The sequence below is a fragment of the Mariniflexile sp. genome (genome assembly GCF_052728615.1).
On sequence record NZ_JBFVFE010000021.1, the window covers coordinates 1 to 57,671 of the forward strand.

Sequence of the window (57,671 nt, forward strand, 5' to 3'; positions counted from 1 at the left end):
AAAAATGGAATGAACGTATCAGAAGCGTTGAAACTTATCGCTAAAAATGAATTTCAGTTTGAAAACTGATTAGTTACAAATTTTTATATACCCTAAATTTTTATTGGAATTTTAAAATTTGACTGAAAGTCTAATAATAGAGCAAAGCGCCCTAAAAGTAGAACTAATGACTGTCTATAACATTTTTGTCGGACAACAATGATTTAATACATAAGCTTTTAGAATCTATTTTATAATCATTCAATACTGCATTCCATATGACGACACCAATTACAGAAAAGCTAAAATGCACCATAAAATCGTTAGCAATAATGATTTTATGGTGTATTTTTTTGTTAAACGCCCTTGGTTGTAAAAAGAAAAATCATGAGCAAACGATTCAGTCAACAAAAGTTCCAGACTCCGTAAACAATTCCTATGGCGTTATACTGGAAACCAAACCTGCGAGAACCGATTCTATCAATAACCCCGTATTAAAAGGGTTTAATCCGGATCCCAGTTTGTTACGTGTTGGCGAAGACTATTTTATGGTAACCTCCACGTTTCAATGGTGGCCTGGGATTGCAGTATATCATTCCAAAGATTTGGTGAACTGGCATTTCCTCAATTATGCACTTACCCGAAAGGAACAACTTGATCTTACAGGAATTCCTGGAAATGCGGGTATTTATGCACCACAAATAAGTTATCACGATGGAACATTTTATTTGCTGTACACCATTTTTCGTGAAAGCGGTTGGCCATTCCCAGATGCTGATAATTATTTGGTGACCACAAGCGATATCAGAAAAGGCTGGTCAGACCCCGTACTTCTGCATTCCTCTGGAATCGATCCTTCCTTGTTTCATGATGACGATGGAAAAACATACATCGTATATACACAATTTGATTATCTGCCCAGAGAAGATCAAGGCAATCAGCAAATCTATCTCCAAGAATTTGATTTAGCGCATAAAAAATTTATTGGAGAAGGCAAGATTATTTATATAGGTTCGATTTCCGAAGGGCCTCATTTATTAAAAAAAGATGCCTATTACCATTTAATAACGGCCGAAGGCGGCACCCGTTTTGACCATTATATGAATTCATCCAGAGCAAAAAATATTTGGGGACCGTTTGAGCAATCGCCTTATAATCCTATCATTACTTCGAGAGATAAACCAAAGCAACTATTGCAAAAAGCGGGACATGGGAATTTAATAGAAACCCAAACCGGCGAATGGTATGTAAGCCATCTCGCAGCAAGAACCTTGCCCGATAAGCGAAAATGTCCTTTGGGAAGGGAATCTTCTATCCAAAAAATAAAGTGGACCAAAGATGGATGGTTTCAGTTAAGCAATGGATCCAATGCGCCTTTAGAGAAAGTGCAGGCTCCCGATATCGAAGAAGTTGTTTACCAAAACCCAGAACGTTCTATGCGCGACGAATTTGATGGTGATACGCTTCAGCCTTTTTATTTGACCTTAAGAACGCCATTTAACGACCATTGGTTGAGCTTAAAGGAAAGATCGGGCTATTTGAGAATGCGCGGAAGACAGTCGCCTTTGGGCAAATACGAAACAAGTATTCTGGCCAGAAAAGTGCAGAGTTTTGAATATACCGCAGAGACTGCTGTGGAATTTGAACCCGAAAATATCATGCACATGGCTGGATTGACCTGTTATTATGATGAGCATAATTTTTTCTATCTAAATGTTTCCAAGCACGATTCTTTAGGGAAGGTTTTAAGTATACTGCATGTTGATGGCCCGTCTTGGGGACGCACTTTGGAAGGCAGTCCTGTATCTATTGAAGGGTTGAAAAAAGTGTGCCTAAAAGTTAAGGTAGAATACAGTAACTTGCAGTTTTATTACTCCAGGAACGGAAAGGATTGGATACCCATTGGCCCCGTTTTGGACGCTTCGGAATTATCCGATCTCCATAATGGCAAATGGGGCTTTACAGGTGCGATGGTTGGTATTTTGACAACAGACATGCAATTCAAAAGTAAAACTGCCGATTATGATTATTTTGAGTATCTCGAGCAGTAATTGAACTTCAACAAAGTTCTGCTTCTGAACAAAATATAATTGGTTTTGCACATAATAGGGAGACTGTCTATAAAGCCTATTGTATTTTATTTCTCAGGTTGAGCTTGTCGAAACCAATAGTGATTACCAAGAAGTTAAAAATGTTTCGATAGAGCGCATGCTCTGAAATGAAACATACTTTGTAATGAACTTGCTTCGCAAAGTCTCCCGACTTCGAGAACTGCATAAAATCAAACTTCCTTAAAAAGCAATTGGGTTATTCTATTGACTTCTCAATCCCTGAATGACTGCCATTGACAAGTATTTTAACTTATTATGCAAATCAAGTGTTGAAAAGATTAAAACCCATTACGATTTATAAGACAATATTAGGGGCGTTAGCCCTAAAATCATCGTAGATACAAACGTTAATTAAATAAAAAGGGGCGTAGCCCTGTTATCTCCATAAAATGATACGATAATGAACAAAAAAGATATAGCCCTGAAATTTAATAAACATTGGCAAACACGTACACAATTATTTTATCAAAGATGTCAGGGCCAAAGCCCCTAATCCATCATCATGGCTCATTTTGTTACTACTAAAACTACAGGGCTAGCGCCCCTAAGGCAAGCGCCCACTCCAATTTTCACTCGGCTGAATAGTTACTAACCGGACAACAATGATTTTAAATATTTGATTTTAAAGTATTTAAATATCACTCAAATTTTAAAAACACCCTAAAGTCCCCTCAAGGGGACCATCCATATTTTCAAATTTTCAGTTTCAAATTCAATTTAATTGTCAACAATATCGCTTGATAATTTTTTTTATCTGTTGCCTCTCAATGACGAATGTGATTGATATTCAGTTATTTTGATTCTTGCTTATATCGAACTCAGGTTAATAACTCATTAACTCATTTTCTTAAATCCTCCATCATCCTCACATAACCTTCACAAACTGAATGTAATCGTTATTTTTTACGGCAATAATATAGTGTTTTCCCTTAATCGTTATTTCGCCCAAATCCTTTACATCACCTGGAATAAATAAACCACTTTCCCGGTTTGTGACTGCCGATAAATGACCTTTCCCATCGCCTTTTAAAAATAAACCATTGCCCGCATCGTTTCGGGGTGTTTCAACTTCAGAGGCATATAAATTTCCAGCAATAACGATGTCTAAATTTGAATCGCCATCAAAATCCTTAACTAAAATCTGATTGATACTAGCAATTTGGGCTAAGTTGGGCAGGTTATGGACTATGAATTTTCCGTTATTATTTTCAAGGTAAATGCTAACGAAAGTTTTAGCCTGATAATGTAAAGAATTTTCAAGTTCCTTTTCTGTGTAAACATCTACCAGATCCGCCTTGGAAAAAGTTTCGTAATTCTTGAATTTTTTCGTGATCGCGGGTATTTGTTGTGAAGAGCATGAACGACCACGCACAGGAAACTTTTTGCCATCATTATAATAGCTTAATACAATGTCTTTTTTATTGTTTTTGTCAAAATCATTAACATAAATATCAAAAGTTTCCTCTTTAGTAGCTTGGTATTTGTAATTGGTCCCCAAATTTCCAACCACATAATCCATATCGCCATCATTATCAAAATCGCCTTGTTGGATGCTAAACCACCAACCAGCAGTGTCACCAAGATTTAAGGTAGAGGTTACGTTTTTAAAATGCCCTTTAGTGTTTTTAAATACGGTAATGGGCATCCATTCACCCACAACAATTAAATCGGTAGCACCGTCGTTATCATAATCTGTCCAAATAGCACTGGTAACAAGCCCTAAGTTTTGTAGTTCAGGAGCAACCTCTTGGGTAATGTTGTTAAACTTTGGATGGCCTTTAGTGCTCACATTTTCTAAAATATAGCTATTAGCTGGCATGGGGTAGTTTCCAGGTACCAATCTGCCGCCTACAAATAAATCCATATCGCCATCTTTATCAAAATCAAAAGGATACACTCTAGAGCCACTGGTAATCATTTTTGGCAGGGCAGATTCCATTTTTTTAAACGTGCCATGTCCCTCATTGTGGTAAAAACGATCTTGCAAATTTTTAGATTCAGGGGCAAACTCATTGCCGCCGCTTACCATATAAATATCGTTGAGGCCATCGCCATCGGCATCAAAAATAAGCGCACCTAAATCTTCAGAAAATTTATCTTTAGCAAAATCTTCAATTTGTTGTTTTATAAATCCTTTTTCAGATTGGAAATAAACCCCTGCTTCAAATTGGCTTGCGCCTCCTACAATAAAATCGTCCAGACCATCCCCATTTAAATCACCTACAGCCAGTCCTGGCCCGAAATTGGATGTTTTATGGGGAAGCAATACTTCATATTCAAAATCATCAAACACATTTTCTTGATGTTTATGTTGTACAATTAATGACGCATCTTTCTCGGTTTTAAAAATAGTTTTAGATGGATTTAGTTTTGTAGAAACTTCTTTGGCATTTGCATAATTAACATCTAAAAACTGGTTTTTAGATACATTTTTTAGTTTCTGTATTTTTCCACCTGGCCAAATTATTTTCAGGCTATCAACAATAGAAGCTTGTCCAATTCCAAAGTGAAGTTGTGGTGAAACTGAGGATTGAAACCCCCTGGTAAGCGTCATTTCTTGAAATTGTGTGTTTCCTTGAGTGGAAACGAAAGCTTTAACGCCCAATCCAAATTTGTTTTTATCTGGGCCTTTAAAATTAAGCGTGATAAAATTATTTTTATCGGAAGATTTATTTTCGAAAACAGAAGCTGTGTCATCAATATTATTCGTGATAATTTCAAGGTCACCATCATTATCCAAATCTACATATACACATCCGTTAGAAAATCCTTTATCTGTTAAACCCCAGTCTTCATTTACCTTTTTAAAGGTTAAATCCCCATTATTTTTGAATACAAAATTGTCTATTTTTTCTGATGGAATGGCTAAGCTTTTCTCTAAGGAATTTTTCGGATTTTCATTTAAAGCCTCTTTATTTACTTTTTTAAAATAATCTTGGTTATTTATTTCCCGTCGTGTACCATTGGATATAAAAATATCTTTCCATCCGTCATTATCTAAATCTGCAAAGAGAGGTCCCCAGCTCCAATCCGTATTTGAAACACCTGCTATTCGCGATACATTGCTGAAAACAGGAACTGAATCAAGTAAGTTTCCGTTGTTCATTTGCAGCTCATTTTGCATGTATTGGTAGTGAAACCCAGCATCAACGGTATTCCAAAATAAATTTGGGTTCATGCTTGCCATATTTGCTTTTTGGCGACGATTATCTTTCGCCATCATATCCACTTGTAAAATATCCAATAATTGGTCGTTGTTAAAATCGGCAATATCAACGCCCATACCATAAAATGCCGTTTGTTTGGTGGCCTCCTTTACATGCTCTGAAAAGGTGCCATTTTTATTGTTTATGTAAAAAAAGTCGGGAGAACTAAAATCATTTGAAACATATAGATCTGGCCATCCATCATTGTTTAAATCCCCTACGGTAGCACTTAAAGTTAATCCAAAAGAACGCAAGCCTGCCGCATCGGTTACATTGGTAAAAGTGCCTCCGTCGTTTCTAAACAGTTTGTCTGTTTCTACATCAGATGGATTATGCATTTTGTACTGATAATAACTTTGTAAGGCGTTGAATTTAGTGGGCGGATAATTGGCTACATATAAGTCTAAATCCCCATCCAGATCATAATCGAAAAAAGTAGCTTGGACCGAATTTCCAATATCATCAATACCATATTTAGCAGCACTTTCGGTAAAGGTCAAGTCGCCATTGTTAATATAAAGTTCGTTGTGTTTATTTCCAAATTTACCGCCTACCGAGCAGTAGATGTCCATAAAACCGTCGCCATTTACATCGGCCATGGTAACCCCCGTGTACCAACGGTCGTCCCCAAAAACACCTGCTTTGTCTGTAATATCCTCGAATTGTAAATTTCCTTTATTTAAGTACAATTTGTTTTGAACCATATTGCCCGTAAAATAGATGTCTTGAAGCCCATCATTATTAATATCGCCAGTTGCAATGCCGCCTCCCATATAAATATAGCCGTAAGTAAAATAGTTTAGAGAATCGTTTTCCGTTAAGTTATTTGAAAAATCTATACCAGTTTCCTTGGCATCTAGCATGTGAAATATTTTGCCAGATTCTGTTTTTTTTTCAGAACAAGACAAGAGTGCTAGCGAGAATGAAATAAATAAAAAAAAGGGTTTCATAAAGAGATAGTTTAGTTTGGGCTAAATGTAGCAATTACGCCTTGAAAATTGTAATCCTTTAAGTTGAAATTGGTTCTGATTTTTAAATAAGGAGATTTTTTTTTGGATTGTTAAATATTCTCAAATAATAGGAAAGTAGAAAACATAATAACTTATTTGAACTTTTTATGCTATTGAAAAAGTTAATGAAAAGCACACCTAGCAAAGATTGAAAATCTCCGTTTATAGATTTTACGTTTTGGTTAAGAACAGAAAGTCAAGATGAGTTCAATTTAAAAAAATGTCCTTTATCATTCGAAAAGAAGTGGGAAGAATTTTCCGCTCATTTTCTCTCCTTTTTTAATAATTGGTACGCCCCTTAGTAGTTCTTCATTCGTGTTGCTAACGGTGCCATCTGCAAAAACATTTAATACAAAAGCGCGTCTGGCAAATTCGGACTTGTTTTCAAAAGAGCCGTGTACCATTAAAGGATGGTGGAAACTGGCATATCCTTTTTTTAGTTCGATGGGGATGGGTTTAAATTCTGCTTTTTGTTCTTCGGAAAGAAACTCCATGATGCCATCCATATTTCCCGCTAATTCGGGTTTATCAAGCAAACCCCAACGGTGACTTTTAGGAACATAATATAAACAACCGTTTTGTGTGGTGGCATCGTCCAAACCTGTCCAACACGTTAAATGTTGCATTGCGGTTGTTCGTGTCCAATACGAATAGTCTTGGTGCCAAGCGACCACGCCGCCATTAAAAGCTGGTTTGCAAAATAACTGATCATGCCAAAAACGCACCGGTTTATTGCCTAATAATTGGCTGCAAGCCATTGTAAATGCAGGATTGAATAAGATATCGTGAAACCCTTCGCCAATTCGCCAATGCCCTAAGGAATGAAACAATACAGAATCAGGGTCGGAGGATTCATTACTAAAATATTCATAAAACAAGCGGTGTGCAGGATGTTTCGGATCAATTATTTCAGACAATTCATTTTTCAATCGCTCTATTTGCCAATCTTCCAATAATTTAATGCCAGATAAATGACCGTACTCATTGTAATAGGCCACTTGCTCGTCCGATAGTTTATATTGCTCCCATTCATCTTCATTCTTTGGGAGTTTAAAAAGGTCTGATACCAATTCATGATAGTTTGCAAGATCTTCAAATTTCGACATATTATGATTTTTGTGTTTTACAATTCTTTGGGATTACTTTATCAATATAAAAGAGTCCTAATAAAATATTAGGATAAATCTCGGATTTTTATTTTTAAAATTTCTTTGATTTTAGAATTAAGGAGTTCTAATTTCTCATTACCAGTAGATTTGTATTTCAAACAAACCAATAATATTCAGCATGCAGTTATTCAATTTTAAAAAACAGAGTTTTATATCCATCAATTTAAATGTATGGTTGGCTATTTTAATAATGTGCCAAATTTCCTGTAATAATAAATCAAAAGAAAAACATGAGAAATTAGCTGAAAAACGACCCAATGTCATCCTCATTTTAGCAGATGATATGGGGTATTCAGATTTGGGTTGTTATGGTTCAGAAATAAAAACCCCCGCTTTGGATGAATTGGCTCAAAACGGTTTACGAATGACACAGTTTTATAATGCGTCGCGTTGTTGTCCCTCCAGAGCATCTCTGTTAACAGGTTTATATCCACATCAAGCCAATATGGGTTTTATGCAGGAAGATTGTAAGCTGCCAGGATATGGTGGGCATTTGCCAGATAATGCGATTACCATAGCGCAACTTTTAAAACAAAATGGTTATAATACCGCCATGTCCGGAAAATAGCATGTAGGTAATGATGAAGGGTATTGGCCCACCAAAAAAGGCTTTGATAAATTTTATGGTTTTCCACACCACGGTGGTGCTTATTTTTATCCGTTTGCTGGCGACCAAATTATTGTTGATGGAGAAACGCCATTTACTCCGGAGCGTGGTTTTTATTCCACCGATGCCATCAATGATCATGCAGAAAAATTTGTTGAGGTAATGAGTCAGGATGAGAAACCGTTTTTCCTTTATCTGGCACATGTGGCACCACACTTTCCACTTCAGGCAAAAGCAGAAGATATTGCAAAATATAGAGGTAAGTATAAACGTGCGTTTGAAGAATTACGTGAAGAACGTTTTGCCAAAATGAAAGCGGAAGGGATTCTTCCAGACAGCTATAAACTATCTCCCATTGATGGGAAATCACCTAATTGGGATACCTTAAGTGATGCTGAAAAAGATGATTTCGACTTGCGCATGTCCATTTATGCAGCACAAATTGATTGTATGGATCAAGGTATTGGTAGGTTGGTGGAAAAGTTGAAGGCTTTAAACCAGTATGATAATACCGTGATTATGTTTTTATCGGATAACGGAGGCACTCGGGAAGATTATACCAACCCAGACTTAACAGCACCTTTAGGCGAACCCAATTCTTTTGGATGCTACAAATTACCTTGGGCCAATGTAAGCAATACCCCGTTTAGAATGTTTAAACATTGGGGACATGAGGGCGGTATCCGCACGCCATTTATTGTGCACTACCCCAACATGATTAAAAAAGCAAGAATTGATAACCAACCTGCACATATTATGGATATTATGAGTACCGTTGCAGACTTGGCGAAAGCAGAATATCCAAAAACATATAACGGACACGATATAACGCCCACCGAAGGTTTATCGTTAGTGCCAGTATTTAAAAATGAAGTAAGGCAGCCCCACAAAGATTTATTTTGGGAACATGAAGGCAATAAAGCGGCTAGGATAGGGCAGTGGAAATGGGTAAACGCATATCCCGAAGAGATGGATGAATTGTTCGATTTGTCCCAAGACCCCACCGAATTGAACAATTTAGCGAAAAACAACCCCGAAAAGCTGAACACTATGAAAGCACAGTGGCAACAATGGGCAGATAGAGTAGGCGTGGTGCCATGGGAAAAAGTTTTGGAAGCAGAACCCAGTCAAGGAAGGTTACAAATATATTATTGATTTATCCTGCAAGGTTTAAAAACCTTGTAGGTATTTATTTGAATTATCTTTATATATAAAACGTTTTAAAAAACTTCTGGATGGGAATTTAACACGAACTTATCCTTCCAATTCTATTTCAATTCCAAATAAAATTCCATGGTCCGGTAGGTGTCCACATCCGGATATCCATTGGTGGTGGGTGTTAATGTTTCGTAATGGTTTTCTGGAAACATAGATTCGGTAACTAATTTATGGTATGCTTTTGGGTCTGTGGGTGGCATCGCATGTTCAATCATGGTAGGTGGTAATGTGCCATTGCCTTCTCTTCTAATTCCCCAACGTATTTCGCCATTTTCGTCCCGTACAAATTCTGCGGGTTCTTTGGCGTGTACGTTAGTACTAATGGACCAGGCGATGCCTCTGTCTTTTCCCGATTGGGTAAATCCTACCATAAAAGCATATCTTTTACCACCTTTCAATTCAATTTCAGCATCATTTAAAAAATCGAATTTCAAATACCGAAGATGTCCTTCCTGTTCCCCATAAGGCTTGTTGTCTCTTGGATATGCTGTTTGGGTTGTGGGAGTGATTTTTGGACAAATGCCCCCTGAAATTCTATGCAGAACCCTGTATTGGTCGCCTTCAACAAAGTCATCACATCTATTAAATTGATGGTCAAATCCGTGGGTAGCCAAATCTCCTTTATAGGTGCCATTTTCATTGATGGCCAATGGATGTTTTTCAGAGGATTTTACCTCATAAAAAATGACATAGATTTCGGCACCTGAAGCACCTTCCATAAAAGCGTTACTTCCTTTGGAGGTTCGAAGCACCAACGCATCAATTTTTATGTTTTTTCCTTTCGGAACATTAAAAACCTGTCCCATATCCCGGTTCCTTTCAAAATAACCATAACCATTACTGCTCGGGCTCCCTTTCCAAGATAAATTTTCTTCATCGGTGTTTCTAATGCTGGTGTTGCCATGGTTAACTTCCTCGCTAGGTATAGAGTAATAGAGCCCTTTTACTAATTTGTCCTGTGGGAGCATATAATTTTTCCCAAGATCAATAATCTTTAAATTGTTCTGTGCGTTCAAAGTCAGCATAGAAAATATGGCTAAGATGAAGGCTGAAATTTTATAAGGTTTTATTTTGGGTGAATACGTTTTCATAAATTTTTTTTTAGAGATTTCTGTTTCGATACTTGACAATTATATTTCATATTATATAATAGATTCTAATTTTTAAACCCCTCCGCCTATCGGCACCTCCCCTTGAAAAAAGGGGAGGAATTCCCATCTATTGGAATACTGAATTTAATTCAGCAAAGCCCACCAAGGCGAGAACTTATTAAAAGGAATGATTCAATTATTGCACCATCGATTCAATAGTTAAAATAAGACTATGAATGATTTTGATATGAACTTCTTGAATCCGATCTGCGAACCCTTCATGCGGTACACAAATTTTATAGTCGGCAACGGCCGCTAATTTTTTACCGTCTTTACCTGTTAATAAAACGGTAGTCATATTCTTTTTTTTGGCAGTTTCAAAGGCATTCAAAATATTTACGGAATTACCGCTGGTACTAATGCCTAAAACCACATCGCCCGAATTCCCTAAAGCTTCAATAAACCTTGAAAATACAAATTCAAAGCCAAAATCATTGCCTACACATGATAAATGACTGGGGTCTGAAATGGCTATGGCAGGAAGTGCTTTTCGGTTTTCTCGATAGCGTCCTGTTAGTTCTTCAGCAAAATGCATGGCATCGCAATGTGAGCCACCATTTCCGCATGAAATAACTTTGTTGCCATTTTTAAACGCCGATGAAATCACTTTAGCAATAACAGCAATATCTTTAAAATTTTCAGGATTTGACGTGAATTCCTGTAACACGTTCTGCGCTTGTAAAAATTCCTGTTCGATTATTTTTTGATAATTTTTCATGATAGGTTATTCTAATTAACAAGCATTGCCGCACCAAAAACCCCCGCACTATCTCCTAATTTGGGTTTTAAAAATTGGGTTTCCAATGTTTTGTTGAAAATGTATTTTTTTACGCTTCCCACACCTTCTGTGTACAGTAAATCAATATTGCCAACGCCACCACCAATAACAATGGCATCTGGATCGATAACATTGATGATAGAGGCGACCCCCTTTCCGAAATAAGTTATTAACCTTTCCATGGTTGCGTTCGCCACAGGGTCTTTACCTGTTTGATATAAAGAAATAATATCTTTTAAAGATTTTCTTGTCCCTGTTTCCCTTTCATAAAAATTTTCTAAACCTGTTCCCGAAATAATGGTTTCAACACAGCCTGTTTGTCCGCAATAACATGGCCCGCCCGATTCGTGTAAAAAATTATGGCCCCATTCGCCACCAATTCCATGGCGTCCGTTCAGCACTTTACCGTTAATTACAATGCCGCCACCAACACCAGTTCCCATGATGATACCGAACACCACCTTCGCATTTGGTACTTTTTCGGGTACGGCACCCAAAGTGGCTTCTGCTAAGGCAAAACAATTGGCATCATTCGCCATTTCTATGGGCATGCCTAATATTTTCTCTAAATCTTTTTTAAATGGCTGATCGTTGAGGCAAACCGTATTGCTGTTCTTTAAGGTTTGGGTACTTGGGTCTAAAGTACCCGGTGTTCCAATACCTAAAGTTGTAATTTTTGTGCCACTTTTTTCTTCCAATAAAGTAACTACCTTTTTTATTTGTTCAAGAATATGTTGGTAACCGTGTTCTTTTTCGGTAGGCACTCTCAATCTCTCAACAACTGAAAAACTACCATTTTTAATGGATAGGAGAGCCCCTTCAATTTTGGTTCCGCCTAAATCGATTCCGCAGATTATTTTCATAGTGGATATTTATTTCTTTATTGGAAAGTTAATTGTTGTTTTTGTAGATGTAGGGCCATCGCAATGAAGCATCCCATTTTTCCAATACAGCGGGTCGATTCTCGGGTATCTTGCTTTAAAACTGGGGTCCCAACCATGATAAACAATCCATTGTTGATTGTGTTTGTCCGTAAAAATGGCATGGTGTCCAGGTCCCTTTACAACGTCTGTAGATTCCAACAAAGGTTTTTCAATGAATTCAAAAGGACCAAGTGGATGCTTTGACTTAGCCAACACAATGTGATAGGTGTCGTTTTTCCAAGCGCCAATACTGTAGGTCATCCAATACTCATTATCTTTTTTGATCACAAAAGGCCCTTCTTGCCAAGGGTGTTTTGTGATTACGGCTATAGGTTCTCCGGTAATTGTCAGCGGATCTTTCATCGTGTAGGCATAAATTTTACCCATTGGCAACCCTGTGCTGTTTAATTGCTCTACGGTAAAATAAAAGTACATCTTACCATCTGTATCTAAAAACGGATGGCCATCAATAGACCCATGAGGTATCAAAGGCCCATGGTCTTCATAAGGCCCCAAAATATTTTTTGAGCTGGCAACACCCACTTTGTTTTGCGAATTACTTGGTGAATCTTCAGGCGACGCGGTGTAATACAAATAATAGGTATCATTATATTTATGCACTTCCGGGGCCCAAAAATGTTTGAAGTTCCAGCTTAGAGAATCGCCCTTTTGTACCGCCCCTTTTTCAAATGTCCAGTCCGTTAGGTTTTTCGAACTGTAAATGGGTATTTGTTGGCCATCTGGCGCTTCGCCCGTTGCTAATAAATAATAAGTATCATCCACCAATATAATACAAGGATCGGCCAAGTAAGCATCAATAATCGGGTTTTTGTAAGTTATGGAATCTCCAGTTTTTTTCTGTCCAGAAGCGAAAATTGGTACCAAGAGGAGGAATAAATAGTGTGCTTTTTTCATATAAATGGTTTTACTTATTAAATGTAACAAAATATACAGTGCGGTAAAAATGGGAAGCCCCTAATGACTTTCATTTTATGAATTCGAACAAATAAGTGTTTTTTGTTGCCCATATTTGATTATTGTTTTTAATGAATTTTAATGAACCAAATATACAGATCAGCCATTTTTGTTTTTCTTGTGCTTGTAAGTTGCTCCAGTTTAAAGCCATCTGCACAGAATGACGAGCCGCAACTAAAACGAATTGCTTATACGAGTAGTTTTGACCATACTTCGAGAGATTGTTATGTGTATCTGCCCAAAAGCTATAATACGAACAAAACCAAAAAATGGCCGGTACTTCTTTTTTTGCACGGCAATGGGGAGCGTGGAAATGGAAAGGATGAACTTGAATACACATTGGTACATGGCCCTCTTTATGAAGCTTGGATCCAGAAACGCGATTTGCCATTTATTATCATTCAGCCACAGTTGCATATGCACGGTTTTGATAGTGTTCCTGATTCTTACTTCAACAAAAGGAAGTTGGAAGATTACCCTAAACGCCTAAAAAGCGGCGCCCCAAATAGAAATGTTAAAAGCAAGTCGGATGCTCTACTGGGTAGCATGGTTACTAATCCAGGCTATAAATATGGTCCCTATGGGCCACCTATGGGTTGGGAAACTGTAGAACAAGATTTGCTCCAAATGTTGGAAACCGTTAAAACAAATTATCGCACCCATGCATCAAGAATTTATTTAACAGGTTTAAGCTATGGTGGTTTTGGCACTTGGTATATGGCTAGCAAACATCCAAAATTATTTGCAGCCCTAGCACCTATCGTAGGTTGGGGACATAGTGATTTAATGCCACCAATAGCTAAAAGCACAATACCTGTATGGTGTTTTGCCGGTGGCAGAGATAATGTTATTGAATTAAAATACTTCTATTCTGGGCTCAACGCATTGGAAAAATTGGGGCATCCTCATGTTAGATTTACTATTGAAGCTGATATGGCCCACGACGTTTGGACACGAGTTTATGCTGGCGAGGATATTTATAATTGGTTTTTAGAACATAAATTAAATTGATGAAAACAAACTTAAAAAAAACCGGATTTATTTTTTTTATACTTGCCGGAGGATGCCTTATGGCACAAAACAACAACTATATTTTAGATGCCGATACGGGCAATGAAATGGACGACTTCTATGCGATAGTGAAAGCGATCATTGATGACAAAACCGACCTCATTGGACTGAATTCCGCACATTACAACAGTACGCAAATTTATACTGATAGTATTTGGAACGGTAATAGAGTTACCAACTTTAACACGGTAAGTGTTTCCCAAGCCTATAACGAAGAACTATTGGAAAAATTAGGAAGGTTGGATATTCCACATTCCCTAGGCTGTAATAGGCAGTTGGGTTTTGCATGGGGCTATTATCCCTCTGCAACAATCCCAAAATCGCCTGCGGTTGATTTTATTATCAATGAAGCTAAAAAAGCATCTCCGGAGCATAAATTAAAAATAATCATTATAGGCGCTTCAACAAATTTAGCTGCGGCTATTGAAACCGATTCGACCATTGCTAAAAACATTCACGCTTTTCTTTTAGGGGCAAGATTTGACAAAAAGACCAATGTTTGGAACAAAAGCGAATTTAATATTCAAAGGGATTTGAATGCTTTTGATGTGCTTTTGAATAATACGGATTTGGAAATGACGGTGATGCCCATTACTACGGCAAGACCTTACGTATTCAAAAAGACAGAAACTTTAAAACGGATGTATGCCATGAAACATCCAGTTCCTACTTTATTGGGCGATATATGGACACAGATAAATGCCGCAGAAGAACGGGTTATGTGGGATCTCGCTTTGGTAATTGCTATACAAAAACCTGAATTTGCAACATTAGAGGAACGACCAGCACCGCCCGAAAATAACAGAAAAACATTGCACGTTTATACGGATATTGATTTAGATGGGATGTATGCCGATTTTTGGAATACGCTTGAAGCGTATTACAGAAAACATTGAGTGTGAAAAATTCCAAAAAAAGAAATTCCAAATCCCAAAAAAAAAATGCGATAAAGCTTCTAGAAAATTAAACACGAAAAGATTAAGTACATGACACAAATTTATTAACATCAAATTATTAGAAAAAGCTCCTTATATAATTCCTCCCCTTTTTTTCAAGCTGCAATGTACCCACGTTCATAGATTTAGTTTTCAGCACCACACACTACCGCGTAGCGGTTAAAGTATTGTAGCAATAGATATCTACCGACAACCTGTTCCCCGTAGGGGATAAACAAAATAAAATGCCGTATTCATAATAGCGTTTTTGGGTATAACTCCTACGGAGTATATAATAGTGTTACCCACTGTTTCTACAATACTTGATGCCCTACGGGCAAAACAGCTTTTTTCCTTAAAAGATGTGGGTACACGGTAGCTTTTTTCAAGGGGAGCGCCTGTACCGAATTTATTTCGGTATGCCGATAGGCGGAGGGGTCAACTTTAGTAATTATTTTAATGATATAAATGTACTCAGCCGAAAAAGATCAAAATTTTAGTATCTGCACTTTGTTTTTGCCGTTGTAGTTAATAGAAATGTCAAGACTATGGGCATTAACCTGTATCTTTTCAACCTCAGTAAAATGGGCATCAATTGGCAGCAAAAACATGAAGTACAACTTATGCTTTGTTTCGCCAGCATCGATAAATTCAAAAGAGTTGTGTCCAAAAAAACGGGACTCATTGCTCATCATATATTCAAAAGGTTGCCACATGCCACAAGTGGCAAATTCAATAGCTCGACCTTTCACTTCGCCTTCTTCATACTGGTGCCAAATATTGAGCCACGGATAATCATTGGTGTCCCAGACGTAACCTATTAAAAAACGGTCTTCCACATTTGTCAACGTTGCCCATCCGTACTTTTCAGATTCAGGAAAAATATGTGTGGATACAAAGCTTTTCTGTACTTGGTTTGATAACCGAAGATCTGTTTTTCCATCGGGCAACACGGCATAAGGCCAATCATAACTTGTTGACTCAATATCATCATATCCATTTCTAGTATATTGCCCATTTTGGTAAAAACCTTTCCCTGCATTACTGTTTAAAATCGTTTTTTGGTTGATGAATTTACCGCCCATGGTTGCATGTTGCAAAATATTATAGGGTCTACCAATAGGAAGGTTATTGATAATTTTTTCTGAGATTTTAATGACAGACGAATTGTTGAATAATTCAACTTTTCTAACAATATCCAATTTTTCAACGGGACTTTTGCAGGAGGTTGTGATGCTTTGGGAATTATTTTCATTGGATAATGGCGCATCGACTTTCCAAATTTCGGTGTTTACTTCGCCATAAAATTTTAACCCTGCTTTTTTTTCCCCTTCCGTAGGCATGCCCCAAGTACCTAAACATAAAAAATGTCCTTGAAAATCAAAACTACCAATATTGGTTTCCGGTAATCGCGCAGTTGGCAGTTTCCAGTCTAAAGGGTTTACTTTTTTATTAAGAAGTTGAAACTTTGTAAAAGCAGAACCATTTAAGGTCATTTCAAAACATACCTTTTCATTTTTTAATTCCATATTTTGATCGATTTTTTGGGTATAACAGGAGGAAGTTATGAAACAGAAAATCCAAAATAGATTTATTCTTACCATCATCTGTTTTTTGTATTATGGATAAATTTGCCTGTTTTTTTATAAATATTACTGTGTATTTTGAAATCACAAGCTTAAAAAGGCTTTGTAGATACATCTTTACCATAACTAATATACAAATGCTTTAAAAAAGTATTTGTTCTAAAAACACCAAACCAATGCAATTAACCAAGTGGCTCAATTTAGAAGAAGCCAAAAACGTCAATGAGTACGAAAGAGAACCTGTTCCAAAATCTGCAATAAAAAGTTTTAAGGAATTTGTGGGGCTGGTGGCAGGCGAACATATTGCGGGAACGGAATTTGTTATCGGTCCATTATTTGTAGTACATGGCGTTGCTGCTTCCGATTTGTTTTTGGGATTGTTATTGGGAAATATTTTAGCAACCCTAAGTTGGGCATTGGTATGTGCTCCAACCGCTGTGAAAACAAGGTTGACCATATTCTACCAACTTGAAAAAATTTGCGGGTTTAATCTGGTATCTATTTACAACTTTATTAATGGGCTATTGTTCTCGGTTGCTGCGGCTGCCATGATAGGTGTGTCTGCATCGGCGGTTGGTATTCTATTTGGTGTCAAAGGCCCCGGATTAACAAGTTTATACCCCGAGAGTTTTTCTTGGGTGCTTATTATAGCTGTTGTGGGTTCTGTAATAGCCATTGTGGCAACGTTTGGTTTTGATATTGTTGCTAAATTCTCTTTATTGTTTGCACCTTGGATGCCGCTTATATTTTTAGCAGCTGGCTTAGCCGTTTTACCGCAGTTAGGTGTTACAGGTATTGGTGATTTTTGGGAAATTGCCAACGAAAAAATATGGACGGGAATTCCATTAGAAGGACAAACAAAATATACGTTTTGGAATGTCGTGATTTTTGCATGGTTAGCTAATAATGCAATGCACATAGGCTTATCAGATATGTCGATCTACAGATATGCAAAAAAACCTTGGTATGGTTTTGCTTCCGCTTTCGGAATGTTTATTGGGCATTATATGGCGTGGATTGCTTCTGGCATATTGATTGCTTTGGCTTTGAGTCAAGGCAACAGTAACCCCTCGCCTGGAGAAATAGCATTTTTGGGGGCTGGAATTGCAGGACTCATTTGTGTGGTTGCCGCAGGTTGGACAACAGCTAATCCTACCATTTATAGAGGTGGTTTAGCGATCCAAGCGTTGTTTCCTAAAATGAAGCGATGGAAAATTACCGTAATTATTGGAATAGCAGCAACTGTAATGGCGGGTTTTCCCATAATAGTTAGCAAATTAGACCAATTTCTTGGACTCTATGCTTTGGTAGCGGCCCCTGTGGGTGCCGTGGTATTGGTCGATATTTACCTTTTCCCTAAAATAGGTCTGGTTTCAAATCTTGCAGAGGTTGCAAAATTAAAATTTAATATATCAGTAGCCTTAACATGGGGTATTGCTATGGCTACAGCGTATGGGTTATACAATTATTTTGATTCCGATTTCTATTTTTTTATGGCATTACCAGGGTGGATTACTGCGGGTATCGTATATATTATACTAGCATATATTCAACAAAAAGTATTTATTAAAAATCTAAAAAGCACGGAAATATGAAATTTATTTTGAAATTATTGTCTTATTTAGCATTGGTGCTTACTATAGCGCCTTCCTTTTTGGCTCTAGGCGGACTTATAGATGATGTTACTTATAAAAATTGGATGTTAGCAGGCACCATAGGTTGGTTTGTCACCGCCCCTTTTTGGATTTTTAAAAAGGAAACCGATGAAAGTCTTTAAAATTAAGTGGCGTTATCTATTTGTTGTAACTCTTTTATTATGTTCTTGTGGTAATAAATTGATTGGGGTTTCCAAAGGCGTAACCCGAAGTATCTATCCAGATATGATTGGCGTGAATGGGAATCTTACGGAATTCGATCATCCTTGGGATAATGATAGTTTGCTAAATGCCGTTAATGAATTGCAAGTTGCCAATTTTAGATACCCAGCAGGGTCTTTAGGGAATTACTGGGATTGGGATACGGGTTGGCTGGATAAAAATGTACCCGACAGTTTAATGATAAAATGGGTAGCTGAACAAGGTTTAACTGAAAGTACCAAAAGATATACGCTTGAAAACTTTGCAAAAGGGCAGAAAAAACTTGGTTTTACACCTGTTTTTATGCTTAATATGTTGAGCAAAGATTTAGATCATTCTGTTCGGAATTTACTGAGAGCTGAAAAGTTGGGGTTGCCCATAAAATATATTGAGTTAGGCAATGAACTGTATTTTAATTTACCATTTGAAACAGCCATATATCCTACGCCTGAAGATTATGGACGTACCTGTCAATTTTGGATTGATTCCTTGAAAACCCATTTCCCAGATGCTAAATATGCCATTTTAGGAACGGATCTTGAAAGAAAGCCTAGACATACCGATTGGACACGACGCGCCTTAAAATATTGCAATAATGCAGATGCTGTTGTGTTTCATAAATATAGTCCGTCTGGAATTGATGGTAAACAAGAAAAAAAAGCCATTTCCGCAGGAACCGAAGGGCTTACCGATGCATCGACGGCAACACGAAAAGCACCATCAAATGATTTAAAAACCATTCAAGAATGGGAAATCGGTTTGCTTAAAAATGATACAACTTACGCTAATTTATTAAACACGGCAGAACAGGCAGCGTCATCTTATACAAAACTAAATATTCCTGAAAGTATGGAAATTTGGGCAACGGAATTTAATATGAGGGATGATAAAAGCGCCATTCGAGGTACTTGGGCAAATGCGTTGTATCTGGCAAAATATTACGATACATTTTTAAATGCTCCAGTTACCTTAACGAATGTACATAATATAACAGGGAATCTATTTGCACAAGTTTTTACCGATATCACCCAACTGGATTTTATTAAATGGAAAAAGGTGAAGTCTAAACCTTGGCAATTAACCGCAGGAGGTTTATCCACCCATTTTTTTGCCATGGCTTCCAAAGGAAAAACTAAAGCAACCCAGTTAAATTTTTCAGAATCAAATTCGATAATAGATGATAGAGGCCATAAAGTATCAACGTTTGGAGGTTGGTTATTTGAATCTGATACTGCTAAAAGCATCCTCATTATCAATTATGGTAGAAATGAAGTAACCATCAATCTTTCTGATATTCCCGATTTTAAAAAGGCAACAAGTTATTCATCAAACCTTGATGTCTATATTACCAATGGCGTGGATGATGTTCTGGTTAAAGAAACCTCATTCCAAAGTAAAATAATGTTAAAACCTTTTTCATTCACTTTAATACAATAAGATATATGTTACGAATTGGCACATGCTTTTTTTGCAGTTTTTTACTTTGTCTTTCCTGTGGAAAAGATAAACACAACCCTCAAGAACCAGAAAAATTACCACCCCCAAACATTATTTGGTTTGTGGCAGAAGATATTAGTCCACGGTTTGCCTGTTTTGGAGATACGCTGGCTTTAACGCCCGCTATAGATGCCATTGCAAACAAAGGGATCGTGTATCAAAACGCCTTCACGGTGGCTGGAGTTTGTGCCCCGAGCAGGTCTTCCATGATAACAGGTTGTTACCCATCATCCATTGGCACCCAGCATATGCGTCAGGCAAAAGGAGTTCTTCCTATGCCGGGAGTACCCAGTTATAATGCTGTTCCGCCGCCTGAAATTAAAGCCTTTCCAGAATTATTGCGTGAAAATGGATATTGGACAGCGACTTACAGAAAATTGGATTATCAATTTGGAAATCCCTTTACTATTTGGGACACTATTTCAGATACACCTAGCTGGCGCATGCGTTCAAAAGAAGATAAAAAACGACCGTTTTTCATCTATCACACTTATGAAATAACCCATGAAATTAATATTTGGCCAGATAGTACTAAGACCAATTTTTTTAAAGAAAATCATATCGATTTAGCTACGTTGGCACCCGATGTGTTACAAAGGCCACCATTGGATAGTCTGGGAAGAAAAATTAAGTTATCGGACATTACCTTGCCTCCGTATTATCCAGATACCGATTTGGCACGGGACCACATCCAACGCTTATATTACAATGCCATGCGAATGGATCAGCAAATAGCAAAAGTACTCGCCGATTTGAAAGAAGACGGTTTAGAAGATAATACCATCTTGTTTTTTATGAGCGACCATGGCGATTGTTTGCCCAGGGGAAAACGTTGGCTGTATGATTCTGGAATTAAAAGCCCCTTGATCATTTACATGCCGCCTAAATATTTGCCAAAAGGTTTTAAACAACCAGGAAACGATTCCAATTTATATAGCTATATCGATTTACCACCAACCGTATTGGAAATGGCTGGGGTTAAAATCCCCGATTGGATGCAAGGGAAAAGCATCCTTACGGAACTGCATAAAAAGCCAAGGGAATATATATATGCCGCCCGGGATAGAATGGATAATCGGTATGATGTTCGTCGTGCCATCCGTAGTAAAAACTATAAGTATATTAAAAATTTTGAGCCAGAAAAACCATATCAGCAACAAATTACCTTTTTGGAAAGGATGCCTTTGATGCACCAAATTTTGGAAATGAAAAAACAAGGGAAGCTAAATGCTGTACAATCCGCTTGGTTGGCAGATTCGAAACCTGAAGACGAATTATACGATATTATAAAAGACCCTTATGAGATTCATAATTTGGCAAAAGACACTTCTTTGGCTACCGTAAAAAATAAAATGGAAAAAGATTTGATGGCTTGGATGGATGCTATTCATGACATGTATAAAATAGATGAAAAAGACCAAGCAGAAAAAGCATGGCCAGAGGGTATTCAGCCAAAAACCAATCCTGTAACCTTTAAACGAGAAGATAAAAAACTCATATTGAACTGCGACACACCGGGAGCAAGCATAGCCTACCGGGAAAAAGGAGCAAAACGATGGGAAATCTATACGCATCCCATAGAAACCCAAAATAAAAACATACCAGTTGAAGCTAAAGCGGTTCGATATGGTTATGAAGCCTCGGAACAAACAACATTTACCAAGTAAATTATGGAAAACAAAAATTATACATCGAGCTTGATTATTTTAACCACATTGTTTTTTATGTGGGGTTTTTTAACTTGTATGAACGATATTTTAATACCGTATCTTAAAGAGATATTCGTGCTTAAATATTGGCAGGCCATGCTTATCCAATTCTCCTTTTTTGGAGCCTATTTTATCGGTTCATTGATATATTATTTATTATCGTTACGAATTGGGGATCCCATTAATAAAATCGGTTATAAAAATGGTATTATTATGGGATTGGTTATTGCGGGGTTGGGCTGTTTACTGTTTTACCCTGCAGCTCAATTTAAAATGTATGGCTTCTTTTTAGCGGCACTTTTTATTTTAGGACTGGGGTTTACCATGTTGCAAATTGCGGCAAATCCCTATGTTTCTATTTTAGGAAGTCCAGAAACGGCATCGTCGCGTTTAAATATGTCACAGGCATTCAATTCTTTGGGAACAACCATTGCACCTATTCTTGGCGGTTATTTAATTTACGAATATTTTTTTTCCCATGGAGAAACAGGAGGCGAAGCGGTAAAAATTCCTTATTTAATTTTTGGAGCAATTTTCATGTTGGTGGCTGTTGTTTTTAAATTTATAAAACTACCAGAATTTGTAAATGACGATGAGGTGGTTAAGGGAAAAGGAGCTTTGCAGTTCAAAAATCTGTCCTACGGAACCCTGGCTATTTTTATGTATGTGGGTGGTGAGGTTGCCATTGGTAGTTTCTTGATCAATTTTATTGGTTTGGATGATATCATGGGGTTGAAGGAATCCGTAGCCAAAAATTTTCTTGCCTATTATTGGGGCGGTACCATGATTGGCAGATTTTCTGGCGCTCTATCTTTAAGTGCCATGGAAAAAACTAAAAAGTATGCTATGATGCTGTTGCTTTCTGTAGTGTCCTTCACATTGATTTTCTTTATTTCCGGAATGGAATTTAATACTGTATTACCATATCTATCCATAATCGCGATTAATTTTATTGCCTTTGTCATCGGTAAAGGTTTGTCAGGTAGAACTTTAGGTCTTTTTGCTTCGATAAGCATCGTTTTAATTGCGTTGGCCATATTCAGTAGCGGCAGTTTTGCTATGTGGTGCTTAATTGGAGTAGGGCTGTTTAATTCCATCATGTGGTCAAACATCTTTACAATTGCCATCGCTGGTTTAGGGAAATATACCAGTCAAGGCTCATCACTTTTGGTCATGGCCATTTTAGGAGCCGCCTTAGTGCCTTTATTTCAAGGGATATTGGCAGATAGTATTGGTTTGCAAGCCTCATTTATAGTACCATTGGTCTGTTATATTTATATCATGTTTTATGGATTTTACAGTCCGAAATGGAAAACAGGCAGCACCGAGGCATTGAAACCCAAGGCTGGTTTTCATTAAATGAGTTGTAGAAATTCATACTCATACAGAAGCTATTTTTTATGAGAAGATTCTGAGTACATGACAAAAATTAATTACTCGCTACTTTGAGGATAATCAAGACCTCACAGTTTTGAAAACATAAGTGTTCGGAAGACGAAATATTTACGAAAATTCGATAAAATAGACGAAATATTTGGTAAAAACCTTTTATTTCCAATCAAACGTCATTTAATTCCCCTCTTGGGAGGGGTTAGGGGTGGGTAAATTAATATTACCATTTTGTATATGAGATGAAAAATATAAAACCCGCCCCTAACCCCAATGTCATTTAGTTAAGAAATAAACAAAAGAAAACCATTGAGTCATGAGCTAAAGTCCAGTTCCTTTATAATTCACAAAAAAAAAACGAAGGCCCAATGGTAGAAACAAATTTAAGGATAATAGAGGAATTAAAAACATTTTTATACATAGCTTGCAAAGAAAATGAGATCAAGGAGCTGTTTGCCTCAGGCCCATCCGATTTCAGCAGGGATCGAAACCTGGCCCTGAGCCATGTGGTCGGTCTGGTGGCCAACATCCCAAAACGCAGTCTGAGCATTGGGCTGCACGAGCTCTTTTGACAATATGGGCAGGACATCGGAACTGGCCACTAAAGGAGCCTTCGGTTTGCAGCGCAGTAAGCTGCACCCCGTTTTTTTTAAAGTCTGGAACAAGTTACCGGTCGATTGTTTTTTACCGTTATCATGGGGACAAGATAAAGCGCCGGCGGGGTTGGACCAAGAGGCCCCGCGCCATTTCGTGATGCGCTGTAGGCTGGATTTCAATAAAGAGGCAAAAGCATTGGTAAAGAGCGGTATGGGCAGTGCGGGGGCAGAGCTCTATCCATCAGAACAGGCGATAAGAGCACTCTATAAGAACGGGTATGGCCCAACAAAACATGACAAGATAAAAGTACGGATGGCCAAGGCGGTCCTTGGCACAGGTAGAACAGGGGTATTGTTGACCAATCCATACGATGTACAGAGATGTACAGTAGATGATTTTAAATATCTATATGGTCTGCGATGGGGCATAGAGACCGCCTACGGAACACGGAAAAACCAGTTGCAGATGGAGCGGTCCAGTGGGCACAGGCCAATTTGTATAAGACCGGATTATCTGGCCAGATTGTTCGTGTACAACCTGCAGAGCCTTATCGAGAAGCAGTGCGAGCCCTATTTAAGGATGGTAAACCAGAAAAGAGAGCATGAATATAAAATAAACAAAAATATAAGCTGGGCATTTTTAAAGCACAATATTGTCAAGTTGTTCCTGGAAAATGGCCCTGGACCAATTTTGGTCGAATTAAAAAACCCATTCCAAAAACACATAGAGCCGATCAGACCAGGAAGACATAACAAAAGAATCAAAAAAATGAGACGGACGAAAGGTAAATTCCAGACGCTAATCAATTACAAAAGAGCCATTTAAGCCTTAACTAAATGATATTGCCCTTGTGGTAACGCTCAAATAAAAAGAGATTCCTTCCCGATCTATCGGGATTCAAAGGAATTAAGACTCTTTAAACCAACCTGAATATTTTATGTAATTATTGGCAATACGGTCTATTTGCCCGGAGATGAGTTCCTGACTGATGTCTTTCACTTTTTTGGCTGGAACGCCTGCATAAATGCTGCCTGATTCTACCCTGGTTTTTTGGGTTACTACCGCGCCTGCGGCAATAATGCTGTTGCTTTCAATAACGCAATCGTCCATAATAATGCTTCCCATACCTACCAAAACGTTGTCGTGAATGGTGCACCCGTGCACGATGGCGTTATGCCCAATGGATACGTTATTGCCTATGTTGGTGGGTGCTGTTAGGTAAGTGGCGTGTATAACCGCACCGTCTTGCACGTTTACTTTATTGCCCATTTTTATGTAGTTGACATCGCCACGAACTACGGCACTAAACCATACACTGCATTGGCTTCCCATTTGTACATCGCCCACAATGGTGGCGTTTTCGGCCACAAAACAATCGTCTGGTATTTGAGGAGATTTTCCGTTAACTGGTTTTATTACTGGCATTTTTAATTCCTTTGAAAAAAGGAATCTCATGAAAAGATTAGGAAATCCCTTTTTGGTTAATTTTATATTTTGATTTAAATTACGCCACGAATACACGAATATTCAAGAAAATCATTCGTGTATTCGTGGCTAGTTTTGGGTCTTATTGATGAGATTCCTGCTTTCGTAGGAATTTATTGGAAATACGATAAAAGCTCTGACTTTCTGGAGGCAGAAACCATGATTTCCTTTCCGTTGCTTAGCACCACACTTCCGCCCTTTCCTTTAACGTATTTTACAACCTCGTTTACGTTTACTAAATACGATTTGTGCACTCTTGCAAAACTACAATCAATTAGAATATCCTCAAAGTATTTTAACGTCTTACTTACTATTTTTCTCTTGTTGGTATTGAGATGGATTTCGGTATAATTATCGTCGGCTTTACAATATAAAATATCCGAAGTATTGATAACTTCAAACCCATCCAATTGCGGAATGGTTATTTTTCCATGGACGCTATTGGTTTTTGGCACCAGCACTTGGTATTGAAGGGCGTCTTCCTTGGTTTTTATTTCGGTAACATAATCCACTGCTTTAATAAGTTCGTCTATGGAAATCGGTTTCATCAAATAATACGAGGCATGGGCATTTAAGGCATCCAGAGCATAATGGTTATAGGCGGTTACAAAAATGGTTTCGAAATTGATATCACCTACCTTGTCGAGCAGATCGAAGGCATTGCCATAGGGCATTTCCACATCCAGAAACACCAAATCCAATGGGTTGTTCCGTATTAAAACCAAAGCTTCTTCAACGTTTGAAGCTTCGCCAATTACTGATACGTTTGGGCAGTATTTTTTAAGATAGTTTTTAAGGATCTCTCTGCTGGTTTCTTCGTCTTCAACTATTATGGATGTTAACTTCATAAGGTGTTACTTATTTTATATTTTTATTATTTATTGCTTTCTATACTAAAAAGATCATTATCGTAACAGTTCCCTCCTTTGGAGGGCTAGGGAGGCTTTTAATCCTTCTTAAGCGTTACAACTACCCTCGTTCCTCTGTCCTCTTCATCTTGAAAATCATCAATAAACACATCCACTTTATCTTTGTACATGGCATTTAAAATTGACACCCGTTTTTTGATATTGCCCATGCCTTTTGGGTTTTGTTTTTTCTGGTTTTCGGTTTTTAAAGCTTTCGATTTTTCTCTTCCTATGCCATCATCAATAATCGTAATTTTGATTTCTTCAGGACTGGTTTGCGAAATAACAATCTCTAATCGGCCTTTCGATTTTTTGTATCGCAACCCATGCCAAACGGCATTTTCTATATAGGGTTGCAACAACATGGGCGGAATTACAAAATCGTTTAGATGGATGTTTTCATCAATAGTAATGGTATAATCAAACTTATCCTGAAACCTAAAATGTTCCAGTTTGGTGTATAGTTCCAAAAGTGCGATTTCCTTTTCCAGAGGAATAAAATCTTCCTCGCTATTTTCCAAAACGGCACGCATCAATAATGAAAAATCGGTCAGATATTTATTGGCGGTCCGTTCATCATTGGATGCTATAAAACTGTTTACCGAGTTTAAGGCATTGAAAATAAAATGCGGATTCATTTGGCTTCTCAAACTTTTTAATGCCAATAAATTATTTGCCAATCGTTGTTGCTTGATGTACTTAAACATTAAAAATCCGGCAACCAATAACAGTATCACGCCTACAATTAATGAATAAATAATAAGTTTTTGGCGTTTTGCTTGTTCTAAATTAAGCTCGTATTTGCTTTCAGATAACGCCCTATCGCTCTCCAAACTTAGGATTCTGTTTTGTTTCGCCACAATATCCTTACTAAACCGAGCCGCTTGCGATATTTCCTGTTCTTTTTTTGAATATAGTTTATCCACAAGATCCACATAACTTTGGTAAGCTATAAGTGCTTTATCAAACTCTCCGGCGTCTCTATACACTTCCGAAAGTTTTCTGGTGGCATCTTTTTGAACGATTAAATCCTCTTTGGTGTCGGCTTCTTCAATACTTTTTTTCAAATAAGGTATGGCATTCACATAATCTCTTTGGGACGCATACGCATTTCCTATTTTATAATTTTGTTTTTGTGGCGTTAAAGGGCTTTCGTTATTAAAAACAGAGTCCTTTTGTATCTCATTTATTTGTTTTAAAACTTCTTTTCTTAGTTGAATTTCACTTGAGTAATTGTTGGTTTCATTCTTAAAATCAGCTATTTTAATTTTTTCCTCTACGGCCCTTTTTTTATTCTGACTGTTGGCGAGTTTTAAGGATTGATCAAAAAAACCTTCAGCCTTTTGGGTTTCCCCTTTGGCATTATAAACTTGCGCTATTTTAGAATTTAAGTCGGTTACTTTAGGGGAAATCAAATGCTTTTGTGCCACTTTTAAGCCTTCATTATACGCATTTATAGCCGATTGATAGGATTTTGTTGAGAGATTTACATCGCCCAATCCTTCGTACAATTCCACCAATTGATAATTTGACAATTCCTTTTTGTTGATAGCATTGTAAATTTGAAGACTCTCTTGATAGCTGTTATTCTGTTTATAAGCGTTTGCCAGTTTTAATTTAACGGTATTGTTGCTGTTGTTTTGGATGCTGATTCGGTAGTTGGAAACCGCTAAATCAAACTGTTTCCAGTGCAAATAAATATCGCCCAAAACTTCATAGGCTTCCCCATTTTCTTTCGCAGAATTACCAGTTGCCAACGCTTTTTCAATAAAGGGGATACTTTTTTTGGCATCTTTTTTTAAATATACTTCGGCGGAATCAATAAGCGATTTAAACAACTCGGGATTCGTTCTTGAAAACTTCTTTTTAGAATATTGAATGGCTTCCATACTCGGCTGTACCTCCACTTTAATGCGTTCGCTATTTAGGATGGTGTAATAAACGGTTTCAAAATCTTTGTGCTTAATGGTCAGCTCGTCACCTTTTTTGGCTTCAATTCTAAAATTACCACCAGAATCGGTTGTGGTGTAAGATCCGCCGTTGACTTCAATATTTACATTTGCGATGGGATCATTGGTTTTACTTTCAACCACCGAACCCCTAACGGTAAACTTTGGCGCGTTATCATTCCTTTGCGCCAACACACATGTGGCGCAAAACAGTATAACTACAAACCATATTTTTTTAATTGCTAATCGCATCTTACTCTAATAATAGATAAACTTACGCACTTTACTTGATAAAATAAAATGGAGATTTTACAAAATGAGGACGTTTTAATGTTAAAAGCATACGTTCTCGCATTTAATGGCATCATACACTCATTGAACGCTGTTGTTTACTCATTCTGCTTTTTTTAAGAATTATGTTGGGTTTAGATTTACGGTATGAACCATAAAAACAAAAACATCATGAAAACACATTTTAAAACATTTCTATTGGGTATGGCATTCATAGGTTTTGCGGCTTGCAACGCCCACAGCAAAAAACAACCCAACAATTACGCCCATGCGGAAACAACAACACACGCCCCAAGCAAACAATTTATTAAAGTGGCACTTTTACTGGACACAAGCAATAGTATGGACGGATTAATAGACCAGGCAAAAGCCCAACTTTGGGATATTGTAAACGAACTATCGTACGCGAAATGTGGCGCCAATAAACCCAATTTGGAAATTGCGCTGTATGAGTATGGCAATGACAGATTAAATAGTGCCGAAGGTTATATTCGGCAAGTGCTGGCTTTTAGCAACGATTTGGATGAAATCTCAAAAGAGTTATTCTCATTGACCACAAATGGTGGCGAGGAATATTGCGGACAAGTCATCCAAACCTCATTAAACCAATTGGACTGGGGGAAAAATGCAGATGATTTAAAACTTATTTTCATTGCAGGAAATGAACCTTTTACACAAGGAAAAGTAAATTACAAAGACGCTTCCACAAACGCTAAAGAAAAAGACGTTACCATCAACACTATTTTTTGTGGCGATTACAATCAAGGTATTTCAACGTTTTGGAAAGATGGTGCTGCCTTAACAAACGGCGATTATATGGCCATTAACCAAAACAAAACCACCGTGCATATCGTATCGCCTTATGATGATGCCATTCTAATCCTTAATCAGAAATTAAACAAAACCTATGTGATTTATGGGACCATGGGAAAACAGAAAATGGCACTACAAGCAGAACAAGATAGCAATGCACAAGGTTACAGTAAGGCAAATGCCGTAAGCAGAACGGTAAGCAAAAGTTCGCATTTATATAAAAATGAAACTTGGGACTTGGTGGATGCTGTTGAGCTAAAAGAAGTTTCGGTTGAAAGTTTGAAAGAGGATGCGTTGCCTGAAGAATTAAAAGGAAAATCGGCTACTGAAATTAAAAACTATATCTCGGCCAAGAAGAAAGAGCGCGAACACATTCAAAATAAAATACAAGCACTGAATGCAAAACGCAAAGTCTATATCTCTGAACAGAAAACAGAAAACCAAAACGGATTGGAAAGTGCCATGACCAAAGCCATTAAAGAACAAGCTAAAAAGAAACAGTACACTTGGAAATAAGAAGTTCTTTTATATCCTGCAAGGTCTTATTTTGACCTTGTAGGTATTAAATCAAACAAAATAAACCAGAAAGGTTTTCAAAACTTTGGATATTTTATAATTTTAAACTTCTGAATTAAGAATTTAGTTCAAAACGAAAAGATTGCTACGTCGTACCTCCTCGCAATGAAAATAGATTCAATTTTAATTAACCGCAGGACAATTACAATCGTAAGGTTCCCGTCTACAATTAAAATTATACCCTAGCGTAAATTGATGAAAACCACCGTTTGTAAATACCACCGAATTGGATTGATAGGTGTAATTGTAAGCAACCATAAATTCGTTGTAATTAATCCCTAAAATAGGTGTAATTTGTTGTAATCGTTGGCTGTTTACACTTCCTGAGCGGGTATATTCTGCACCATCAAAGCTATTTCTATAAGATAAGCCTCCCCACAGTTTACCAAATTGCATTTCTTTGTACACTTTTGCGTTAACGTCAATGGACGCCTCTTTTGTGGCGTCTCTAAACTGGAACATTACAGAAGGCTCATAACTCCATGCACTGCCATATTTACTAAACACATTTCCCACCGAAAGCAAGTAGCGCCGTAAATTGCTGGTTATATTAGTGTCTTTGTTAATTCCTGAATTCTCCAATACATTCTTAACGGTACCATGGGCATAAAAATCAAGAAATTGATATGAAAACCCAAAATCCATATTAAAATTGGTCTGATTTTGAACAATACCGTCTATTATGGGGTCTGGCCCATCAAACAAAAACGAGGTTTCGTCCAATCGATACTGAATAAATCCAGCACTTAAACCAAAAGACAGCATATTCAAATCCGCTTCGCTTCTTGAAAACATTAAATGGTGCGCATAAGTGGCATACGCTCCATTTTGCGAGTGGTAGCCATTTTTATCCGTATATAAAATACCGCCAATACCAGATGGGGAATCCCCAATTCTTCCATTGACGCTCAAAGTTAAAAGTTTGGGAGCGTCTTCTTGCCCAAACCATTGTTGGCGTGCTGTTAATCTAATTTTACTGCAGTTGGCTGCCCCGGCCATGGAAGGGTGGATCAAATAATAATTATCCGTAAGATAATCGGTATATATAGGCAAACCTTCCTGCGTATATGCAACATGCGCGAACAAAAAGCCCATGGCCACCATCAAAATATTTTTAAACTTCATACACTTAGTCTCAGCAGCTTAGTTTCATACAAACGGCTTGATTCATAAAAAATTACACATAAAAAAGGATAAATCTTAACTTTATCCTTTCAGCCCTGATAAGGCAACTAAACTCAAATATATGGATAACTAAAGTTTTCTTTTAGTATTTTTGTAAAAAATTAGCTGAAATGAATACTTTCAAGGTTTCCGTGCAAGAAACATCCAATAATGCGATCATTAAATTCGAAGTAAACGAGTTTATAACAAAACACCAAAGTTTTGAATTTAACAGTATAGACGAAGCGAAGCCATCGCCATTGGCTCAACAATTATTCTATTTGCCTTTTGTGAAAAAAGTGTACATCTCTGGTAATTTTATTGCTGTAGAACGTTACAGTATTGTTGAGTGGAGCGATGTACAAGACGAAGTTGCTGAACAAATTGAAGCTTATTTAAATGATGGCGGTATGGTTATTGAAGAAACTGCGCAAGCCAAAAAAGTACCGGTTACCGTATATGCTGAAAGCACACCAAACCCTTCGGTAATGAAGTTTGTTGCCAACAAAAAAATAGTGGCGGCACTTTTTGAATTCACTTCCATTGACGAAGCCAAATTATCGCCTTTAGCAACCGAGTTATTTCATTTTCCGTTTGTGAAAAGTGTTTTTATAGATGAAAACTACGTATCCATCACTAAATACGACATCACGGAATGGCAAGACATTACCATCGAATTGCGTGAGTTTATTAGAAACTACATTGAAAACGGAAAGGATGTGGTACTGCCGCATGCCGCCGAATCTTTAAAAAAATCGACTTCCCAATTAGATAATCAGTATGAAGGTTTAGATGATATTTCTAAGGAAATCATTAATATTCTTGAGGAATACGTGAAGCCTGCAGTGGCGAGCGATGGTGGCAACATCCAATTTATATCGTATGATGCCGAAAGCAAAAACGTGAGCGTGATGCTTCAAGGGGCTTGCAGCGGTTGCCCATCGTCCACCTATACTTTAAAAAGTGGTATAGAAAATATGCTGAAAGAAATGATGCCCGGTAAAGTAGAAATGGTAGAAGCCATTAATGGATAAATCCTTTTATCTTCATTTGAAATAAGCTTGGATGGCATACATTTTTTCGTAGTGTCATGATCAAGGCAAACGCATGAGTAAAAAAACAACCGCAAATTGCTTCGGCAGTTCGCTCTTTCAGGCTCGTGTCGCGGATTTTTTCTTTAAAATTTATATTTTATTAATATGGTTGATGAATAAATTTGCGCAAATTCTGCTTGAAGCGGTCTATTCACAATCAAAATTAATTAAAAAATTCGCGAATTAGCGGTAAATAAACTTCGCGTTTGCCCTGGTGTCATGATTTTAAAACTTTAGTTTTGTCAAAAAAAATAGCTATCTTTAAGGAAATTGAAATTATTATAAATTTAAAAAACCATAACCATGTCAGTATTAAAAGTAATTGAAGTATTAGCAAATTCAGATAAAAGTTGGGAAGATGCTACTAGAAAAGCAGTAAAACATGCTTCAAAAAGTGTAAAGAATATCCGCTCCGTATATGTTAAGGACCATAGCGCCAACGTTTCTAACGGCGAATTAACCGAATTTAGAGTTAATGTAAAGATCACTTTTGAAGTAGAATGAATCTGCTTTTAAAAACAAATTTTAGCGTTCGTAATCCGGACGCTTTTTTTATACCTAATTTTCGCTAACTTTGGGTTATGAAACTTCCATAACCAGTTTTCTATACCCAAGGAACCATTATATGGAAGCAGAACGTGTATGCCTGAAGTCAGGTGTGACCGATAAAAAATAAGAAAGACACATGAAAAACATCTTATTTCTATTAATTGTTTGTATGGTAAGTTGCAAAGGCCAGAATAAAGAAATTATGGAACACCCATTCACTAATGATTTGATTAATGAAACGAGCCCTTATTTGCTTCAACACGCCCATAACCCGGTTAACTGGAACGCTTGGAACGACAAAACTTTGGCTAAGGCGAAAGAGGAAAAAAAACTCATGCTTATTAGTATTGGGTACGCATCCTGCCACTGGTGCCATGTTATGGAACATGAAAGTTTTGAAGATAGTTTGGTGGCACAGGTAATGAACAAAAACTTTGTAAACATAAAAGTAGATAGGGAAGAACGACCCGATGTGGACCAAGTTTACATGAACGCCGTTCAGCTAATGACGGGAAGCGGTGGTTGGCCTTTAAACGTTATTGCGTTACCAGACGGCAGACCCGTTTGGGGCGGTACCTACTTTAAAAAAGAAGCATGGGTTAGTGCTTTGAACCAAATTTCAAAATTGTATAATGATAATCCAAAAAAGCTTTACGATTATGCCGATAAATTAGAACAGGGAATCAAATCATTGGATGTTGTAACCTTAAACACAGACGAACCTGTTTTTGAAAAAATATTTATTGAAAAAGCCCTTGGAAATTGGTCCGCCCAATTTGATAATACGGATGGTGGCATGCGTGGACCACAAAAGTTTATGATGCCCAACAACTATCATTTTTTATTGCGGTACGCCTATCAAACCAATGACGAAAAATTACTGGATTATGTTAATTTAACGCTTACAAAAATGGCGTATGGAGGTGTTTTCGACCAAATTGGCGGCGGCTTTTCCAGATATTCCACAGATAGCAAATGGCACGTACCGCACTTTGAGAAAATGCTTTATGATAATGCCCAATTAGTGAGCCTTTATTCAGACGCTTATCTCGTCACAAAAAATGACTTGTATAAAAATGTTGTTACCGAAACCTTAAATTATGTAAATCGGGAGATGACCGCTGAAAACGGCGCATTTTATTCGTCGTTGGATGCTGACAGCAACAACCCTGAAGGTAAGTTGGAAGAAGGCGCTTTTTACGTGTGGAAAGATGAAAAACTAAAGTCGCTTTTAAAAGATGATTTTGAATTGTTTGCGGATTATTACAACATTAACAATTACGGACTTTGGGAACACGATAACTATGTATTGATTAGAAAAGATGCGGATTCCACCATCATTAATAAACACAATATAACCCAGGATTCATTAAACGAAAAAGCAAAAAAATGGAAAGAAATTCTTTTCAACGTTAGAAACAATAGATCAAAACCTAGATTAGACAACAAAACCTTAACCTCTTGGAACGCGTTGATGCTTAAAGGGTATGTGGATGCCTACAGAGTTTTTAATGACAAAGACCATCTATACGCTGCAGAGAAAAATGCCGCTTTTATAAAATACAACCAAATTAGAAAAGATGGCGGTTTAAACCACAGTTATAAATACGGTCAAAGCACTATTAATGGCTATCTTGAAGATTATGCCACCACCATTGATGCCTTTTTAACACTTTATGAAGTGACCCTTAACGAAAAATGGCTCACCACGGCTAAAGAGTTAACGGATTATACGTTCACACACTTTTTTGATGCTACCAGCAACATGTTTTTTTACACATCCAATTTAGATGAATCGTTGGTTTCTAGACCTATTGAATATCGCGATAATGTGATTCCTGCAAGCAATTCCATTATGGCGAAAAACCTCTTTAAATTATCGCATTATTTTGATAACGAGCAATATGCAACTACCGCCATAACCGTTTTAAACAATGTGAAACCAGAAATTCAGGAATATCCATCCAGTTATTCAAATTGGCTGGATTTAATGATGAATTATGCCTTTCCGTTTTACGAAGTGGCCATTGTTGGTGATGATGCCAAAGAAAAATTGTTTGAATTAAATAAAACGTACATTCCCAACAAACTCATAGCTGGCAGCACCGACGAAAATAATTTACCCTTGTTGGAAAACCGGTATAACCCAAAAGAAACATTCATTTATGTGTGCGTGAACAAAGCCTGCAAACTACCAGTAACGGATGTGAATAAAGCTATTGAACTATTAAAGGAATGACCATTATAACAACCTTTTTGATTGTTTTTGTTGCCTTGGAACACGTTTATTTTTTGATATTGGAACTGTTTTTTTGGACCAAACCGAAAACCATTAAAGCATTTGGATTAAAATCCAAAGCATTTGCGGAAGAAACAAAAGTGCTAGCTGCCAATCAAGCATTGTACAATGGGTTTTTAGCGGCAGGTTTGCTCTTTTCAATCATTCAGAATGATACAAAAGTGGCTGTTTTTTTCTTGTTTGCGTGACTATTGCGGGCATGCATGGGTCTTACTCTACAAAGCAAATAAAAAATTTATATGCACAAACAGTCCCTGCCATTATCGCTTTAATCAGTTGTTTTCTATAAAACTTAACTATTGTTTTACTGCTGTTTGCTTGTAAAGTTTTTAACTTTAAACATTAAGTACATGAAACTTCAATAACTAAATTTCGATACCCAAAGGAATGATTATATGGAAGTCCCGATAGGAGCTATCGGGATGACCAATAAAAAACAATAAATATAAACACATGAAAAAGTTTAATTAATCTCAAACCATTAAAAACAAGTCGGTTAAATAATTCCTCCCCTTTTTTCAAGGGGAGAGCTTGTGCCGAATTTTCGGTATGCCGATAGGCGGAGGGGTCAATACTTGTAATTATTTTAATAATACGATATTTTTTCATATACTAAACTTTAAACATTAATAACTTAAATAGAATTATGGACTTGGAAAATATTGACACAGAAAAATGGATGGTATTAGCTACTGAATACGGACTAAAAATAATTGGAGCCATTGTTATTTGGATTGTTGGCGCTTGGATCATTAAAAAAATCCTGAAGGCAACCCGAAAGGTAATGACGACTAGCAATTATGATGAGAGTCTTCAAAAGTTCCTGATAAATCTTCTGAGTTGGGGACTTAAAATATTATTAATCATAACACTTCTCGGTACTTTAGGGGTGCCAACAACCTCGTTTGCCGCCATTATTGCCGCTGCAGGTTTAGCCGTTGGTTTAGCGCTTCAAGGCTCGTTGGGTAATTTTGCCGGCGGTGTATTGATTATGGTTTTTAAACCTTTTAAAATTGGCGATTTAATTGAAGCCCAAGGCGAAATGGGCGTTGTAAAACACATAGAAATTTTCACAACCAAACTAACAGGTCTATCAAATAAAGAAATTATCATTCCCAATGGCGCCTTATCAAATGGGAACATTATTAATTATACCACTGAAGGGGTTCGTAGAGTAGATTTAACCTTTGGGGTCGGATACGATTCTGATATCAAAAAAACGAAAGAGGTTTTAATGGATGTTTTAACTTCCCATCCAAAAGTTTTAAAAGAACCCGCGCCTACCGTAAATGTTTCTGCGTTAGCGGACAGTTCCATCAATTTTGCTGTGCGACCTTGGTGTAACTCCGAAGATTATTGGGCGGTTTACTTTGGCATTACCGAAAATGTAAAAGAAGCTCTTGATAATGCTGGTATTGACATTCCGTATCCACATCATGTGGAAATTAGAAAACAAGGGTAGTAATCCCTGTTCATAAGAGGTTTAAAAAGTGAAAAATGCTACTTGTCCGGTCCAGCGCAGTTGAGACCTATTCGATAGTCTGTAATTTGAAGCTTTCAACAAGTTTCACTTGTTATTTTCTAAACAAAATATATTTTGTTTCTCAGTTATGCTACCCTTTACAAGTATTTTATATATTTGATTTTCAAATATTTAAATATTACTCAAATTTTAAAAACACCCCTAAAGTCCCCTCTAGGGGACAATCCATATTTTCAAATTTTCAGTTTCAAATTCAATTTAATTGTCAACAATATCGCTTGATAAATTTTTTTATCTGTTGCCTCGCAATGACAAAATTATTAAACTTCTGATTATCAATAGTGTGCACTAATTCTTATGTCGAACTCAGGTTTTTAGTTTATGCCAATTTGTTTTTCAAAGATACCTACATGGTTCCAAAAAAAGCCTTGCGCATAAGTAACCTTTGATAAATTTATTTGTCAATAGAACCCAATACCCGAGACATGAACGTATTTAAAGCTTCTTTTTTTGGAGTGCCCTCTTTAATCATTTTGTTAACTTCTATAGCACCGTACATGTTAGATAGAAGTTCTCCAATAACATCCAGTTCTTCATCTTTTAATGATGACACCTCTGTTAGACTTTCAAGGGTTTCTATGGTTTCAATAAGAAAATCTTCGTCGTTTTCTTCAATAAACTGTGTTAAATGTTTAATTACCGGTAACTTCATCCCATCTTCCGTCTTCCCGAAGGGAAGAAACTAGTTTTAGTTTATTAATAAATAATGACTATATAACTTCTTCAACAAGTTCTTTAAGTACTTCAAATTTATTTGTTTGGACCTGGTTTACAAAAGTTCCGTTTTTAAAAGTAGCGAACGTAGGTAAATTATCCACAGTAGCTAATTTTCTTGATTCCGGGAATTTTTCAGCATCAGCTATAACAAATGTGATGTTTTCATATTCTGAAGCCAATTTTTTTACTTTGGGCTTCATGATCCTACAGTTACCGCACCAAGTGGCTGAATATTGCACAACTACCGTATCGTTTTTAGCAACTATGTCTTGCAAGTTGTCATTTTCCAATTCTTGAAGCATTTTTTTCAGTTTACGTGAGCCGATAAATATTCTGCGGTCCCAATTCTGTTCGCATTCATTGCCTGTTTTCCTTCTTCCCAGTTTGCAGGGCATACTTCACCTTTTTCTTGCACATGGGTTAAGGCATCAATTAAACGCAAATACTCATTTACATTTCTACCTATTGGCATATTATTGATGCTTTCATGTTGTACGGTACCTTCTTCATCAATAATATAGGTGGCTCTGTAAGTAACGTTGTCTCCATCTACTTGAAGTATGCCAGTTTCATCATCGTATCTTTCATTGCTAATGTCAAGAATACCTAATATGTTTGACAAATTCCTGTTACTATCTGCAAGTATTGGATAGGTAACGCCTTCAATACCGCCGTTATCCTTTGAAGTGTTTAACCACGCAAAATGAACCTCGGGGGTATCACAAGAAGCTCCAATTACAATGGTATTGCGTTTTTCAAACTCACCTAATGCCGTTTGAAAAGCATGTAATTCTGTTGGGCATACAAAAGTGAAATCTTTTGGGTACCAAAATAAAAGTACTTTTTTCTTGTTGTTCACAGCTTCTTCAAGAGCGTTTACTTTAAAAGTATCTCCCATGTCGTTCATGGCGTCCACGTTTAAATTTGGGAATTTTTTTCCTACTAATGTCATGTTATTTTATATTTGAATGTTATAAATTTTCGTTGCTGCAAATATAAAGCAGAATAGGAATTTAAGGGGGAAATAAAATTTTTATTATTTATTTGATTATAGATATTAACTATTATTTTAGTCAATATTTATAAATTTAATTTATTTTTAAAGCTATTTGCCTGATTTTAATTGAAAACGCTGCAAATAACAGCGTCATAAACGGACTTAGCCAGTTAAAAACAGCATAGCCAGCATAATCAAGGGTATCAACACCCAAAACACTGCTTTGGTAAGCGCCACACGTGTTCCAAGGCACCAAGGCAGAGGTTACGGTACCGCTGTCTTCTAATGTTCTTGATAGATTTTCTGGAGCAAGACCTTTATCTTTAAAAGCTTGAGCGTACATTTTTCCGGGAACTACAATCGCTAAATACTGGTCGCTTGCCGTAATATTAAGTGCTAAACAACTGGCCACAGTGCTTGTAAAAAGTCCGAATGTTGTATGGAACAATTTCAGTAACGCTTTGCTTATAGTGGTTAATGCGCCAATAGCGTCCATAATGCCACCAAAAACCATAGCACTTAGGATAAGCCAGATGGTCCCTAGCATTTTACTCATGCCACCTGCGGTAAACAAGCCTTTTAGAGCCTCATTTTCTGTGGGAATGGAAGTTTCAATTGTTATGGCGTTCATAATGCCTTTATAGCCCGTTGAGAAATCTAAGTGCGTGCCACCACCTATGGCAGTTACGATGCTGGGTTGAAATATTAAGGCGAATACACCGCCCAATAAAGTACCTATTAGAAGTGCGATTAAAGGAGATGTTTTTTTTATGATTAAAACAATGACCAATATGGGTACAATAAATAACCAAGGGCTAATATTGATGGCAGCGCTCACGGCTTCGGATATTTCGTGGCTATCGGCAACGCCAGTAGTATCTAAGTTTAATCCTAAAACAATAAAAACGATTAGGGCAATGGTAATGGTGGGCGTTGTAGTGTAAAGCATGTAGCGGATGTGCGTAAACAAATCGGTTCCCGCCATGGCAGGCGCCAAATTGGTGGTGTCGCTCATGGGGGAAATTTTATCTCCAAAATAAGCTCCGGAAATTATGGCACCTGCCGTCATTCCCAACGGCACTCCCAAAGCATCGGCAATGCCAATTAAAGCAATGCCCACCGTGGCAGAGGTAGTCCAAGAACTTCCTGTGGCAACGGATATAATTGCACAAATAATCACACTTGCCGGTAGAAAAATAGTAGGGTTTAAAATATGGAGTCCGTAATAAATCATGGTGGGTATAATGCCGCTTATTAACCAGGTTCCTGCCAATGCCCCTACCATGAGTAAAATAAGAATGGCACCGGCGGTGGATTTGATGTTTTCGGCCACTTCTTCCATCATTTGGTCAAATGTTACCTTATTAAACAGGCCAACAATAGCTGCTACCGCTCCACCAAGTAACAACACAAATTGGTTGGAACCACTTAAAGCATCGCTACCAAAAGTGTAAACATTATAGGCAAGCATGCCAACCAATGCGAAAACAGGGATTAAAGCTTCCCAAATGTTAAGTTCTTTGTTTTCAACAATATGTTCGTCTTCCGGATGTGTAGGCTTTATTTCTTGGCTTTGCATAATGATTGAAGTTTTTAAAATGGTAATGTTACGATTTTACCTGCATGTATGCAAATGGGTTTTATGTGTACTTTTGTTGCTTCAATTTACAGCATTAATGGATTCACTTGCACCAAAGTGTTTTGGTTGCTGCTTGTTGTAAAGTGGTTTTAGGAAAGAGAATAGGCAGGACACCACTTTTTTATCCATTTAGCAATTAGAGGGCGCATTCAACAAGACAGCAATGGTGTACACCAACTTTTTGGATATGGTTAAAAGGCATTTAGGAATTTAAGTCATTTCTACCTTAGGAGAAATCATATAATATTGATTGTATGTCAATCTTGATAATGCGATGTCTCAATCGTGCCTCATTTTGACATGACTAAAATACCAAGCTCTTTCATACAGCCATTCATCATCTCATAAGTACGCTCAATGTCATCATCCAAACCAATGGAGAAACGAATCAATCCATCACTTAAACCCATTTCTTTTTGCTCATTTTCAGGTATTTCAGATGATGTTGAAGTCCCCGGGGCACTAAACAGCGTTTTGTAAAACCCTAAACTAACGGCCAAATATCCTAAGTTGCGGTTTTGCATCAGTTCCATCAATTCATTGGCTTTTTCCAAAGAACCCACATCAATGGTCAACATGCCTCCAAAACCATATTGCGCATTCATCATACTTTTAAATAATTCATGGGAAGGGTGCGATTCTAAACCAGGATAGACTGTTTTTAAGCCATCCGCTTCAAATTTTTGCGCCAAAAACAAGCCGTTTTTACTGTGTTGTTGCATCCTGATATGAAGTGTTCGTAAGTTTTTCAAAACAGAGGCCGCTCGTAAACTATCCATGGTGGAACCCAACAGCATCGATGCCCCGTGGTTTACATTTCGCAGCTCGTTAATCAATTCTTGTGTGCCACAGACCACACCGCCAACGGTATCACTAGAGCCATTAATAAATTTAGTCAAACTGTGAATGACGATATTCGCTCCCAAAACAGCTGGGGAAATGGATAATGGCGAAAACGTATTGTCAACAACCAATTTTAACTGGTGTTTTTTGGCTATGGCTGCCAACCCTCGAATATCAGCAACTTCCAAAAGCGGATTACTAACCGATTCACAGTATAAAACCTTGGTATTTTTTGTTATGGCAGCTTCTACAACGTCTAGTTTGGTAATATCCACAAAAGCCGTTTGGACTTGAAAACGCGGTAAAAAGTTTTTCAAAAACGCATACGTGCCTCCGTAAATGGTTCTACTGGAAATTATATGGTCGCCTGCACCGCATAATTGCATCAATACGGGTGTAATGGCGCCCATACCTGAAGCGGAAACATTGGCGGTTTCCGTGCCTTCCATTGCGGCAAGCGCTTCGCCTAAATACAAATTGGAAGGCGAGGAGTGGCGTGAATACAAATAACAGCCATCTGCATTTCCTTCAAACGTATCGAACATGGTTTTAGCTGAAAGAAACGTGTAAGTGGAGGAATCTGAAATAGAAGGATTAACACCTCCAAATTCTCCAAAATATTGTAAATCCTGAATGCGGTTTGCGGGTTTAAAAGCCATAATATATCGTATTGTTTATCTAACAAAATTGAATAATTATAGATTAAAAAACAATGTTTGTCTGGTTATTTGGATTATAAAACCATAGAATATTCAAAAATTAGAAAATATAATTGTAAATTTCAAAAAAATGGATATTTCAACGAAAAATTTTCTATGATGGTATTTGATGCTACTGATAAAAAGCTATTGGAATTTTTGCAAACCGATAGCAAACAAACCAACAAAGCGCTTTCAAACAAATTAAATCTGTCCGTTACAGCGGTTTACGAACGCATTAAAAAGCTCGAAAAAGAAGGGTTTGTAAATAAATATGTCGCTTTAGTGAATAAGGAGCAAGTTGATAAATCCTTTGTGGCGTTTTGCCATATCAAGCTCATTCAGCACACGCAAGATTATGTGATGAAATTTGAAAAGGAAGTCGCCAATTTAACCGAAGTATTGGAATGTTACCATATAAGTGGCGATTACGACTATTTGTTGAAAGTGATTGTGAAGGATATGGTGGCCTTTCGTGAGTTTATGGTAAAAAAACTGACTTCCATCAATCATATTGGCAGTACACATAGTATGTTTGTAATCAATGAAGTAAAGCACACCACAGCGATTGGTTTTTAAAAGCCCCTTTGTCCTTCGGACATTTAACTCTTGTTTATTATTCTATGGAATCGTTGAATCTGCGATTTCCCCAAAGGGAAAAAATATACACGAATTTTCGACAAAATGAATTCAACAATCTATAAAAGCATCGAATTATTTCTCATTTTTATTCTTTTGCCCATAAGTTTTGTATTCCCTTATGCACCTTGGATAAAATTATCGATTGGTTCCCTAGGATTTCTATACGTTATTTATATGTTATTAAAGGTTGAAAATGAAACATTTAGAATAGCGCCAAACTTACATTGGAAACGCTTTTGGAAAGAAACGCTCATCAAATTTTTACTGATTGCTTTTTTAACAACAGGTTTTGTTTGGTTTACAGATAAGCGAGCTTTATTTGAAGTAGTGGTCAATAAACCAAAAATGTGGGTGCTGTTTATGCTTATATACATCTTTTTTTCGGTCTATCCCCAAGAATTGCTTTACCGAACCTTCTTTTTTAAACGCTATAAATACCTATTCAAAAACGAATCATTATTTATTTTTGTAAATGCTATATTGTTCTCATTGGCACATCTGTTTTTCAAAAATGGTTTGGTACTCATCATGACCTTTTTAGGCGGCTTGCTTTTTGCGTTTACTTTCAACAAAACAAAGTCAACGCTTTTGGTTTCAATAGAACATGCCATATATGGAAGCTGGTTGTTTACCGTGGGCATGGGTGCTATGTTAGGCTTTCCAACATGAAATTGTTTGTAGAGACTGGGAATCTTTGTGTGACTTCGTGTAAAATTTTGTGAATCTTTGTGGAATAACTATTACACAAAGTACACAAAGAAGACACAAAACCCACAAAGCCAAAAACAAAATTAAAATAAGAGGTTTTTATGATTAATTAAAGATTGTTTTTAAACGTGTCTCCTCTGTTTTCAAAATGATTTGTTCCTTACTATTAAAACTTTTTTAGTACTTTTAAACCGCTATTTATTAACCAACTAAATTTACAGCATGAAAAATATAGCTTATATTATTTTAGGAATTATCATTGGCGCATTGGCCACTTATTTTTTTTGCCCTAGGCAAATGGAAAATGGAGACATTAAAATTGTAAAGCCTAAAGGGGTCATTACTGTTGAAAAAGCTTGGGAACTAGATGACAATTGGACTGAGTTTAGGCAGGCCGCTGTAGATTCGGCAGCAAAAAAACAGGGAAGGGATAAAGACAATCGTTGGACACATTGGTCTTTAGATGATATAGAGAACTACTTAGCCTTTGCCAAACACCAATCGGATAGTTTAGGTTATAAAATGACCGGTATTCGTGTTTATTTAGGGGTTTATGGAAAAAATGCCGATGTTAGCAAAAAAGATTTAACCACCATGTTTATGGTGCCAACGGGTAAAAAAGCGCGTGCCGGAGCCAATAGTTTTTTTAGTAGCGCTGTTGGAAATGAGGAAGATGTTCCTGGAGGGAGTCCTTTGAATGAAGGAAGTGGTGGTAAAGAAGGGTATAATAATTAGACAGTATTTTTGGAAGATTTCTTATTAAACTACAAAAATGGAATTACCAGATTTGTAGAAATTACGGCAGCTGTTACAGGTTTATTTGTTTTAAAAAAACACAAATTTTCAACAGCTAAATATTTTATTTACTTTTTAGTTTATCTTTCTTTAGGGGATTTTATAAATACTTATGTAAAATATATAAAGAATGGGGGGTTTTTAAGCTTTTTAAAGGGAACCATATTTGTAGAAAACTACTGGTGGACTACTTTGTTTTGGAAAATTGGCGCAATAATATTTTTTTCTTTTTATTATTATAAAATAATAACAATAGAACGGTTTAAAATTATTTTAAAATATAGTGGATACATCTTTTTTGTTTTTTCAATAATCTATATTGTAACACATTGGGAAAACTACTTTGTTACGTTTTTTCCAATTATAAGTGTTTTAGGAGCTATCATCATATTTTTATGCACAAGTTTTTATTTTTTTGAAATATTACAAAGCGATAAAATATTAACTTTTTATAAATCTTTAAATTTTTATATAAGTGTAGCCATATTTATTTGGTGGTTAATGATAACGCCAATGGTATTTTATGATATTTATATGCTAAATAACGATTGGAATTTAATTTATTTAAGACGATACATTTATCTATTTGCCAATATCATCATGTATTCAACCTTTACATTTGCCTTAATATGGTGCAAACCGGAGAACGATTAGCTAGTACCGCTTCAGAACGCTATTTATTGGTGTATATGATTGCCGTTTTGGTAATTGTAACCACCTTGGTCATCATTTTTTTTGTGGTTTTTTTAAAGCGTAAAAACAAATTATTGTTAGACCAAATAAAACGACAACAAGCTTTTGAGGCAGAAATAGCACAAGCACAAACTGAAACCCAAGAACAAACCTTAAAAAATATTGGTTGGGAATTGCACGATAATGTGGGTCAGTTATTATCGTTTGCCAGTATGCAGCTCAGTATTTTGAAAATGCAGGTTTCTGATGATGTAAAGGAAAAATTTAAAGATACCAGTGATGCACTTAAAGAAAGTCTGGCCGAAGTGCGTATGCTTTCAAAAACATTGAACAATGAAGTGGTGCTTAATATTGGATTTGAAAAATCGATTACCAACGAATTGAACCGACTCAAAAAGATGAAATTCACTTCTGCGGAACTTAAGATTATTGGCGACAAAGTGAATTTTAACGACCGAAAACACGAAATCATTATTTTTAGGATTCTACAGGAGTTTTTATCAAATTCCGTAAAATATTCCCAAGCCAAAAATTTGAATATCATTTTAAATTACCAAACCAATAATTTGATTATTACAGCCACAGATGACGGCAAAGGTTTTGATATGGAGGAAGTTGAAAAAGGTTCTGGTTTAATCAATATGAAAAGTCGAGCTACTTTAATTAACGCCACTTTAGAATTAAGGTCCAAACCCAATGAAGGTGTGAAACTGGAATTGAATTACCCGCTTTAAACGTCATTGCGAGCCTTATGCAATGACGATTCGTTAGCAGACTTACTTATTATATATAACTCACAACCACCTCTCCCAAAATTTTTCGAGAAACCAACCCCTCCATTTAAAGCTTTGTCCAAAATTCCAGTTTGCCCTTAAAAAGTTAAAAGACTTCTTTATATTTGTGCTTTATTATGCAACAGACTTTTTATAAATACCACGGAACAGGAAACGACTTTGTGATGATCGATAATCGTCAGCAAACGTTCAATAAAAAAGACACCAAACACATCGCGTTTTTGTGCGACAGACGTTTTGGTGTGGGAGCAGACGGCCTTATTTTACTTGAAAACCACCCTACTTTAGATTTTAAAATGGTGTATTATAACGCCGATGGAAACGAAAGTTCCATGTGCGGTAATGGCGGACGTTGTTTGGTTGCCTTTGCAAAACAATTAAACGTTATTAGCAACAAAGCTGTTTTTGAGGCCATCGATGGCTTGCACCACGCGAGTATGGAAAATGGCATAGTAAGACTTCAAATGCAAGATGTTGATACTGTTGAAAAACATCCGCAACATGTGTTTTTAAACACGGGTTCGCCACATCATGTTCAGTTTGAAGAAGCCATTGAAAATTTCGACATCAAAACAAAAGGTGCAAAAATTAGATACGGAGCGCCGTATAACCAAGCTGGTAGCAATGTAAACTTCGTAAAGAAAATCAGCGACCAAATTTTTGCTGTTAGAACCTACGAGCGTGGCGTGGAAGATGAAACGTTGTCTTGCGGAACCGGTGTGACAGCAGTCGCAATAGCGATGCATGCACTTAAAGAAACCGATAAAAACCTGATTACCTTAAAAGTGCAAGGCGGCGAGTTGCAAGTATCTTTTGATGTGGAAAATGGGGTTTATAAAAATGTTTGGCTTATAGGACCTGCAACTTATGTTTATTCCGGAATTCTATGATTACCTTAAAAGGAGAACATATTTATTTGCGTGCCTTGGAGCCTGAAGATTTGGAGTTTATCCATACCATTGAAAACGACGAATCCATTTGGGAAATAAGCAATACCATAACACCGTTTTCAAAGTATATAATAAAGCAGTATTTAGAACAATCGCACAAGGATATTTTTGAAGTCAAGCAATTGCGACTGGTTATTTCCAACTATGATGATGTGGCTTTAGGAATGATCGATCTGTTCGATTTCGACTTTAAAAACAGTAGGGCAGGTGTCGGTATCTTGGTTAAGGAACTGAATGACCGATCTAAAGGATATGGTAAAGAAGCTTTAAAATTATTGGTGGATTATAGTTTTACACATTTAGGTTTGCATCAATTATATTGCAATATTTCCGAAGAAAACGAAGCCAGCATCAACATGTTTTCAAACCAAGGTTTTAAAAATATCGGATTAAAAAAAGATTGGATCCTTGTTAACGGAATCTATAAAAACGAATACCTATTCCAGCTTATAAAAAATTAAATGTATATAAAAAAGATACTTCTTGCCATCGTGTTTATTGGGATTGCCATTGCTTCTTATTTCGCATATTACGTGTACAAAACCATGATGGATACCAACACAGCGTTTAACAACGATACGGCGTATGTATTGATAGCTACCAATTCCACGTATGAAGATGTTAAGGAACAGTTGGAACCTTTATTAAAAAACATCAAGACTTTTGATGCGCTTGCCAAACAAAAAAAATATAATCTGAATGTAAAAGCGGGACGCTATGCCATTACAAAAGGCATGAACAACAACGACATTATAAATTCCATTCGAAGTAAAAACCTACCTATTAAATTATCTTTCAACAATCAGGAAAGCCTTGAAAAACTGGCAGGACGGGTGGCTTCCCAAATTGAAGCGGATAGTATATCGCTGTTAAATGCCATGAAAGATCCTTCTTTTTTTGCTGAAAACAGTTTTAATAAAGCCACTGCTTTAGGGATGTATTTGCCTAATAGTTATGAGTTTTTCTGGAACACATCTGCGGAACAATTCAGGGAACGCATGCTAAAAGAGTATAACCGTTTTTGGACGGATGCCCGAAAAGAAAAAGCAAAGGCCATCGGGTTGTCCAGAGATCAAGTGATTGCATTGGCTTCCATTGTGTATGAAGAATCCAAACAAGCTTCTGAACAACCTCGAATTGCAGGTGTTTACATGAACCGTATTAGAATTGGCATGCCATTGCAAGCAGACCCAACACTTAAATTTGCGGCGTATCAACTGCCTGAATATGAAAACACCGTTATCAAGCGGGTTTTGAATGTGCATAAAGAAATTGTCTCTCCTTATAATACCTATAAAAATTTAGGTTTGCCACCAGGACTTATCGCCATGCCCGATATATCGGCTATTGATGCGGTTTTGAATTACGAAAAGCACCAATACCTTTATTTTGCAGCCGATGCCAAACGTTTTGGGTTTCACAAGTTCGCCAAAACCCTTTCCCAACACAATGTAAATGCTAGGGAATACCAGCAATATCTGTCATCTCAAGGCATCAATAAATAGTGACTGTTTCAGCAATAAAATATCTACTGTTATTTGTTTTATTGCCTCTGTTTTCAGTTTCACAATCGAACCTGGATGCGTTTTTAACACCAAGCGATACGCTCAATAAACCACGCAGAAATGCGGTTGCCATTTCCGAAGCATCTTTGGTTAGTGTCACATTGATTGGTTTAAATCAGCTTTGGTATGCCGATTATGAGCGTTCAAAATTCCATACCATCAATGATAATAAGGAGTGGCTTCAAATGGACAAGATGGGGCATGTGTTCACATCCTATCAGTTAGGGAAACATGGAGCGCAATTGTTAAATTGGAGCGGTGTGAGCGAAAAAGACCAACTGATCTATGGTGCTACTTTAGGATTTGGTTTTTTAACAACGGTAGAGATTTTAGACGGTTTTTCCGAAGAATGGGGCTTTTCTTGGGGCGATATTTTAGCAAATGCTTCGGGAACCGGGCTTTATGTGGGGCAAGAATTGCTGTGGAACGAACAACGTATGGCATTAAAATTCTCATTTCATGAAACCAAATACGCATCTCAACGTCCAGATAAGTTGGGAGAAGGCCTTTTGGCACAGGTTTTGAAAGACTACAACGGTCAAACGTATTGGCTAAGCATCAATTTGCACTCATTTATTAAGGAAAAAAACATACCCAAATGGTTGAATATCGCCGTGGGATATGGGGCTGACGGGATGTTAACGGGCATCAAAGATGTTGACAATCAGTTGTTAACAAATATTGGAAGGCACCGCCAATTCTATTTGAGTTTAGATGTAAATTTGTCCAACATTGAGACAGAGTCTAAGTTATTGAGGTCTATTTTTGATATTTTCAATATGATAAAAGTGCCCTTGCCAACTTTAGAATTTAATAAAAAAGGGTATGTATTTCATCTATTCTACTATTAAAAAAAGTCGTTAAACGATTAATTTTGATATTGTTATAAAAATGTCTAATTTTGCACGCTGAAATTTCAAGGTGTTTTTAATGATTAAAAATGCTGAAAAAATTTAAACTTATGAGAAAAAGTATTGCAAGTTACTTAACACTAACTCTTACAATATGTATTCTAGTGTTTGTGTCGTTTTCATCAAATGAAACGATAGATTTAAGTAAGTACTCCACAGCTGGCTTAGAGTTGAATTATACGGTAAGCCAAGACGAAAGTGTTCATAAAGATGCTTTGGCGTCCAATGAAGTAAACAAACCCTTTTCTCCATACTTAGGGAAATCTTTTGTGGGATTCAAAGAGGCATTAGCCTTTAAGGAATCAAGAGGCAACTATTTTACCGTGAATACTTTAGGGTATTTAGGAAAATATCAATTTGGTGCAGCAACCTTAAAATTAATAGGAATCCATAATCCTAATTTATTTTTAAAGGACCCAGAATTACAGGAAAAAGCATTTATTGCCAATACACAGCGTAATAAATGGATTTTACGTCGGGACATCAAAAACTTTGTGGGCAGAAAAGTTAACGGTATTTTAATTACGGAATCCGGTATTTTAGCTGCGGCACATTTAGCTGGGGCAGGAAGCGTAAAAAACTATTTGAGAAGTTACGGCATCGATAATTTTGAGGATAGTTATGGTACCAACATTGAATATTACATGAAAAAGTTTTCAGGTTATGATACGTCTTCCATCACACCAAATAAGAAAGCAAAAGCGATTTAATTAGAGTTGCTCTTATGTTATAGTTTTTCTACACTAAAACCTATTTTTATAAAAGCATATAGATTAATCATCTTGATTATTATCAATGCGAATCAAGAGTTAAAATATTGTAACTATTCAGCCAGTGAAAATTGGAGTACGCGCTTGACTTAGGGGCGTTAGCCCTGTAGTCTTAGCAGCAAAATGAGCCATGATGATGACTTAGGGGCGTTAGCCCTGACATCTTTGATAAAATAATTGCGTACGTGTTTGCCATGTTTATTGAATTTCAGGGCTATATGTTTTTTGTTCATTATCGTGTTATTTTATGAAGATAACAGGGCTACGCCCCTTTTATTTAATTAACGTTTGTATCTACGACGATTTTAGGGCTAACGCCCCTAATATTGTCTTATAAACCGTAATGGGTTTTAATCTTTTCAACACTTGATTCGCATTATCAATAATTAAGTATATTAGTTTAACGTAAAACGGTTTGTATTATAATCTATAAATTCTTGTTTACTGAAATTAATCTGTAAAAGCCATTATATTACAAGCCCATTTTATGAAAAACAAGATTATTCATAATATGAAATCTAAAGTCGTTTTCAGAAAAGACTTAGCACAAACAAGAGCGTTGATAAAAGCCGGTAAGGTTGCTGCTAAAACTGCCAACAGAGCTTCAAGGGTATTAGGGTTATCAGTTTCTTTTATAAAGGACGGTGTGATTTATGAAGAAAAAAAACGCTAAAATAGTTAGAAAAGGCCCTATTGAAGAACAAGTTGAAGCTCCTTTCGAAATTAAAAAAGGCTTAATACTGCATGCCAAGTAAAAAAAACAAGAATCTTTGCAGGACCTAATGGTTCGGGTAAAAGTACCTTATGAACTTGTTTAAACTTTTTTCAATTGGCGGCAAAATGATATTTTTTCCTCACTTTTTGTCTTTTTATAGCTCCGTAACGATGCTATGCAGTTCAAAAAAGCCTTCAATTGAGCAAAAAACCTCTTCCCGATTAGCTATCGGGATTTTGCTTCAATCAAAAAAGTTTAAACCAGTTCTATTTAATGGATTCTCCAAAAATTATAATATGGGATTTTTTATAAAATGCCGATGAGCTTGAAAAAAAATTAGCGCAATCGGGTTTGATAGATCTAGCCGAAATAGGTATTACTGCAACCCAAGAAGATTTAGATGCCTTTAAAACCTTAGCTTCTTCCAAATCATTATTCAAAAAAGCACACGATAGCGGTCATGCCATTGACATAATTATTAGGGAAAACTTTATTGTTGATGCATCAAAAGAAACACAGAGTTATGAGGGTGCTTTTGTTGCTGCCTTTATAAGGCGCTTACTTATTGCCCAGAATAAGTCTTTTAGCTTTGAGACAGTTAGGAGCCATACTTCTAAAATTGATGAGATTTCCAATATGGTAACCCAAGGATATACAGCCTATTTGTATTTTATTTGTACGGATAGTCCGGATGTAAATGTTTCAAGGGTTACCAATCGTGTTGAAAAAGGAGGTCATGAAGTTCCCAAAGACAAAATCATAACCCGATACTATAGAACATTAGACAACTTATATTTAGCATTGCCTTATTATTATCGTGCTTACTTATTTGATAATTCAGGAAAACCGCAAGTATTAATAGCGGAGATTTACAAAGGGATCATGGAACTTAAGACCGACAAACTCCCTAATTGGTTTATCAAATTTGTGTTACCTTACTACACAAAATAATCTCTCACTTAAAGGAAGGATGTTTACAAAAGTGTTTTTCTTTTACTTAAGATGCAAATATATCATGAGCATGAGTAAATCCTCAATTAAGGCTAGCTTTTAGTGCTTTTTATCATCTATTGAACCTTCCCGAAACATTTCCATCTAAAATACCCATAACTTCTGCTACGTTGGCATAATTAACATCGCCTTCATACGTGTGCTTTAAAGCGCAGGCGGCACTTGCAAATTCCATGGATTTGTAATCGTCAAATTTCTGTAAGCCATAAATCAAACCAGCTGCAAAAGCATCACCGGTTCCTATTCTATCTATAATATGCGTGATTTCAAAATCGCTGGTTTCCCTAAACTCTTTGCCATTCCACATTCTGGCCCTAATTTTGTGCCATGATGCGTTAATGGGCGTTCTAATTTTATCGAAAACTTTATTGATGGAAGGGAATGCTTTAATCAATGCTTTGCTTGCCTCAACAAAATCTTCGTTGGAATGGCCATATTTAGCATCCAAAACTTCATTGATTTCATTAACCCCACCAATAAAAATGGTGGAATATGTAAGCAAATCGGTCAAAACATCTTTGGCATTTTCGCCATACTTCCACAATCCGTTTCTATATGTTGGGTCTGCAGAAACGGCTATTCCTTTTTCTTTGGCAATAACCAATCCTTTTTTTAAGGTTCCATAACCGCCTTTGCCTAGCCCCGGCGTAATACCCGTCCAATGGATCCATTTCCCCTTTTTTAAGATGGTTTCCCAATCTACCATGTCTGGTTGAATATCCGAAAACGAAGAATTCGACCGGTTATATGAAATGGCACTTGGACGCATCACTGCACCGACCTCAAGAAAATAAACGCCCAAAGGTTTGTTGGACCGTACGATGGCAGAGGTGCTGACTCCAAATTTTTGTATAAATGATAATGCGGTATCTCCAATAAAATCATTTGAAACACAACTGATATGTTTTACTTTTTCACCAAAATTAGCAATGGAAATACCCACGTTCACCTCCGTACCCCCAAAATAGAATTCCAGTAAATTTGCTTGGATAAATTTTTTGTTTCCTTCCGGAGACAACCTCATTAAAACTTCCCCGAAGGTTATAATTTGCTTCATACAGTTTGTTTAAAATTATGGCGTAAACTCTTCCGAGTACACTCTGTTTTCTTGCTCGTTCACTCTAATAAATGTGGTGCATTTAGTAAGTTCTTTCAAACGTTGCGCCCCAACATAAGTACAGGTACTTCTCAGGCCTCCTAAAATATCCTGTAAGGTGTTTTCAACATCGCCTTTATAAGGCACCTCTACTGTTTTGCCCTCGCTGGCCCTATATTCTGCAACCCCTCCAATATGCTTGTTCATGGCGGTTGAAGAGCTCATACCATAGAATTTTCTATAGGGTTTGCCTTGTTTTTCAATAATTTCGCCGCCACTTTCGGTATGTCCCGCAAGCATGCCACCCAACATTACAAAATCGGCTCCAGCACCAAAAGCCTTGGCTACATCGCCGGGAGACGTACAGCCACCATCACTTATTATTTGCCCACCCAAGCCATGCGCCGCATCGGCACATTCTATAATGGCTGAAAGTTGTGGGTAGCCAACTCCCGTTTTTACCCGGGTGGTACATACAGATCCTGGTCCAATCCCTACTTTAACAATGTCGGCACCCGATAGTAATAGCTCTTCAACCATTTCGCCCGTAACCACGTTTCCAGCAATAATTACTTTATCTGGATATTGTTCCCTTGTTTGCTTTACAAAATTCGCAAAATGTTCAGAATACCCGTTGGCCACATCCATGCAAATGAATTTTAAATACGGGTTGAATTTAAAAATGGTAGCTAACACTTCCGTATCTTTTTTACCAATGCCAGTACTAACAGCCATATTATTTTCAATGCCTTCTGGTAAATTGGATGAAAACACATTCCAATCTGTTATCGAGTAATGTTTATGAATGGCGGTAAACAACTTTTTTTCTGATAGTGCTTTTGCCATTTCAAAAGTACCGACCGTATCCATATTTGCTGCAATTATGGGTATGCCTGTCCAAGTGATTGGGCTATGCAAAAATTTGAATTCGCGCTCTAAATTAACTTCCGATCTACTTTTCAGGGTAGAACGTTTCGGACGGATCATCACATCCTTAAAACCTAATTTTATATCGTATTCTATTCGCATGGATTATTGGATTATCTTTACGTTGCACTCATCATTTACTATCATGGTAAAGTTAAAAAAAACAAAAATAATATAAGTGCTAAATAGCTATAATACTTTTGTTAATTGATATATTTGTTAAAACGCATAATGAATACATGAGGTTTCCTCCACAGAAAATAAAATCCATTAAAGTAAGGAAAATATTATCCATTATTATTTTCTTTTCCATAGCGACTATTCTGTTATTGGGCTATTTTTTTGTTGAAAACAAAGCTGATATGAGGAATATAGCCTTGGTACTTTTTGTATTTGCCATTTTGCAAGTGGTTATCCTTCAATATTTCTTTAAGAATCAATTAAAGAACGATATTATAAAGACCAGTTTAAGAAATAGGATTGAAGAGTTAAAATTGAGTTTGGATGAAGCCAATAAAATGGCCGATTACAAATCCATTTATCTGGCCAATATGAGTTACGAAATACGTACCCCGCTTAGTACCGTTTTGGGCATGCTGAATATGCTGAAGCAAACCGATTTGGATGATGACCAAAAGGCCCAAGTTGAAATTGCTGAATACTCATCAAAACATTTATTGCAACTTGTAAACATGGTGACCAACAATGCTGATGTTGAAACCGGGGATGTGAAGTTGAATTTAATGTCGATAGATTTAAAATCGGATTTGTCTTCTCTTTTTAAAGTTTTTGAATACCAAGCTTGGGAAAAAGGCCTGCAATTTGATTTTAAGTTTTTATTGAACAAAAAACGTAGATTTTCACTTTTAGGGGATTCCATTCGCATCCAACAAGTGCTGATAAACCTCATCAATAATGCCATTAAGTTCACAAATGCAGGGAAAATTTCTATCATTATAGACCAAACCATAAGTATTGACGACGATCAAATTGTAACGTTTTATGTAAAAGATACGGGCATAGGGTTGCGCCCCAGTGAAGTAAAACAGATTTTTGAGGATTCCAAAAAATTTGACACCTCCCTACGAAGGGATTATAGAGGGGGCGGTATGGGGCTTTCGGTATCGCACCAACTGGTAAAATTAATGGGAAGCGAATTAAAACTGGAAAGTAAGGAAAATGAAGGTTCCACGTTTTACTTTAGTTTGCAACTTAAAAAAACCATGAACATAAAGGCTGAAGAGGACGTTCATAAACCCATCTTGTCACATAAATTTAATGTTTTGGTTGCTGAAGATAATAGAATGAGCCAAAAAGTGATTAAATTTTTATTGGAGCAACAAGGTGCCCAATGCACATTTGTAAATAATGGTTTTGAGGCTGTGGAAATGTATAAAAGCTCCAGTTTCGACTTGATTTTTATGGACATTTACATGCCCGATATGGATGGTTATGAGGCTACCGAAGCCATACAAGGCACTAAAAAATATTCAGAGCTGAACACACCCATAATAGCGGTATCGGCAAGTGCTTTTGATGAAGATATTTTGAAGGCAAAACAAATAGGTATCAACGATTATTTATCAAAACCGATAGAGGTGCTGAAGCTGAAAGAGCTATTGATTAAATATTCCAAAAAAGAACACCATGCTTAAAGATTTCAATAACTAGTCTAAACTATTTTACCGCAATCATACTAATTTCAACGTTCACGTTTTTTGGCAATCGTGCTACTTGAACCGTTTCTCGGGCAGGTGCATTGGCATCATCAAAATAACTTCCATACACATCGTTTATCAAAGCAAAATCGTCCATGTTGCTAATGAATATGGATGATTTTATAACATCATTAAAAGTCATGTTTGCAGCTTTTAAAACAGCTTTTAGGTTATTCATCACTTGTGTGGTCTCTGATTTTATATCCTCTAGAACAAGCGTGCCAGTTTCTGGATCAATGGCAATTTGACCAGAGGTATATAAGGTGTTTCCGCTTAAAACCGCTTGGTTATAAGGACCAATGGGTGCCGGGGCATGTGGGGTGTTAATTATTTTTTTCATAAATTAAGGTTTTTATAGCCACAAATACACGAAAAATTTTTCATAAATAAAGAATAAATCATTCGTGTATTCGTGGCAAATATTTTTTTTCTTCAAACTTCAAACTTCAAGCCTCAAACCTCAACCTAAAGCCTAATATCCGGTTGGTTTCGTTTTTCGTATTTTAAATCCTTTAGGATGTTCGATTTTATCCCAATAAAGAAATTCCAAGAACTTCTGGTGCTAAAGGGCACCCAACTAAAATTCATGCGCCAACTCATCAAATCACGCTCAAAACGTAATTGGGTATAAGTGAATCCGACGTTTTTCAAATCATAACCGGAAGACGCTCCAATGGTCCATTTTTCGGTCAGCTTAATATCTCCTGAAAACATAAGGGAGTGCGATGAAATTTGACTTTCCCGTCTGGAATTGGAATAATTTAAAGCATAGGCTATGCGCAAACTCCAAGGAATGCTAAAGTTGTAATAGGTGTTTTTGGTTTCATCTTCATCTGTTTCGTCAGTGTTTGGGTCTAAAAGCGCAAAGTCTTCAGGGATTCCAAATAAATCATCATCACGACCTCCGCTACGTAAATTCTCCTCGATGGCTCTTTGGTTTTTTTCCTTTTTCTTGCCTTTTCCACTATCAATAGACCAGCTTGTGGTTACATTGGCACTGGTTAATCTAAAAAGACTGCCGCCGTTATCAACATTGAACGTGTTGATTCGGTTGTTGTTATTGTCTAAGGCATAAGGGTCTAGGGTAGCACCAAAATTAATGCTCATTTTGTTGTCAAAAAGTTGCGTGCTGCCATTCATATTGATAGGGCTCCATTGTAAAGAATCGCCAGCAAAATTATAAGCGGTAGAAAAATTCAAATTGTTCAACAAAACAATTTTCTTTGGTTTGGTGGCAGTACTGTCCTTATCACGTACTTTGGCTTCCAGATTATTGGATACCGAAATACCCATGGAACTAGAGAAATTTTTACCCGGCGCTCCAAAAACACCTTGTTCAAAACGGGTATATTGCAGGGTGGTACTATTGTTTAAGGCATCCAATTGCGATTCGGTCAAACCGTCGGCATTTACAACTTCGGCCCGTTCATAATACTTATCAAAAGCAGGATTTATGTTGTAACTAATGGAAGGGCGTACAATATGCCGGAGCGCTTTAATTTTTTTGTCTTCTCCTTCTTTTTCAAAATTGAACATACCATATACGGTAGTTCCTAAATTGGTGCTAAAATTGTAAGTTCTAAAGGCATCAAAACCATTTATATCCTCTATGGCCGTGGTTTTTGTTAGGGCATCATAAGTCTTTCCAACCGTATTGAATGTCCAAACTTCATTAAAATTACTGCTGGCACTCAAACTGAAATATTTGAACAGTTTGAAATTGGTTGTTAAAGGAATACTATGTTGAAACCCTGCTTTGGCATTATCAAACATTTCTTTTTTAAAGAAAAGCGAGTCGGTGGTTTCAATTCTGTTTTCGCCTCTTATGTTGTACTGTAAGTTTATATTTTGAATAATGCCTTTTTTGGAGCCCGTTTTAGAAGCAAACGGGTACATTCTACCCAAACTCCCCTGAAATGTAGGAAGCGTCATACTAATTGACTTGGTATTGGTATTTTGCGAATGGGTTGCCGTTAAACTGAAATTCGGCTGTAGTTCCCCGGGAAATGTTTTTGAATAGGACACCGAAGATGATAAGGTATTATTCAAAAACGCACCGGTGTTTATTTGGTTTACCGAAGTTCGGTAATAGGTGCTGCTTCCTAAGTTTACGGATGCTGAAAAACGCGAATTCGGATTTGATTTTCCATCTTGGCTATGCGACCATCGCAAATTATACACCGTAGATTTTGAATAGTCTGGAAAACCACGCTCGCTACTAATCAAGTTTTCGTACCTAAACCCTAAATTACCTCTAAATTTATAGCGTTTGGCATAGGTGTTTTCCAATCGCATCCCATAACTACCGTTGGTATAATAGTCACCGTAGACCGCCAAATCAACATAATCGCTAATAGCAAAGTAATACCCAAAATTCTGTAAAAAATAACCGCGGTCATTTTGTTCGCCAAAACTAGGGATTAAAATACCGGAAGTTTGTTTTTCCGATTGTGGAAAAAAACCAAACGGCAGCCATACAGGGGTAGGTATGTCATAAATATATAAACCTGCGGCACCCGTCACTATTTTTTTACCCGGTACAATCTTAGCTTTTAATAGTCTGATATAGTATTCGGGGTCTTCCAAGTCTTCAGCAGTAGTGTATTTAGCATTCTTTAAAAAGTAAACCGAATCATTTTCTTTTTTTGTAAGCGATGCTATTACCGTGCCATCGCCTTGTTCGGTTTTAGAGTTGTAAATAAGTGCCTTTTTGGATTTGGTATTAAAGAGAATGGAGTCTGGCTCTACCACATTGGTGCCTTGTGTAAAAACGGGTTTTTGGGTATAACCTCCTAAAGAATCGGTAATGCCTTTTGCATACACCGTGTTCTTTTGATAATCTACCGTAATGTTTCCCGCTGCTATATTCATGTCGCCATAATCAATGGTGGCTTCATTATATAAGTATAATTTGTGTTGTTTTTGGTTGAATTTGGTATAATCCACAGCATGGTATTTTACAATATGCTCCAAAAGTTCCTTTTTTGGCTTAATGGAATCTTTAAGCGTAGAATCCTTGACTTTTTCAGAAACTTGCGGCACCA

General features: G+C 36.9%; 48 protein-coding genes and 2 pseudogenes (1 of these 50 running past the window's edge). 30 read left to right on the forward strand and 20 right to left on the reverse strand.

Going from position 1 to position 57,671, the window contains the following annotated elements; genetic code table 11:
* The first annotated feature begins 257 nt into the window (after positions 1-257).
* Complete coding sequence (locus tag ACU1LP_RS09590) at positions 258-2,030, forward strand: family 43 glycosylhydrolase (RefSeq protein ID WP_445736159.1); 1,773 nt, start codon at positions 258-260, stop codon at positions 2,028-2,030.
* A 925-nt stretch (positions 2,031-2,955) separates the two neighbouring features.
* On the opposite strand, the gene ACU1LP_RS09595 is transcribed toward ACU1LP_RS09590, so the two are convergent.
* Both ACU1LP_RS09595 and ACU1LP_RS09600 read right to left on the reverse strand, forming a co-directional pair.
* The gene (locus tag ACU1LP_RS09595) at positions 2,956-6,246 is read right to left on the reverse strand and encodes an FG-GAP-like repeat-containing protein (protein ID WP_445736160.1); all 3,291 of its coding nucleotides are present in this window, start codon (positions 6,244-6,246) and stop codon (positions 2,956-2,958) included.
* A gap of 290 nt (positions 6,247-6,536) precedes the next feature.
* A complete protein-coding gene (locus tag ACU1LP_RS09600; RefSeq protein ID WP_445736161.1) occupies positions 6,537-7,412 on the reverse strand; it encodes a phytanoyl-CoA dioxygenase family protein in 876 nt (291 codons plus the stop codon).
* A gap of 346 nt (positions 7,413-7,758) precedes the next feature.
* On the opposite strand from ACU1LP_RS09600, the pseudogene ACU1LP_RS09605 reads away from it, so the two are divergent.
* A pseudogene (locus tag ACU1LP_RS09605) lies at positions 7,759-9,237 on the forward strand (arylsulfatase).
* A 113-nt stretch (positions 9,238-9,350) separates the two neighbouring features.
* Here ACU1LP_RS09605 and ACU1LP_RS09610 read toward each other — a convergent pair.
* From ACU1LP_RS09610 to ACU1LP_RS09625, 4 genes are all read right to left on the reverse strand, one after another.
* A complete protein-coding gene (locus ACU1LP_RS09610) occupies positions 9,351-10,391 on the reverse strand; it encodes a hypothetical protein (protein ID WP_445733515.1) in 1,041 nt (346 codons plus the stop codon).
* Between the two features lie 196 nt (positions 10,392-10,587).
* Positions 10,588-11,169 (reverse strand): D-sedoheptulose 7-phosphate isomerase, encoded by a 582-nt coding sequence (lpcA, locus tag ACU1LP_RS09615; RefSeq protein ID WP_445733516.1) that lies wholly within the window; start codon positions 11,167-11,169, stop codon positions 10,588-10,590.
* An 11-nt stretch (positions 11,170-11,180) separates the two neighbouring features.
* Positions 11,181-12,092, reverse strand: a complete 912-nt coding sequence (locus tag ACU1LP_RS09620; protein ID WP_445733517.1) for an ROK family protein — start codon at positions 12,090-12,092, stop codon at positions 11,181-11,183.
* Between the two features lie 9 nt (positions 12,093-12,101).
* Positions 12,102-13,067 carry a glycoside hydrolase family 43 protein gene (locus tag ACU1LP_RS09625; RefSeq protein ID WP_445733518.1) on the reverse strand — a complete coding sequence of 322 codons (966 nt, stop codon included), beginning with the start codon at positions 13,065-13,067 and terminating at the stop codon, positions 12,102-12,104.
* Positions 13,068-13,208: 141 nt separating this feature from the next.
* On the opposite strand from ACU1LP_RS09625, the gene ACU1LP_RS09630 reads away from it, so the two are divergent.
* Together ACU1LP_RS09630 and ACU1LP_RS09635 are read left to right on the forward strand one after the other, a co-directional pair.
* On the forward strand, positions 13,209-14,138 hold the full coding sequence (locus ACU1LP_RS09630; protein ID WP_445733519.1) for a carboxylesterase family protein: 930 nt from the start codon (positions 13,209-13,211) through the stop codon (positions 14,136-14,138).
* Complete coding sequence (locus ACU1LP_RS09635) at positions 14,138-15,094, forward strand: nucleoside hydrolase (RefSeq protein WP_445736162.1); 957 nt, start codon at positions 14,138-14,140, stop codon at positions 15,092-15,094. Before ACU1LP_RS09630 ends, ACU1LP_RS09635 begins: the two co-directional genes overlap by 1 nt.
* A gap of 527 nt (positions 15,095-15,621) precedes the next feature.
* Here the strand turns inward: ACU1LP_RS09635 and ACU1LP_RS09640 are convergent.
* Positions 15,622-16,662, reverse strand: coding sequence for a hypothetical protein (locus ACU1LP_RS09640; protein ID WP_445733522.1), 1,041 nt, complete (start codon positions 16,660-16,662; stop codon positions 15,622-15,624).
* 233 nt (positions 16,663-16,895) lie between these two features.
* On the opposite strand from ACU1LP_RS09640, the gene ACU1LP_RS09645 reads away from it, so the two are divergent.
* The 7 genes from ACU1LP_RS09645 (at position 16,896) to ACU1LP_RS09675 (ending at position 24,592) form a co-directional block, all read left to right on the forward strand.
* The gene (locus tag ACU1LP_RS09645) at positions 16,896-18,314 is read left to right on the forward strand and encodes a purine-cytosine permease family protein (protein WP_445733523.1); all 1,419 of its coding nucleotides are present in this window, start codon (positions 16,896-16,898) and stop codon (positions 18,312-18,314) included.
* On the forward strand, positions 18,311-18,496 hold the full coding sequence (locus ACU1LP_RS09650; RefSeq protein WP_445733524.1) for a hypothetical protein: 186 nt from the start codon (positions 18,311-18,313) through the stop codon (positions 18,494-18,496). The genes ACU1LP_RS09645 and ACU1LP_RS09650 overlap by 4 nt, the downstream gene beginning before the upstream one ends.
* Positions 18,483-20,012, forward strand: a complete 1,530-nt coding sequence (locus tag ACU1LP_RS09655; protein WP_445733525.1) for a hypothetical protein — start codon at positions 18,483-18,485, stop codon at positions 20,010-20,012. The genes ACU1LP_RS09650 and ACU1LP_RS09655 overlap by 14 nt, the downstream gene beginning before the upstream one ends.
* A 5-nt stretch (positions 20,013-20,017) precedes the next feature.
* Complete coding sequence (locus ACU1LP_RS09660; RefSeq protein WP_445733526.1) at positions 20,018-21,739, forward strand: sulfatase family protein; 1,722 nt, start codon at positions 20,018-20,020, stop codon at positions 21,737-21,739.
* Positions 21,740-21,742: 3 nt separating this feature from the next.
* Positions 21,743-23,140: a sugar MFS transporter gene (locus tag ACU1LP_RS09665; protein ID WP_445733527.1), complete on the forward strand. Its 1,398-nt coding sequence runs from the start codon at positions 21,743-21,745 to the stop codon at positions 23,138-23,140.
* Positions 23,141-23,538: 398 nt separating this feature from the next.
* Positions 23,539-23,742 carry a hypothetical protein gene (locus ACU1LP_RS09670; RefSeq protein ID WP_445733528.1) on the forward strand — a complete coding sequence of 68 codons (204 nt, stop codon included), beginning with the start codon at positions 23,539-23,541 and terminating at the stop codon, positions 23,740-23,742.
* A gap of 4 nt (positions 23,743-23,746) precedes the next feature.
* Entirely contained in the window at positions 23,747-24,592 is an 846-nt protein-coding gene (locus ACU1LP_RS09675; RefSeq protein WP_445736163.1) for a hypothetical protein, read from the forward strand.
* Between the two features lie 81 nt (positions 24,593-24,673).
* On the opposite strand, the gene ACU1LP_RS09680 is transcribed toward ACU1LP_RS09675, so the two are convergent.
* The 3 genes from ACU1LP_RS09680 to ACU1LP_RS09690 all read right to left on the reverse strand — a co-directional run bounded on the left by ACU1LP_RS09680 (position 24,674) and on the right by ACU1LP_RS09690 (position 28,361).
* A complete protein-coding gene (locus ACU1LP_RS09680) occupies positions 24,674-25,192 on the reverse strand; it encodes a gamma carbonic anhydrase family protein (protein ID WP_445733530.1) in 519 nt (172 codons plus the stop codon).
* 173 nt (positions 25,193-25,365) lie between these two features.
* Entirely contained in the window at positions 25,366-26,100 is a 735-nt protein-coding gene (locus ACU1LP_RS09685) for a LytR/AlgR family response regulator transcription factor (RefSeq protein ID WP_445733172.1), read from the reverse strand.
* A 98-nt stretch (positions 26,101-26,198) separates the two neighbouring features.
* Positions 26,199-28,361 carry a histidine kinase gene (locus ACU1LP_RS09690; RefSeq protein WP_445733531.1) on the reverse strand — a complete coding sequence of 721 codons (2,163 nt, stop codon included), beginning with the start codon at positions 28,359-28,361 and terminating at the stop codon, positions 26,199-26,201.
* Between the two features lie 210 nt (positions 28,362-28,571).
* Here ACU1LP_RS09690 and ACU1LP_RS09695 point away from each other — a divergent pair, with 210 nt between their 5' ends.
* Positions 28,572-29,729, forward strand: a complete 1,158-nt coding sequence (locus ACU1LP_RS09695; protein WP_445736164.1) for a vWA domain-containing protein — start codon at positions 28,572-28,574, stop codon at positions 29,727-29,729.
* 183 nt (positions 29,730-29,912) lie between these two features.
* Here ACU1LP_RS09695 and ACU1LP_RS09700 read toward each other — a convergent pair whose 3' ends face one another.
* Entirely contained in the window at positions 29,913-30,914 is a 1,002-nt protein-coding gene (locus tag ACU1LP_RS09700) for a PorP/SprF family type IX secretion system membrane protein (protein ID WP_445736165.1), read from the reverse strand.
* Between the two features lie 170 nt (positions 30,915-31,084).
* Between ACU1LP_RS09700 and ACU1LP_RS09705 the strand changes: the two genes are divergently transcribed.
* The 5 genes and pseudogenes from ACU1LP_RS09705 to ACU1LP_RS09725 all read left to right on the forward strand — a co-directional run bounded on the left by ACU1LP_RS09705 (position 31,085) and on the right by ACU1LP_RS09725 (position 36,357).
* Positions 31,085-31,987, forward strand: coding sequence for a NifU family protein (locus ACU1LP_RS09705; protein ID WP_445736166.1), 903 nt, complete (start codon positions 31,085-31,087; stop codon positions 31,985-31,987).
* A 363-nt stretch (positions 31,988-32,350) separates the two neighbouring features.
* Positions 32,351-32,551, forward strand: coding sequence for a dodecin family protein (locus ACU1LP_RS09710; protein WP_445736167.1), 201 nt, complete (start codon positions 32,351-32,353; stop codon positions 32,549-32,551).
* 181 nt (positions 32,552-32,732) lie between these two features.
* On the forward strand, positions 32,733-34,835 hold the full coding sequence (locus tag ACU1LP_RS09715; RefSeq protein WP_445736168.1) for a thioredoxin domain-containing protein: 2,103 nt from the start codon (positions 32,733-32,735) through the stop codon (positions 34,833-34,835).
* Positions 34,832-35,184 (forward strand): annotated as a pseudogene (locus ACU1LP_RS09720) (DUF1304 domain-containing protein). The gene ACU1LP_RS09715 and the pseudogene ACU1LP_RS09720 overlap by 4 nt, the downstream one beginning before the upstream one ends.
* A gap of 357 nt (positions 35,185-35,541) precedes the next feature.
* Positions 35,542-36,357 carry a mechanosensitive ion channel family protein gene (locus ACU1LP_RS09725; RefSeq protein ID WP_445732071.1) on the forward strand — a complete coding sequence of 272 codons (816 nt, stop codon included), beginning with the start codon at positions 35,542-35,544 and terminating at the stop codon, positions 36,355-36,357.
* Positions 36,358-36,832: 475 nt separating this feature from the next.
* Here the strand turns inward: ACU1LP_RS09725 and ACU1LP_RS09730 are convergent, their stop codons facing one another.
* The 5 genes from ACU1LP_RS09730 to ACU1LP_RS09750 all read right to left on the reverse strand — a co-directional run bounded on the left by ACU1LP_RS09730 (position 36,833) and on the right by ACU1LP_RS09750 (position 41,293).
* A complete protein-coding gene (locus tag ACU1LP_RS09730; protein ID WP_445731795.1) occupies positions 36,833-37,090 on the reverse strand; it encodes a DUF6952 family protein in 258 nt (85 codons plus the stop codon).
* 58 nt (positions 37,091-37,148) lie between these two features.
* On the reverse strand, positions 37,149-37,457 hold the full coding sequence (locus ACU1LP_RS09735) for a thioredoxin family protein (RefSeq protein WP_445731796.1): 309 nt from the start codon (positions 37,455-37,457) through the stop codon (positions 37,149-37,151).
* 5 nt (positions 37,458-37,462) lie between these two features.
* Positions 37,463-38,107, reverse strand: a complete 645-nt coding sequence (locus ACU1LP_RS09740) for a peroxiredoxin (RefSeq protein ID WP_445731797.1) — start codon at positions 38,105-38,107, stop codon at positions 37,463-37,465.
* Positions 38,108-38,243: 136 nt separating this feature from the next.
* Complete coding sequence (gene nhaC, locus ACU1LP_RS09745) at positions 38,244-39,731, reverse strand: Na+/H+ antiporter NhaC (protein WP_445731798.1); 1,488 nt, start codon at positions 39,729-39,731, stop codon at positions 38,244-38,246.
* Between the two features lie 350 nt (positions 39,732-40,081).
* A complete protein-coding gene (locus tag ACU1LP_RS09750; RefSeq protein ID WP_445731799.1) occupies positions 40,082-41,293 on the reverse strand; it encodes an aminotransferase class I/II-fold pyridoxal phosphate-dependent enzyme in 1,212 nt (403 codons plus the stop codon).
* Positions 41,294-41,452: 159 nt separating this feature from the next.
* On the opposite strand from ACU1LP_RS09750, the gene ACU1LP_RS09755 reads away from it, so the two are divergent.
* The 12 genes from ACU1LP_RS09755 to ACU1LP_RS09810 all read left to right on the forward strand — a co-directional run bounded on the left by ACU1LP_RS09755 (position 41,453) and on the right by ACU1LP_RS09810 (position 50,826).
* Entirely contained in the window at positions 41,453-41,911 is a 459-nt protein-coding gene (locus tag ACU1LP_RS09755) for an Lrp/AsnC family transcriptional regulator (protein ID WP_445731816.1), read from the forward strand.
* Positions 41,912-42,016: 105 nt separating this feature from the next.
* Entirely contained in the window at positions 42,017-42,643 is a 627-nt protein-coding gene (locus ACU1LP_RS09760; RefSeq protein WP_445731800.1) for a CPBP family intramembrane glutamic endopeptidase, read from the forward strand.
* Positions 42,644-42,904: 261 nt separating this feature from the next.
* Entirely contained in the window at positions 42,905-43,417 is a 513-nt protein-coding gene (locus tag ACU1LP_RS09765) for a hypothetical protein (RefSeq protein WP_445731801.1), read from the forward strand.
* Positions 43,418-43,426: 9 nt separating this feature from the next.
* Positions 43,427-44,131 (forward strand): hypothetical protein, encoded by a 705-nt coding sequence (locus ACU1LP_RS09770; protein WP_445736169.1) that lies wholly within the window; start codon positions 43,427-43,429, stop codon positions 44,129-44,131.
* A complete protein-coding gene (locus ACU1LP_RS09775) occupies positions 44,107-44,904 on the forward strand; it encodes a sensor histidine kinase (protein ID WP_445731803.1) in 798 nt (265 codons plus the stop codon). Before ACU1LP_RS09770 ends, ACU1LP_RS09775 begins: the two co-directional genes overlap by 25 nt.
* Positions 44,905-45,080: 176 nt before the next feature.
* Positions 45,081-45,854 carry a diaminopimelate epimerase gene (gene dapF, locus ACU1LP_RS09780; protein WP_445731804.1) on the forward strand — a complete coding sequence of 258 codons (774 nt, stop codon included), beginning with the start codon at positions 45,081-45,083 and terminating at the stop codon, positions 45,852-45,854.
* Positions 45,851-46,375 (forward strand): GNAT family N-acetyltransferase, encoded by a 525-nt coding sequence (locus ACU1LP_RS09785; protein WP_445731805.1) that lies wholly within the window; start codon positions 45,851-45,853, stop codon positions 46,373-46,375. The genes dapF and ACU1LP_RS09785 overlap by 4 nt, the downstream gene beginning before the upstream one ends.
* Positions 46,376-47,419 (forward strand): endolytic transglycosylase MltG, encoded by a 1,044-nt coding sequence (mltG, locus tag ACU1LP_RS09790; protein ID WP_445731806.1) that lies wholly within the window; start codon positions 46,376-46,378, stop codon positions 47,417-47,419.
* Positions 47,419-48,330 (forward strand): DUF2279 domain-containing protein, encoded by a 912-nt coding sequence (locus ACU1LP_RS09795; protein ID WP_445731807.1) that lies wholly within the window; start codon positions 47,419-47,421, stop codon positions 48,328-48,330. The genes mltG and ACU1LP_RS09795 overlap by 1 nt, the downstream gene beginning before the upstream one ends.
* Positions 48,331-48,440: 110 nt before the next feature.
* Positions 48,441-49,100, forward strand: coding sequence for a peptidoglycan-binding protein LysM (locus ACU1LP_RS09800; RefSeq protein WP_445731808.1), 660 nt, complete (start codon positions 48,441-48,443; stop codon positions 49,098-49,100).
* Positions 49,101-49,647: 547 nt separating this feature from the next.
* Positions 49,648-49,833 (forward strand): hypothetical protein, encoded by a 186-nt coding sequence (locus ACU1LP_RS09805; RefSeq protein WP_445731809.1) that lies wholly within the window; start codon positions 49,648-49,650, stop codon positions 49,831-49,833.
* A 393-nt stretch (positions 49,834-50,226) separates the two neighbouring features.
* Positions 50,227-50,826, forward strand: a complete 600-nt coding sequence (locus ACU1LP_RS09810) for a zeta toxin family protein (RefSeq protein WP_445736170.1) — start codon at positions 50,227-50,229, stop codon at positions 50,824-50,826.
* Positions 50,827-50,938: 112 nt separating this feature from the next.
* On the opposite strand, the gene ACU1LP_RS09815 is transcribed toward ACU1LP_RS09810, so the two are convergent.
* Both ACU1LP_RS09815 and ACU1LP_RS09820 read right to left on the reverse strand, forming a co-directional pair.
* The gene (locus ACU1LP_RS09815; protein WP_445731811.1) at positions 50,939-51,943 is read right to left on the reverse strand and encodes a sugar kinase; all 1,005 of its coding nucleotides are present in this window, start codon (positions 51,941-51,943) and stop codon (positions 50,939-50,941) included.
* 15 nt (positions 51,944-51,958) lie between these two features.
* Positions 51,959-53,011 carry a GMP reductase gene (locus ACU1LP_RS09820; RefSeq protein ID WP_445731812.1) on the reverse strand — a complete coding sequence of 351 codons (1,053 nt, stop codon included), beginning with the start codon at positions 53,009-53,011 and terminating at the stop codon, positions 51,959-51,961.
* 137 nt (positions 53,012-53,148) lie between these two features.
* On the opposite strand from ACU1LP_RS09820, the gene ACU1LP_RS09825 reads away from it, so the two are divergent.
* A complete protein-coding gene (locus tag ACU1LP_RS09825; RefSeq protein WP_445736171.1) occupies positions 53,149-54,564 on the forward strand; it encodes a response regulator in 1,416 nt (471 codons plus the stop codon).
* Positions 54,565-54,586: 22 nt separating this feature from the next.
* Here ACU1LP_RS09825 and ACU1LP_RS09830 read toward each other — a convergent pair whose 3' ends face one another.
* Positions 54,587-54,967: a RidA family protein gene (locus tag ACU1LP_RS09830; RefSeq protein WP_445731814.1), complete on the reverse strand. Its 381-nt coding sequence runs from the start codon at positions 54,965-54,967 to the stop codon at positions 54,587-54,589.
* A 125-nt stretch (positions 54,968-55,092) separates the two neighbouring features.
* Positions 55,093-57,671, reverse strand: partial view of a putative LPS assembly protein LptD gene (locus ACU1LP_RS09835; RefSeq protein WP_445736172.1) — the 3' portion only. Its footprint extends 199 nt past the window's final position; 2,579 of the gene's 2,778 nt are visible here — the last part of the coding sequence; the start codon falls outside the window, past its right edge; its stop codon occupies positions 55,093-55,095.

Bases quoted from the DNA above. Each gene is read 5' to 3' on its own strand.
- ACU1LP_RS09590 (WP_445736159.1), top strand. From the start codon at position 258: ATGACGACACCAATTACAGAAAAGCTAAAATGCACCATAAAATCGTTA.
- ACU1LP_RS09595 (WP_445736160.1), bottom strand. From the start codon at position 6,246: ATGAAACCCTTTTTTTTATTTATTTCATTCTCGCTAGCACTCTTGTCT.
- ACU1LP_RS09600 (WP_445736161.1), bottom strand. From the start codon at position 7,412: ATGTCGAAATTTGAAGATCTTGCAAACTATCATGAATTGGTATCAGAC.
- ACU1LP_RS09610 (WP_445733515.1), bottom strand. From the start codon at position 10,391: ATGAAAACGTATTCACCCAAAATAAAACCTTATAAAATTTCAGCCTTC.
- lpcA (WP_445733516.1), bottom strand. From the start codon at position 11,169: ATGAAAAATTATCAAAAAATAATCGAACAGGAATTTTTACAAGCGCAG.
- ACU1LP_RS09620 (WP_445733517.1), bottom strand. From the start codon at position 12,092: ATGAAAATAATCTGCGGAATCGATTTAGGCGGAACCAAAATTGAAGGG.
- ACU1LP_RS09625 (WP_445733518.1), bottom strand. From the start codon at position 13,067: ATGAAAAAAGCACACTATTTATTCCTCCTCTTGGTACCAATTTTCGCT.
- ACU1LP_RS09630 (WP_445733519.1), top strand. From the start codon at position 13,209: ATGAACCAAATATACAGATCAGCCATTTTTGTTTTTCTTGTGCTTGTA.
- ACU1LP_RS09635 (WP_445736162.1), top strand. From the start codon at position 14,138: ATGAAAACAAACTTAAAAAAAACCGGATTTATTTTTTTTATACTTGCC.
- ACU1LP_RS09640 (WP_445733522.1), bottom strand. From the start codon at position 16,662: ATGGAATTAAAAAATGAAAAGGTATGTTTTGAAATGACCTTAAATGGT.
- ACU1LP_RS09645 (WP_445733523.1), top strand. From the start codon at position 16,896: ATGCAATTAACCAAGTGGCTCAATTTAGAAGAAGCCAAAAACGTCAAT.
- ACU1LP_RS09650 (WP_445733524.1), top strand. From the start codon at position 18,311: ATGAAATTTATTTTGAAATTATTGTCTTATTTAGCATTGGTGCTTACT.
- ACU1LP_RS09655 (WP_445733525.1), top strand. From the start codon at position 18,483: ATGAAAGTCTTTAAAATTAAGTGGCGTTATCTATTTGTTGTAACTCTT.
- ACU1LP_RS09660 (WP_445733526.1), top strand. From the start codon at position 20,018: ATGTTACGAATTGGCACATGCTTTTTTTGCAGTTTTTTACTTTGTCTT.
- ACU1LP_RS09665 (WP_445733527.1), top strand. From the start codon at position 21,743: ATGGAAAACAAAAATTATACATCGAGCTTGATTATTTTAACCACATTG.
- ACU1LP_RS09670 (WP_445733528.1), top strand. From the start codon at position 23,539: ATGGTAGAAACAAATTTAAGGATAATAGAGGAATTAAAAACATTTTTA.
- ACU1LP_RS09675 (WP_445736163.1), top strand. From the start codon at position 23,747: ATGGGCAGGACATCGGAACTGGCCACTAAAGGAGCCTTCGGTTTGCAG.
- ACU1LP_RS09680 (WP_445733530.1), bottom strand. From the start codon at position 25,192: ATGCCAGTAATAAAACCAGTTAACGGAAAATCTCCTCAAATACCAGAC.
- ACU1LP_RS09685 (WP_445733172.1), bottom strand. From the start codon at position 26,100: ATGAAGTTAACATCCATAATAGTTGAAGACGAAGAAACCAGCAGAGAG.
- ACU1LP_RS09690 (WP_445733531.1), bottom strand. From the start codon at position 28,361: ATGCGATTAGCAATTAAAAAAATATGGTTTGTAGTTATACTGTTTTGC.
- ACU1LP_RS09695 (WP_445736164.1), top strand. From the start codon at position 28,572: ATGAAAACACATTTTAAAACATTTCTATTGGGTATGGCATTCATAGGT.
- ACU1LP_RS09700 (WP_445736165.1), bottom strand. From the start codon at position 30,914: ATGAAGTTTAAAAATATTTTGATGGTGGCCATGGGCTTTTTGTTCGCG.
- ACU1LP_RS09705 (WP_445736166.1), top strand. From the start codon at position 31,085: ATGAATACTTTCAAGGTTTCCGTGCAAGAAACATCCAATAATGCGATC.
- ACU1LP_RS09710 (WP_445736167.1), top strand. From the start codon at position 32,351: ATGTCAGTATTAAAAGTAATTGAAGTATTAGCAAATTCAGATAAAAGT.
- ACU1LP_RS09715 (WP_445736168.1), top strand. From the start codon at position 32,733: ATGAAAAACATCTTATTTCTATTAATTGTTTGTATGGTAAGTTGCAAA.
- ACU1LP_RS09725 (WP_445732071.1), top strand. From the start codon at position 35,542: ATGGACTTGGAAAATATTGACACAGAAAAATGGATGGTATTAGCTACT.
- ACU1LP_RS09730 (WP_445731795.1), bottom strand. From the start codon at position 37,090: ATGAAGTTACCGGTAATTAAACATTTAACACAGTTTATTGAAGAAAAC.
- ACU1LP_RS09735 (WP_445731796.1), bottom strand. From the start codon at position 37,457: ATGCTTCAAGAATTGGAAAATGACAACTTGCAAGACATAGTTGCTAAA.
- ACU1LP_RS09740 (WP_445731797.1), bottom strand. From the start codon at position 38,107: ATGACATTAGTAGGAAAAAAATTCCCAAATTTAAACGTGGACGCCATG.
- nhaC (WP_445731798.1), bottom strand. From the start codon at position 39,731: ATGCAAAGCCAAGAAATAAAGCCTACACATCCGGAAGACGAACATATT.
- ACU1LP_RS09750 (WP_445731799.1), bottom strand. From the start codon at position 41,293: ATGGCTTTTAAACCCGCAAACCGCATTCAGGATTTACAATATTTTGGA.
- ACU1LP_RS09755 (WP_445731816.1), top strand. From the start codon at position 41,453: ATGGTATTTGATGCTACTGATAAAAAGCTATTGGAATTTTTGCAAACC.
- ACU1LP_RS09760 (WP_445731800.1), top strand. From the start codon at position 42,017: ATGAATTCAACAATCTATAAAAGCATCGAATTATTTCTCATTTTTATT.
- ACU1LP_RS09765 (WP_445731801.1), top strand. From the start codon at position 42,905: ATGAAAAATATAGCTTATATTATTTTAGGAATTATCATTGGCGCATTG.
- ACU1LP_RS09775 (WP_445731803.1), top strand. From the start codon at position 44,107: ATGGTGCAAACCGGAGAACGATTAGCTAGTACCGCTTCAGAACGCTAT.
- dapF (WP_445731804.1), top strand. From the start codon at position 45,081: ATGCAACAGACTTTTTATAAATACCACGGAACAGGAAACGACTTTGTG.
- ACU1LP_RS09785 (WP_445731805.1), top strand. From the start codon at position 45,851: ATGATTACCTTAAAAGGAGAACATATTTATTTGCGTGCCTTGGAGCCT.
- mltG (WP_445731806.1), top strand. From the start codon at position 46,376: ATGTATATAAAAAAGATACTTCTTGCCATCGTGTTTATTGGGATTGCC.
- ACU1LP_RS09800 (WP_445731808.1), top strand. From the start codon at position 48,441: ATGAGAAAAAGTATTGCAAGTTACTTAACACTAACTCTTACAATATGT.
- ACU1LP_RS09805 (WP_445731809.1), top strand. From the start codon at position 49,648: ATGAAAAACAAGATTATTCATAATATGAAATCTAAAGTCGTTTTCAGA.
- ACU1LP_RS09815 (WP_445731811.1), bottom strand. From the start codon at position 51,943: ATGAAGCAAATTATAACCTTCGGGGAAGTTTTAATGAGGTTGTCTCCG.
- ACU1LP_RS09820 (WP_445731812.1), bottom strand. From the start codon at position 53,011: ATGCGAATAGAATACGATATAAAATTAGGTTTTAAGGATGTGATGATC.
- ACU1LP_RS09825 (WP_445736171.1), top strand. From the start codon at position 53,149: ATGAGGTTTCCTCCACAGAAAATAAAATCCATTAAAGTAAGGAAAATA.
- ACU1LP_RS09830 (WP_445731814.1), bottom strand. From the start codon at position 54,967: ATGAAAAAAATAATTAACACCCCACATGCCCCGGCACCCATTGGTCCT.